This window comes from Photobacterium galatheae (assembly GCF_000695255.1).
Lineage (GTDB): Bacteria > Pseudomonadota > Gammaproteobacteria > Enterobacterales > Vibrionaceae > Photobacterium > Photobacterium galatheae.
This window is the reverse complement of sequence record NZ_JMIB01000028.1, coordinates 1-57,671: the sequence shown is the minus strand read 5'-3', so window position 1 is coordinate 57,671 and position 57,671 is coordinate 1. Positions and strand designations below refer to the sequence as shown.

Annotated in this window: 46 protein-coding genes; 27 read left to right on the top strand and 19 right to left on the bottom strand. The window is 48.2% G+C overall.

The window, feature by feature from the left end:
* The first annotated feature begins 5 nt into the window (after nt 1-5).
* The 9 genes from EA58_RS14580 to EA58_RS14540 all read left to right on the top strand — a co-directional run bounded on the left by EA58_RS14580 (nt 6) and on the right by EA58_RS14540 (nt 11,678).
* Nucleotides 6-1,406, top strand: a complete 1,401-nt coding sequence (locus EA58_RS14580) for a TIGR03013 family XrtA/PEP-CTERM system glycosyltransferase (protein ID WP_036754316.1) — start codon at nt 6-8, stop codon at nt 1,404-1,406.
* A 1-nt stretch (nt 1,407) separates the two neighbouring features.
* Complete coding sequence (locus EA58_RS14575) at nt 1,408-2,343, top strand: XrtA system polysaccharide deacetylase (RefSeq protein ID WP_200872186.1); 936 nt, start codon at nt 1,408-1,410, stop codon at nt 2,341-2,343.
* The gene (locus EA58_RS14570) at nt 2,276-3,319 is read left to right on the top strand and encodes a FemAB family XrtA/PEP-CTERM system-associated protein (RefSeq protein ID WP_036754313.1); all 1,044 of its coding nucleotides are present in this window, start codon (nt 2,276-2,278) and stop codon (nt 3,317-3,319) included. The genes EA58_RS14575 and EA58_RS14570 overlap by 68 nt, the downstream gene beginning before the upstream one ends.
* Nucleotides 3,320-3,332: 13 nt before the next feature.
* Nucleotides 3,333-4,796 (top strand): TIGR03087 family PEP-CTERM/XrtA system glycosyltransferase, encoded by a 1,464-nt coding sequence (locus EA58_RS14565; protein ID WP_051642123.1) that lies wholly within the window; start codon nt 3,333-3,335, stop codon nt 4,794-4,796.
* Nucleotides 4,789-6,219: an exosortase A gene (gene xrtA / locus EA58_RS21070; RefSeq protein ID WP_051642122.1), complete on the top strand. Its 1,431-nt coding sequence runs from the start codon at nt 4,789-4,791 to the stop codon at nt 6,217-6,219. Before EA58_RS14565 ends, xrtA begins: the two co-directional genes overlap by 8 nt.
* 112 nt (nt 6,220-6,331) lie before the next feature.
* Nucleotides 6,332-8,161, top strand: coding sequence for an XrtA/PEP-CTERM system amidotransferase (locus EA58_RS14555; protein ID WP_235199619.1), 1,830 nt, complete (start codon nt 6,332-6,334; stop codon nt 8,159-8,161).
* On the top strand, nt 8,158-9,348 hold the full coding sequence (locus EA58_RS14550; RefSeq protein ID WP_036754310.1) for a glycosyltransferase family 4 protein: 1,191 nt from the start codon (nt 8,158-8,160) through the stop codon (nt 9,346-9,348). The genes EA58_RS14555 and EA58_RS14550 overlap by 4 nt, the downstream gene beginning before the upstream one ends.
* Entirely contained in the window at nt 9,345-10,505 is a 1,161-nt protein-coding gene (locus tag EA58_RS14545) for a glycosyltransferase family 4 protein (RefSeq protein WP_036754308.1), read from the top strand. Before EA58_RS14550 ends, EA58_RS14545 begins: the two co-directional genes overlap by 4 nt.
* 207 nt (nt 10,506-10,712) lie before the next feature.
* Nucleotides 10,713-11,678, top strand: a complete 966-nt coding sequence (locus EA58_RS14540) for a transposase (RefSeq protein ID WP_036754306.1) — start codon at nt 10,713-10,715, stop codon at nt 11,676-11,678.
* A 225-nt stretch (nt 11,679-11,903) separates the two neighbouring features.
* Here the strand turns inward: EA58_RS14540 and EA58_RS14530 are convergent, their stop codons facing one another.
* The 3 genes from EA58_RS14530 to EA58_RS14520 all read right to left on the bottom strand — a co-directional run bounded on the left by EA58_RS14530 (nt 11,904) and on the right by EA58_RS14520 (nt 16,048).
* Complete coding sequence (locus tag EA58_RS14530; RefSeq protein WP_081819688.1) at nt 11,904-13,244, bottom strand: putative O-glycosylation ligase, exosortase A system-associated; 1,341 nt, start codon at nt 13,242-13,244, stop codon at nt 11,904-11,906.
* Nucleotides 13,245-13,610: 366 nt separating this feature from the next.
* The gene (locus EA58_RS14525; protein ID WP_036754297.1) at nt 13,611-15,077 is read right to left on the bottom strand and encodes an oligosaccharide flippase family protein; all 1,467 of its coding nucleotides are present in this window, start codon (nt 15,075-15,077) and stop codon (nt 13,611-13,613) included.
* Nucleotides 15,078-15,088: 11 nt separating this feature from the next.
* The gene (locus tag EA58_RS14520) at nt 15,089-16,048 is read right to left on the bottom strand and encodes a polysaccharide deacetylase family protein (protein WP_161781061.1); all 960 of its coding nucleotides are present in this window, start codon (nt 16,046-16,048) and stop codon (nt 15,089-15,091) included.
* Between the two features lie 380 nt (nt 16,049-16,428).
* Here EA58_RS14520 and EA58_RS21065 point away from each other — a divergent pair, with 380 nt between their 5' ends.
* Nucleotides 16,429-17,949 carry a chondroitinase-B domain-containing protein gene (locus EA58_RS21065; protein ID WP_051642121.1) on the top strand — a complete coding sequence of 507 codons (1,521 nt, stop codon included), beginning with the start codon at nt 16,429-16,431 and terminating at the stop codon, nt 17,947-17,949.
* On the opposite strand, the gene EA58_RS14510 is transcribed toward EA58_RS21065, so the two are convergent.
* A complete protein-coding gene (locus EA58_RS14510) occupies nt 17,894-19,099 on the bottom strand; it encodes a GNAT family N-acetyltransferase (RefSeq protein WP_036754291.1) in 1,206 nt (401 codons plus the stop codon). The genes EA58_RS21065 and EA58_RS14510 overlap by 56 nt on opposite strands.
* Nucleotides 19,100-19,274: 175 nt before the next feature.
* Here EA58_RS14510 and prsT point away from each other — a divergent pair, with 175 nt between their 5' ends.
* The 5 genes from prsT (at nt 19,275) to EA58_RS14485 (ending at nt 25,866) form a co-directional block, all read left to right on the top strand.
* The gene (prsT, locus tag EA58_RS14505; protein WP_036754288.1) at nt 19,275-22,043 is read left to right on the top strand and encodes an XrtA/PEP-CTERM system TPR-repeat protein PrsT; all 2,769 of its coding nucleotides are present in this window, start codon (nt 19,275-19,277) and stop codon (nt 22,041-22,043) included.
* Between the two features lie 133 nt (nt 22,044-22,176).
* Nucleotides 22,177-22,908, top strand: coding sequence for a S1 family peptidase (locus tag EA58_RS14500; protein WP_036754452.1), 732 nt, complete (start codon nt 22,177-22,179; stop codon nt 22,906-22,908).
* Nucleotides 22,909-22,921: 13 nt separating this feature from the next.
* Complete coding sequence (locus EA58_RS14495) at nt 22,922-23,362, top strand: VanZ family protein (protein ID WP_036754285.1); 441 nt, start codon at nt 22,922-22,924, stop codon at nt 23,360-23,362.
* A gap of 108 nt (nt 23,363-23,470) precedes the next feature.
* The gene (locus EA58_RS14490) at nt 23,471-23,953 is read left to right on the top strand and encodes a CreA family protein (protein WP_036754283.1); all 483 of its coding nucleotides are present in this window, start codon (nt 23,471-23,473) and stop codon (nt 23,951-23,953) included.
* Nucleotides 23,954-24,216: 263 nt separating this feature from the next.
* The gene (locus tag EA58_RS14485; protein ID WP_235199623.1) at nt 24,217-25,866 is read left to right on the top strand and encodes an AMP-binding protein; all 1,650 of its coding nucleotides are present in this window, start codon (nt 24,217-24,219) and stop codon (nt 25,864-25,866) included.
* Nucleotides 25,867-25,933: 67 nt separating this feature from the next.
* Here the strand turns inward: EA58_RS14485 and EA58_RS14480 are convergent, their stop codons facing one another.
* On the bottom strand, nt 25,934-27,778 hold the full coding sequence (locus EA58_RS14480) for a beta-ketoacyl synthase (protein ID WP_036754278.1): 1,845 nt from the start codon (nt 27,776-27,778) through the stop codon (nt 25,934-25,936).
* 207 nt (nt 27,779-27,985) lie between these two features.
* Between EA58_RS14480 and EA58_RS14475 the strand changes: the two genes are divergently transcribed.
* Both EA58_RS14475 and EA58_RS14470 read left to right on the top strand, forming a co-directional pair.
* Nucleotides 27,986-28,963 carry a GlxA family transcriptional regulator gene (locus tag EA58_RS14475; protein ID WP_036754276.1) on the top strand — a complete coding sequence of 326 codons (978 nt, stop codon included), beginning with the start codon at nt 27,986-27,988 and terminating at the stop codon, nt 28,961-28,963.
* Between the two features lie 162 nt (nt 28,964-29,125).
* Complete coding sequence (locus EA58_RS14470) at nt 29,126-29,659, top strand: hypothetical protein (protein WP_051642120.1); 534 nt, start codon at nt 29,126-29,128, stop codon at nt 29,657-29,659.
* A gap of 68 nt (nt 29,660-29,727) precedes the next feature.
* Here EA58_RS14470 and EA58_RS14465 read toward each other — a convergent pair whose 3' ends face one another.
* From EA58_RS14465 to EA58_RS14445, 5 genes are all read right to left on the bottom strand, one after another.
* A complete protein-coding gene (locus EA58_RS14465; protein WP_036754274.1) occupies nt 29,728-29,958 on the bottom strand; it encodes a hypothetical protein in 231 nt (76 codons plus the stop codon).
* A gap of 141 nt (nt 29,959-30,099) precedes the next feature.
* Nucleotides 30,100-30,504 carry a VOC family protein gene (locus tag EA58_RS14460; RefSeq protein ID WP_036754273.1) on the bottom strand — a complete coding sequence of 135 codons (405 nt, stop codon included), beginning with the start codon at nt 30,502-30,504 and terminating at the stop codon, nt 30,100-30,102.
* Nucleotides 30,505-30,692: 188 nt separating this feature from the next.
* Nucleotides 30,693-31,619, bottom strand: coding sequence for a protein translocase subunit SecF (gene secF / locus EA58_RS14455; RefSeq protein ID WP_036754271.1), 927 nt, complete (start codon nt 31,617-31,619; stop codon nt 30,693-30,695).
* A 3-nt stretch (nt 31,620-31,622) separates the two neighbouring features.
* Nucleotides 31,623-33,461: a protein translocase subunit SecD gene (gene secD, locus EA58_RS14450; protein WP_412177948.1), complete on the bottom strand. Its 1,839-nt coding sequence runs from the start codon at nt 33,459-33,461 to the stop codon at nt 31,623-31,625.
* A gap of 70 nt (nt 33,462-33,531) precedes the next feature.
* Nucleotides 33,532-33,996 carry a hypothetical protein gene (locus EA58_RS14445; RefSeq protein ID WP_036754447.1) on the bottom strand — a complete coding sequence of 155 codons (465 nt, stop codon included), beginning with the start codon at nt 33,994-33,996 and terminating at the stop codon, nt 33,532-33,534.
* A 393-nt stretch (nt 33,997-34,389) separates the two neighbouring features.
* Between EA58_RS14445 and EA58_RS14440 the strand changes: the two genes are divergently transcribed.
* Nucleotides 34,390-35,211 carry a glycosyltransferase family 2 protein gene (locus EA58_RS14440; protein ID WP_036754267.1) on the top strand — a complete coding sequence of 274 codons (822 nt, stop codon included), beginning with the start codon at nt 34,390-34,392 and terminating at the stop codon, nt 35,209-35,211.
* Nucleotides 35,204-38,218, top strand: coding sequence for a glycosyltransferase family 2 protein (locus tag EA58_RS14435; RefSeq protein WP_051642128.1), 3,015 nt, complete (start codon nt 35,204-35,206; stop codon nt 38,216-38,218). Before EA58_RS14440 ends, EA58_RS14435 begins: the two co-directional genes overlap by 8 nt.
* On the opposite strand, the gene EA58_RS21060 is transcribed toward EA58_RS14435, so the two are convergent.
* Nucleotides 38,187-38,990, bottom strand: a complete 804-nt coding sequence (locus tag EA58_RS21060; RefSeq protein WP_051642119.1) for a hypothetical protein — start codon at nt 38,988-38,990, stop codon at nt 38,187-38,189. The two genes, EA58_RS14435 and EA58_RS21060, sit on opposite strands and share 32 nt — an antisense overlap.
* Nucleotides 38,991-39,267: 277 nt before the next feature.
* Between EA58_RS21060 and ylqF the strand changes: the two genes are divergently transcribed.
* Together ylqF and EA58_RS14420 are read left to right on the top strand one after the other, a co-directional pair.
* Entirely contained in the window at nt 39,268-40,215 is a 948-nt protein-coding gene (ylqF, locus tag EA58_RS14425) for a ribosome biogenesis GTPase YlqF (protein WP_081819685.1), read from the top strand.
* Nucleotides 40,216-40,947: 732 nt separating this feature from the next.
* Nucleotides 40,948-42,108: an MFS transporter gene (locus tag EA58_RS14420; protein ID WP_036754261.1), complete on the top strand. Its 1,161-nt coding sequence runs from the start codon at nt 40,948-40,950 to the stop codon at nt 42,106-42,108.
* A gap of 646 nt (nt 42,109-42,754) precedes the next feature.
* Here the strand turns inward: EA58_RS14420 and EA58_RS14415 are convergent.
* Entirely contained in the window at nt 42,755-43,660 is a 906-nt protein-coding gene (locus EA58_RS14415) for an ROK family protein (protein ID WP_036754439.1), read from the bottom strand.
* 72 nt (nt 43,661-43,732) lie between these two features.
* Here EA58_RS14415 and EA58_RS14410 point away from each other — a divergent pair, with 72 nt between their 5' ends.
* The gene (locus EA58_RS14410; RefSeq protein WP_036754260.1) at nt 43,733-43,948 is read left to right on the top strand and encodes a hypothetical protein; all 216 of its coding nucleotides are present in this window, start codon (nt 43,733-43,735) and stop codon (nt 43,946-43,948) included.
* A gap of 11 nt (nt 43,949-43,959) precedes the next feature.
* Here EA58_RS14410 and EA58_RS14405 read toward each other — a convergent pair whose 3' ends face one another.
* The 7 genes from EA58_RS14405 to EA58_RS14375 form a co-directional block, all read right to left on the bottom strand.
* A complete protein-coding gene (locus EA58_RS14405; protein ID WP_036754258.1) occupies nt 43,960-44,574 on the bottom strand; it encodes a PqiC family protein in 615 nt (204 codons plus the stop codon).
* A gap of 2 nt (nt 44,575-44,576) precedes the next feature.
* Complete coding sequence (pqiB, locus tag EA58_RS14400; RefSeq protein ID WP_036754256.1) at nt 44,577-46,220, bottom strand: intermembrane transport protein PqiB; 1,644 nt, start codon at nt 46,218-46,220, stop codon at nt 44,577-44,579.
* Nucleotides 46,217-47,563 carry a paraquat-inducible protein A gene (locus EA58_RS14395; protein WP_036754253.1) on the bottom strand — a complete coding sequence of 449 codons (1,347 nt, stop codon included), beginning with the start codon at nt 47,561-47,563 and terminating at the stop codon, nt 46,217-46,219. The genes pqiB and EA58_RS14395 overlap by 4 nt, the downstream gene beginning before the upstream one ends.
* 228 nt (nt 47,564-47,791) lie before the next feature.
* On the bottom strand, nt 47,792-49,576 hold the full coding sequence (gene phaC, locus EA58_RS14390) for a class I poly(R)-hydroxyalkanoic acid synthase (protein WP_036754436.1): 1,785 nt from the start codon (nt 49,574-49,576) through the stop codon (nt 47,792-47,794).
* Nucleotides 49,577-49,647: 71 nt separating this feature from the next.
* Entirely contained in the window at nt 49,648-49,995 is a 348-nt protein-coding gene (locus tag EA58_RS14385) for a phasin family protein (RefSeq protein WP_036754250.1), read from the bottom strand.
* 82 nt (nt 49,996-50,077) lie between these two features.
* On the bottom strand, nt 50,078-51,283 hold the full coding sequence (locus EA58_RS14380; protein ID WP_036754247.1) for an acetyl-CoA C-acetyltransferase: 1,206 nt from the start codon (nt 51,281-51,283) through the stop codon (nt 50,078-50,080).
* Between the two features lie 27 nt (nt 51,284-51,310).
* Nucleotides 51,311-52,051, bottom strand: coding sequence for an SDR family oxidoreductase (locus EA58_RS14375; protein WP_036754245.1), 741 nt, complete (start codon nt 52,049-52,051; stop codon nt 51,311-51,313).
* Nucleotides 52,052-52,894: 843 nt separating this feature from the next.
* Between EA58_RS14375 and EA58_RS14370 the strand changes: the two genes are divergently transcribed.
* The 5 genes from EA58_RS14370 to EA58_RS14350 form a co-directional block, all read left to right on the top strand.
* Nucleotides 52,895-53,857: an AAA family ATPase gene (locus tag EA58_RS14370; protein ID WP_036754243.1), complete on the top strand. Its 963-nt coding sequence runs from the start codon at nt 52,895-52,897 to the stop codon at nt 53,855-53,857.
* On the top strand, nt 53,854-54,819 hold the full coding sequence (locus EA58_RS14365) for a DUF58 domain-containing protein (protein WP_036754240.1): 966 nt from the start codon (nt 53,854-53,856) through the stop codon (nt 54,817-54,819). Before EA58_RS14370 ends, EA58_RS14365 begins: the two co-directional genes overlap by 4 nt.
* A 15-nt stretch (nt 54,820-54,834) precedes the next feature.
* Nucleotides 54,835-55,347 carry a DUF4381 domain-containing protein gene (locus EA58_RS14360; RefSeq protein WP_051642118.1) on the top strand — a complete coding sequence of 171 codons (513 nt, stop codon included), beginning with the start codon at nt 54,835-54,837 and terminating at the stop codon, nt 55,345-55,347.
* Nucleotides 55,340-56,302 carry a vWA domain-containing protein gene (locus EA58_RS14355; RefSeq protein WP_036754238.1) on the top strand — a complete coding sequence of 321 codons (963 nt, stop codon included), beginning with the start codon at nt 55,340-55,342 and terminating at the stop codon, nt 56,300-56,302. The genes EA58_RS14360 and EA58_RS14355 overlap by 8 nt, the downstream gene beginning before the upstream one ends.
* Nucleotides 56,295-57,671, top strand: a 1,377-nt coding sequence (locus tag EA58_RS14350; protein WP_036754235.1) for a vWA domain-containing protein, incomplete at its 3' end; no start/stop codon positions are given. The genes EA58_RS14355 and EA58_RS14350, both read left to right, overlap by 8 nt.

Below are 57,671 nucleotides of genomic sequence, written 5' to 3'. Positions count from 1 at the left end.
TGAATATGACACACGCAAAATTTCATGATTTGAATTTAAGTAACGCTGTACTCATTTTTTCAGACATATTCGTGCTTTTCGGCATATTCTGGTGCGTTCAGCTCACGACAAACACCCCCGATCCTTCGGGGGATCTGTATGTCTGGGATGTAATCAATGTCGTTCATCTCATTTATTTTACACTTCCCTTACAACTAACGCTGCTATCAGTCGGACTTTATAATGAAAAAATCAGAGAATCTTATAGTGGCATTGCCGCCAGAATATTAGTCGCCATTAGTTTGGCGTATATGTTGTCGACCAGCCTGTATCTGATTACGCCAATGTCTTTTCCGGAAGGATTCAGCAGAGAGTGGATGTACACGACGGCACTCGTTGCGCTGGTTCTCGTGCGTTATATTGCCATTCGTTCTCGCTATCAAATGCTTGGCAGGCTGAAGGTTCTGGTGTTGGGAGCCGGAGAACGCGCCAGCCTGATAAATCGCTGTATGCGACGACAGTCCGACCGCGTTCGAATTGATATCATTGGCTATATTCCAATGCCCGGTGACAACCAGGAAACATCCAATGTTTCGCCCATCTTCACATCCAATGAGTCTCTGGAAGCCATTGTTCAGCAAAACAACATCAAAGAAATTATCATCGCAGCAGATGAACGCCGGGGAAACCTCCCCATAGACAGTTTGTCCTGGTGCAAAATGCAGGGCATTCAAATTATTGAGATTATTGATTTTATAGAAAGAGAGTCAGGGCAGGTTGCTGTCGACCACATCCATCCCTCCTGGGTGATCTTTAACGCGCTGTCAACACGAAACCGTGTCGGACAGCGCCTGTACTGGCTGTTTAACTGCGCAATCGCTTTATTCATTCTGCTGGCGACCTGGCCTATGTTAATCGCGGTTATCCTCATGATTAAATGGGAAGACGGTTTCAACGCACCTGTGCTTTACTCGCAGGAACGTACTGGCCTGAAGGGCAAGTCTTTCGCCATCTATAAATTCAGAAGTATGCGTACAGACGCGGAAAAAATGGGCGTACAAATGGCCAGCCGCGCAGATCCCCGTATCACACGAGTCGGGCAATTCATCCGAAAATACAGGCTCGACGAACTGCCGCAGCTCATCAACGTCCTGAAAGGGGATATGAATTTTGTTGGACCACGTCCTGAAAGGCCATATTTCACAACCCAGTTCGAACAATCGATTCCTTACTACAACCATCGTTTATTTGTAAAACCCGGTCTTACCGGGTGGGCACAATTAAAATATCCTTATGGTGAAGGGATTGAAGATGCCATTGAAAAACTGAAGTTTGATCTTTATTACATTAAACACAGAAGCCTGATATTAGATATATTAATTCTCATCAGAACCTCTGAAATCGTTCTATTTGGAAAGGGGCGTTAATATGAAAATTTCAAACGCCATAAACTTTCCTACGAAATTAAATGCGATGACGGTTGATGTCGAAGATTATTTTCACGTTTCCGCATTTTCATCGGTTATTCGTCGTGAAGACTGGGGGAAAAGTTACCCCTTGCGTGTCGATTACAGCACAAGGCAAGTATTAGACATTTTTGCGCAACATAATGTCAAAGCGACTTTCTTTGTCTTAGGTTGGGTCGCCAATGCCTGCCCTTCTCTGATCAGAACCATCGCTGCACAAGGTCATGAACTTGCCTGCCATGGCTATGCCCACGTCAAAGCCAACCAGCAAACACGAAATGCATTCTTTCAGGATGTCAGCCGGGGTAAGCATCTGATTGAAGACATTTCCGGCAAATATGTCCATGGTTATCGTGCACCCAGTTTCTCGATTGGCCCAAGTAACCTTTGGGCCTTTGATATTCTTCAGGCGCTGGGTTTTACCTTCAGCAGCAGCACTTACCCGGTCAGGCATGATCATTATGGCTGCCCAGACTGGCCACGGTTTATCCACCTGCGCAAAGAAGGGCTGGTGGAAATACCGATCCCCACCTTCCAAGCCCTGGGGACCAATATTCCCATCGGTGGTGGCGGCTATTTTCGTCTGTATCCTTATGCATTCAGCAAACGCCTCATCCGGCGCTTTACTGAACGATACGACCAGCCTTTTTGTTTTTATTTTCATCCCTGGGAAATCGACACCGGGCAACCCCGGATTTCACAGGCGCCTTTTAAATCCCGTTTCCGACATTATCTGAACCTTGAACACATGGCAGCACGGCTCCACAGTCTACTGGAAGACTTCCAATGGAGCACGATGAGCCAGGCCTATCAATTGAATGAGTATGACTATGAAACAGGACCTGACGATTCGCAAACTGACCCGGAAAGATTACACACTCTGGGATCAGTACGTTAATACACATCAACAAGGCAGTTTTTTCCATCTGTCAGGCTGGCTGGATGTGATCAATGATGTTTTTGGTCATCAACCCCATTACCTGCTGGCTGAACGACAGAGCCAAGTGGTGGGTGTATTGCCATTGTTCGAACAAAAAAGTGTGCTGTTTGGGCACGCATTAATCTCGACTCCTTTCTGCGTTTATGGCGGTGTGATTGCAGACCATGATGCGATCAGACATCAGCTGGAAGCGGCGGCTTTGGAGTTAGGTTGTCAGCTTCAGGTGGATTACATCGAACTGCGCGACAGCCTGGAACAATCCTGCGATGCCCCCTGGATCAGACATTGCCATCATGTCACTTTCAAAAACAGACTGGCAGAAACAGCCGATGACATTCTTTCCGGTATCAAACGAAAGCAACGTGCGGTCATTCGTCATGCTCAGAAAAACAATCTGAGCTGGGAAGCGGAAGACAACCCTGATCTTTGTTTTGAGCTGTATGCCGAAAGTGTGAGGAATCTGGGCACCCCGGTCTTTCACCCCCATCTGTTTCAGAAGCTGAAACAGACCTTCGGCAAAAGCTGTGAAACACTGGTCGTCCGGGATGTCAGTGGCGAACCGGTTTCCGGTGTCCTGAGTTTTTATTATAAAAATCAGGTGCTGCCTTATTACGGCGGCGGAACACCAGCAGCCCGTGACCTGAAAAGCAACGACTTTATGTACTACCAGCTCATGCTGCTGGCAAAACAACGCGGGGCTGATTTATTCGACTTTGGCCGCAGTAAAATCGACTCCGGCGCCTATCACTACAAAAAACACTGGGGGATGGAAGAGCAGCCATTGCATTACCGCATTGCACTTGTGAACGCCAAAAGACCACCAAGCCTTTCGCCCAACAACCCCAAGTATCGCTATTTCATTCGAGCCTGGCAGCAACTGCCTTTGGGGCTGAGCAAACACATCGGGCCAATGCTTTCTAAATATCTGGGCTGATCGGAGCGATCCCATGAAACCTGTCATCCTCTACTTATGTCATCGAATCCCGTATCCACCGAACAAAGGGGACAAAATTGCCAGTTATCATCTGCTGAAATACCTGAATCAACACTACGATGTCTGCTTGGGGTGTTTCATTGATGATCCCTACGACTTGCAATATCAGACAAAAGTCAAAGCTCTCTGCCATGAAGCATTTTTTGTTCGTTTGCATCCCCAGATTGCCAGAATCAAAGCATTGACCGCACTGCTCGGCCGGCATCCCATGACGCTTCCCTATTATCACCATCCGGCCATGATGAGCTGGGTGAAAAACTGCCTAAAACACAAAAAGATTGAGAAAGCCCTGGTATTTTCCAGCAGCATGGCGCAATACCTGATGGATGCACCCGATACCTTGCATAAGGTCATGCACTTTGTCGATCTCGATTCCGACAAGTGGCGCCAGTATGCCGAGAGAAAAAGCGGACTGGCAAGCTACCTATTCCGACGAGAATACCGAACACTGGCTGACTTTGAACAACAGGTCTGCAACCGATTCGATTTCAGTTGTTTTGTCACCGAAACAGAAAAAAACGCGTTCACCGCACTGGCACCGCCAGCCTGTCATCGAAAAATCAAAACACTTGAGAATGGCATTGACAGTCAGTATTTCTCTCCGGACGCTGAATTTTCTCACCATACCGCGCACCCGCTCACACAAGACAACTACATTGTTTTTACGGGTGCAATGGATTACTGGGCCAATGTGGATGCCGTCACCTGGTTTGCCCGCCAGGTATGGCCAACGGTGCTTCAGCATCACCCGGACAGTAAATTCTACATCGTCGGTTCATCGCCGACCGCACAGGTCAAAGCGCTGACCCGATTACCAGGTGTCATTGTTACAGGACGTGTCGAAGATGTGCGCCCTTATCTCTATTACGCCAAAGCTGCCGTCGCTCCCATGCAGATCGCCCGAGGCATTCAAAATAAAATTTTAGAAGCCATGGCCATGGAAAAACCGGTTCTCACCACATCTTTAGGCATTGAGGGGCTGGAAAATTACCCACGACATCAATCGGGACATCAATCGGGACAGACACCTGTTCAAGAACCTGTTCAGAATACGGTTCGGCACAGCGAGCACACCATGCTCTGGAACACGCCCCAAAACGGGACAGGCACCCCTAGAATCCCAGAACTGATCCCAGAACTGATTTCAGGACAGGCACTGATATCTGCCACCATTCCCGGCATCGATCTAAAAGGGACAGACACTTTTGATGGCGAGGGAGATATACGAGGACAAGATATACGAGGACAGGCACTTTATGTTGCTGATGAAGCCCGAGTAATGGCTGACTGGGTCTGTCGACGATTAGATCAACCCGTCCAACCTGCGAAGGCATCCAGATATTGGATCGAGAAACACTTTAGCTGGGAAGCCAGGCTCGCCCCTCTGCTTACCTATCTGGAGGCACACCATGGTTGACCGCATTTGGTTTCGGCTGACATTCCCACTCATCGCATGGCTTTGGCTGTACTGGCCATCGCTTAGCCATATGGTGACTGTCTGGATGAATTCGAAAACGTATGAACATTGTTTTCTGATTTTACCGATCAGCCTTTGGTTGGTATGGCGGGAAAAAGCAACCATCCTCAAAACCCCATTGACCGTCAGTTGGATCGCTGCTGGTTTGTTAATCATTCCCAGCTTGATATGGCTGATCGGACGGGCCGCAGGTTTCGGACTTTTCGAGCACCTGGCAGCAATCTTGAGTTTACAACTACTGCTTTGGGCAGTATTGGGGACTGCCATCGCCCGCCAGCTCTGGTTTCCTTTACTTTACCTGCTTTTTGCCGTCCCGTTTGGTGACAGTCTGATTCCACGTCTTCAGATGATCACCGCAGATCTTTCCGTCTGGCTGCTGAATCTCAGCGATATTCCTGTTTATCGTGAAGGTTTGTATCTCACCATTCCAAATGGCCGCTTCTTTGTGGCCGAAGCCTGTTCCGGAATTCGCTTCCTGATGTCCAGCGTCGCGCTTGGCACTTTGTTTGCGTATCTGCAGTTTACGAAAACCTACAAGCGAATCTTTTTTGTCGCGTTTTCTTTCGTTTTCCCAATTATCGCCAATGGTATTCGCGCTTACGGCATTGTCCTGATTGGCTATTGGAGTGACATGAAATACGCAGCAGGTGCCGATCATCTGATCTATGGCTGGGTTTTCTTCAGCCTCATCATTCTGGTGATTTTCTTCACTGCCAGCTTGTTTTCTGATGCGGAACGTCCACCCTCCTCTCCTTCAGCGTCTGAAACGCCTACACCACCTCGCCAACAATGGGGGGTTTTCGGAAGCATCGCCCTGCTCTTGAGCATTACTGCGTTCTGGAATCTGCAACTGTCACAGCATCTGTCACCCACGACGCAGACAAACACCACTTTTCAAGCCAGTCAAACTGAAACGCTGTCTGCATGGGGGATTACTTTTCCTTATGCTCAAACACACCAACGCCAGACGACGGCAGATGGTAAAGCTGAGATTTTTACGGCCCGTTACAACATCTGGCAGCAAGATGGCGAGCTAATCAGCAGCCTCAATCAGCTTTTCAATAAAGAAACCTGGTCACTGAAAACAATCCAGCCAGTCAACTTAGCCTCGGGGGTCAGGGCCAGAACAATGACCGTAGCAAATGCCAGTGGCGGCACCATGCATGTTCTATATTGGTATTGCGTCAATGACTTTTGCAGCAGTCATCCGTTAGCCATCAAATTAGTCAAAGCATCTTATCGCTTAGCCGGACAACAAGGATTTTCAGATGTCTTCGCCATTGCCAGTTCAGAACTGAATGATACTGAAATCCTGAGAATTGCTGAGCAGAACAACGGAATTCTTGCGGCAAAAAACCAATAAAAACAAATTTATCAAAGAAAATTCATCAAAAAATGGCGCTTTTAGGGGGGAGATTATGTGTGGTATCGCAGGCATTATGAATCTGCAGCACGCAGATCAAATTGATTCAAGATTGCTACAACACATAAATCGGCTTCAGCGCCATCGTGGTCCGGATGATGAGGGATATTACTTCGATGAATGGGTGGGACTGGCACACCGCCGTCTGTCTATTATTGATCTCTCTGGCGGACACCAGCCCCTTTTTAATGAAGATCACACCATTGCAGTTGTCTTCAATGGTGAAATTTACAATTTCAACGCACTTGCCAGCGAACTGAAACAGCTTGGTCACCAGTTCCGTACTTTGAGCGATACTGAAGTGATTGTGCATGCCTGGGAACAATGGGGGACAGACTGCCTGAGCCGTTTTCGCGGAATGTTTGCTTTTGCTCTATGGGATAAAAACACCCACACCCTATTTCTGGCCCGGGATCGGTTAGGAAAGAAGCCGTTGTTCTATACCGTCACCCCAAAAGGACAGTTACTCTTCGCTTCAGAGATGAAAGTCCTGCTCGCACATCCGGATACTGACTGTACCCTTCGCACTGAAATGGCTGAAGAATACTTCATGTTTGGCTACATTCCCGACCCTTTCACCGCTTATCGCAACATTTTCAAGCTTCCGGCAGGACATGCACTCACCCTTCAACCTGGCAGTCAAATATCACCATTCCAATATTGGGATTTGGCCGCACCTGCATCAGAACTGACCTGGCATCAGACACAGGAATCACTCATTGAACAACTGAGAGAAGCGGTCAGAATTCGCATGGTCTCCGACGTTCCTCTCGGTGCTTTCCTGTCGGGCGGCGTTGATTCCAGCGCCGTGGTCGCACTGATGTCCGAGCTACAGTCCAATCCAATCAACACTTGTGCCATCGGATTTAATGAAGCCAGATTTGATGAAACGCGATATGCCCGCCAGATCGCCGACCGATACCGGACAACGCATCAGGCGCAGCAAATCAGTGCGCAAGATGTCAGCCTGATCGAAGTTCTCGGCCGACTTTATGATGAACCTTTTGCCGACGATTCGGCACTTCCAACATTCTTAGTCTGTCAATTGGCAAGAAAACGGGTCACTGTCGCCCTGTCTGGCGATGGGGGAGATGAAGTGTTTGCCGGCTATCGTCGCTATCGATTTCATCTGGCCGAACAAAAAGTTCGGGGAATGCTTCCTTCCTCTATTCGTCAACCTGTTTTTGGGTTTCTCGGACAGGTGTATCCCAAAGCAGACTGGGCTCCGCAACGTTTCCGAGCGAAAACGACCTTTCAGTCTCTGGCCCTTGACGCTGTTGATGCTTACGCGAATACCCTCTCGAAAATTCGTTATCAGGACAGACAGTCTTTGTTCAGTTCGGGCTACCGACACAAACTGAGCGGTTATACAGGACACGAAATACTACGTCAGCATGCCCTCAACGCTCCAACGGACGATCCGCTGAAACAAGTCCAATATCTGGATTTCAAAACCTGGTTACCGGGTGATATTTTGACCAAAGTCGACCGAGCCAGCATGGCAAACTCGTTAGAAGTGCGTGCCCCCTTACTGGATCACCAACTGCTTGAGTGGGCATTCCGAATCCCAAGCAAGGACAATATCCGAAAACAGGAAGGTAAATACAGTTTCAAAAAAGCACTGGAATCCTATCTTCCTGAAGACATCCTCTATCGCCCCAAAATGGGCTTCAGCATGCCGTTGGCCCACTGGTTCCGCCACCAGCTTCAACCCATGCTTCACGAGCAAGTCCTCTCGCCAGTCATGCTGGACAGCGGCTTTTTTGTCCCTGAGCAACTCAAAAAAATGATCACTGAACATACCAGCAGCCAGCGCGATCATGGGGTAGCACTTTGGAGCCTTTTAATGTTCGCCCAGTTTTTGGGGAGACAGGCGCCATGAAAATCCTGACTATCTCGACCCTGTACCCAAACGCCGTAAATCCCAGGCATGGAATCTTCGTTGAAACCCGGCTCCGGCAACTGAAAAAGCACTATCCTGACATCAGGCTCACCGTGATCGCGCCTGTCCCCTGGTTTCCGCTCTCTCACCCTATCTTTGGCCGTTACAGTGAATTTGCGTCTGTCCCCTTAACCGAAAACCGATTCGGAATACAGGTGTATCACCCAAGATATCTGGTCATTCCCAAAATTGGGATGTATCTGACACCCACCACGCTGGCATATACGCTCAAAAAGCAGATCCGAAAAATGATGCAACAAGGCTTCGACTTCGACCTCATTGATGGCCATTACTATTACCCGGATGGTGTCGCCATCACCGAAGCAGCAAAAACCTTCAACAAACCTTTCACGGTGACTGCAAGAGGGACAGACATCAATCTGCTCCCAACATACCCCAGCGCACGTAAACGCATTCAACAAGTCATGACAGCCAGTCACCATAATCTGGCCGTCTGTGATGCACTCCGAACCGCGATGATTGACTTAGGTGCAGAGCCAAACAGAGTCAGCACCCTCCGCAATGGTGTTGATCTCGATCTATTCAGCTTTAATGATGAAGAGCAGCAGCAATTACTCAGAAAGGCACTTGGCCTGCCACTCAATATCCCGATTGTGCTTTCCGTCGGTTTACTCATCGAACGCAAGGGGCATCACCTGGTCATTGAAGCGCTTCGTCAGCTTCCGACAGCTTTACTGCTGATTGCCGGCAGCGGACCACAAAAGAAAACACTGTCTGTCCTCGCAAGAAAGTACGGGGTCACAGACAGAGTCCGTTTTCTGGGGCGACTCAGTCAGGAAGAGCTTTCTGCATATTATGGTGCAGCGAGTGTACTGACACTCGCGTCGGATCGCGAAGGCTGGGCAAACGTCTTACTCGAATCCATGGCCTGTGGTACGCCTGTGGTCGCAACCAATATCTGGGGGACACCTGAAGTCGTGCGACAGCCCCGCGCCGGTAAGCTTGTAGAACGTGATGCGTTAGCAATCGCAAAAGGTATTCAGCAATTACTCGACAACCCTTTTCCTCGTGCAGCGACCCGGCAATACGCTGAACAATTCGACTGGTCAGCGACATCTGAAGGTCAGTATCAGTTGTTTAATCAACTTATCAGGAAGACCTCATGAAAATTCTTTATCATCATCGAATCGCATCAAAAGACGGCCAGTTTGTGCATATTGACGCCATTATCGATGCATTCACACAACAGGGGCATGAAGTGATTCTCATTGCTCCGGCAGTTTCAGAGCACGCTGATTTCGGTGCAGATGGTGGTTGGGTAAGTCAATTACGCCGTCGATTTCCACGTTTTCTTTGTGAGTTACTGGAATTAGGCTACAGTGCTTACGATTTTTTCAGACTTTGCCGTGCCATCCAGCAACACCGGCCCGATGCAATATACGAACGTTATAACCTGTTCTTTCCATCTGGCATCCTTGCCAAGCAAGTTTTCAACCTGCCACTGATTCTGGAAATAAACGCACCTTTGTTCAAAGAGCGCTGCCAGTATGGCGGTATTACCTTCACCTGGCTCGCACGCTGGTCTGAAATTGTTGCCTGGCGAAATGCTGACCACACTCTCCCTGTAAGCCATGTCCTCGCCAGCGATGTACGCGACGCGGGTGTTCCTGAAGATCGAATCACCGTTATTCCCAATGGCGTAAATACAGCGCTCTTCCACCCCAACACATGCAGCAAGCATCCAGACCTTGCCGGCCACTTAGTGATTGGATTTGTCGGCTTCTGTCGCGAATGGCATCAATTAGACCACGTTCTTACGTTAATCACTCAAGCCAACCATGATCGAGATAGCGATGCGCAACCGATCAAGCTTCTCATCGTGGGCGATGGCCCGGTTTTGAATGATCTCCGTCAGCAAGCGCAGGCGCTTCATGCTGAAGAACAAATCCACATCGTGGGTTTGGCGTCTCGGGACACCATGCCCGACTGGCTGACACAAATCGATATTGCAATTCAGCCTGCGGTGACGCCCTGGTGCTCACCGTTAAAACTGATCGAATATCTGGCTTGTGGGAAAGCCATTGTCGCGCCGGATAGCGAAAACATCAGAGAACTTCTGACCGACGGCGATAATGCCCTGCTGTTTCAGGAAGGAAATTTAAATGAGATGCTCATGTGCATCGAACGCCTGATATCAGATCCACAACTTCGCCAGCACCTGAGTCACCAAGCGGCACAAACGATTCACCGCCGCAGCTTAACCTGGCATCACAACGCCAAAAGTATTGTCTCACGCTTTCAACAGTTAATTGAACGCTATTGAATTCCGGTGCGCCGCAAGCTGGCGCAAACTGGGACAGACACTTTTTCCATCTGAACCACTAACAGGGACAGTCACTTCATTGTGTAACAGATAAATCCCCACAATTTCATACTTTTGAGGAATTCATCGACATTTCAAAACACCTGGCTTCCCATCCTCACCGCACCAGGATACTGTTTATTTATACAGTCAACTAAGTGTGTTCAAATGACCATTGCCAGACAACAACAAATCTGCCTCGAAGCGACATCTTATTACCACTGCATGTCCCGCTGTGTCAGGCGTGCCTTACTTTGTGGAGTCGATCAAGTGACGGGGATGAGTTATGAACACCGCCGAGGCGCCATTGAAGAGCGGCTGTTTGCACTCGCAAAAGTGTTCTGCATTGATATTTGTGCTTATGCCATTATGAACAACCACTATCACCTCGTCCTGCACATCAATAAACCAAAGGCAGAATCTCTGACGGACATGGAAGTCATTCAACGCTGGCTCACCTTTCATCTTGCACCTGTCACCATTCAGCGCTACTTGAGAGGAGAAATTCAATCTGAAGCAGAATACAAAACAGTTTGCCACTACATCAACACCTGGCGACAACGGCTGTACAGTATTAGCTGGTTCATGCGACTGCTCAACCAGTACATTGCAACAGAAGCGAATAAAGAAGATGGTTGTACCGGGCACTTTTGGGAAGGGCGTTTTAAAAGTCAGGCCTTGCTTGATGAAAAAGCGGTTGCGGCAGCCATGGCCTATGTTGATTTAAACCCTGTTCGCGCTGGAATCGCCGAGACGCCAGAAACCTCGCTCCACACATCGATAAAAACACGAATCGATTCACTGCACAAACATGAAGCGACAGCCCCCAATCTCTATCCATTCGTGGGTCATCCAGACTCAACATTGACGGATGGCCTCCCCTTTCGTCTGATGGACTATCTGGAACTCGTTGATTTTACGGGGCGACAAATGCGGGAGGGTTCTCAAGGGCAAATCAAGCCAACACAACCTTCAATCATCGTCAGATTAGGCTTTGATGACATCAGTTGGCCAGCTTCTCTCTCACGCATCGAAAAAGGGACTCTTATGGGTACAGAATCTTCTATCAGAGCCTGTTTGCCGATTTTAGGACGTCAGAAAATGTCCGGAGTATGTCTGGCTCCCAAAAGCTAACCCGTACTGTTCATCCTGAATTTCAACTGCACGACCAACATTACCCCATACTGAGGTTTCATCAGTAACAACAGCAATTCATGCCATGTTCGAGTTAAATCTCCCCTTTCCCGTTCATTCCGTATGAAATTTCCATCAGTCATTTTTTCTTCGGAACTAATTATTCTCAACCAAACACTGTCTGTCCCACTTTTTAAAAAGAGGAACGGAAAAGTGCCTGTCCCCTTATGAAGATGAATACCCATGAATTTCAGCCGCATTCCGTCGTGAATGCTCCCGCATCACCATCACTTTCACCTGCATTGTCAGCCCAGCCATCGCAGCAGCCAGTGCCCAGAAAAGTTCAAGATAAGCCAACGATAAAGCCGCGCCTGCAGTACAAAATGCCAATAATGACACCTGCATCATTCTGGCCAAATCAACCTGCCATCGGTAGTCCTGCTGCCAGGGTGGTCGGCTTAACGTCACAATGACCCAACGCATTTTGAGAAAAGACAGCAAGATAATCAGCAAAAACAACACCAAGCCGATAAATCCATGATCACCCAGTACCTGAAAATAAATGCTATGAGCCGCCGTGACTTTTTTGCTTGGCGGTGGGGTTTCAACCCAGTCGATTTTATAGACATCCATCGACAGTCTGTCCCAAACAGGCTGAAAATAAGCAGCTTTAAATCCGCCGCCGAATAGTGGACGTTCCATCGCCATTAATGTATGAACTTTCCAGGAATTCACCCGATTGATGAAAGACGAATCATCTGCGGCTGTTTCAATCGTTTCCATTCGGTCATACCACTGCTGTGGTAATAACAGGACAGACACTGAAGCCACAAAACCGACGACGATCAAAGTCAGAACTTTCTTTTTACTTTTCAACCAGAAGTAACAGCCAATAATCGCAAGTGCCAAAAAGCCACCACGAGAATATGTTCCCAAAATTGCCAGGATACAGAGGACCACCATACTGATGAGACCCAACCGAATCCATTTCTCTTCAACCGCCTTCAGCTGATAAATGATGAGCGGAATAATCATACAAAGGCCCGTGGCAAAATGATTATTATCAGACAGCAAATGGCCGTCGGGCCCCTGAATTTTATGTCCGCCTAAACTGGCAATAAACTTCAGACCTTCTATCGCCCCGATAAAACCTACAGACATAATGATGCCCCAGATCAGCATCTCAAACTCATGCCGTTGCCTGACAATCAGTGCAACCATAAAAAACATCAGAAACACTTTTGAAAATTTTTCCCACTCCGGCCAGACCAACTCTGGAAAAATAATCGTGTTGTAGGTTGTCAGTCCGGTAAGCATCCAGAATAGACATGCAAATAAGAGAATGCCATCAAACAAAATGACGGGCTTACGCTTTGAAAACAAGTAGGTCGCAAAGGTAATGAGTGCAAAAACTGTATTGTAGCTGATGGGTTTCGCAAAGCTGTAAACCCAATAGGAGGGGACAAAGAGACCCGACCACAGCCAGAGTGAAGCAGCCATGTAAGGCCTTCTGAAGGATAAACAGGCCAATATCAGGAAAACACTTAAAAATATGAGATCTCTCATGACCCGGTCTCCCTGACTTTATTTGCGATCATATGGTTTTGCTTGCTGTTTTGGCGTCATTTCTTTGTCTTGCTTCAGAGAACGAATACAAAGGTAAACCAGTAAAAACAATCCCATCGCGAAAAGAATCGATTCCATCCTTCACTCCGACCTGCTGTTTTTTGGAAATTAAACCCATAAATACATAGATTTATCGAACAACAAGCAACAAAACCATTCGGCTGCTACGCTTATTCTTTCACTATAGAACCGGATTCAGCGACCAACAAAATTTTGACGATAATTCGTTTATCAATACCAGCCTGACATCATGCATAAACATCAGCAATATACGCAAATCACGGCTTTCAACAATGTTTCACACCGTTATTGGTAAGACGGAATACGGAACATCCGACCAAGCTTGAGCTGAAGGGTTCGATATTCAGGTATCCACCGGACAGCAACAGGCAGCATCACGATCATCGTCACGGTATACACCACAACCCCGGTCATCACACTCATCACCAGTCCAATCACATGACTCTCAATATGGGCCGAAACAGCACTCACGCAGAAATACATCAAACCCGACACGGCCATCGGCAATAATACGGTCGGCAGAAAACGTCTCGCTTGAAGCCGAATCACCGACAGAGAAATCACCGCCACACACACCAGAAAAACACCACCCACGCTCAACCGCACCATCGACAGATCTGCGGGTGTGTCATAACCCAGACCATAGAAACTGCCTATCACCAGAACAATCGCAACGCAATCACACAAAAAGAGTAATGGCATCTTTGATTTTAAGATCAGCACGCTATTAACCAGCATATACAGGGTCATCACGATCATCAGAAAAGAAAGATGCTGCATCACAGGAATCACCATCAACCATTTTTGCCCCAAAATGACTCGAACAAAATCCTCACTGATAGCACACATACCGAAAGAGACCGGCATCACTAATAACATCAGTAACGCCAGCTGAGAGTAAATCCGCTCTTTTAACAGCGCCTCATTCTCTTTAATTTTTGCAAACACGGAGAATATCCCCCGATTCATAGGTGCCAGAAAATCGGTAAAGGGCAACCAGGCAAATTCCTGTGCCATATTATAGAAGCCAACATCGCGGCTATTGAGCAGGTTACCTAAAACCAGCATATCGACCCGGGAACGCAGAAAACCAGATACCGAGACCAGATATAGCCATTTCGACACTTGCCATTGCTCTTTCCAGTAACGTGTGCTCCAGCGTGGACGAAACGGACATAGAATATAGCTGGCAATCACTTCAATCACGGCCATCAGAACCACACCGGTCACCAGTGCCCAGTAGTTACCGACCACAAATGCAAGTAGGATAGTGCAAGCCGTACTGAGGGTTTTCGCGACCATCAGCATCACTGTTTCCATTTTAAAATTGAAGTTTTTTTCAAACACATCCATGCCCACATTGTGAAAGGCACGTATCAGTGGGATCGCACTGACCACTTTCACCACCAGTGCTACTTTGGGTTCATTGGCATAAAGGGCAACATAGTCAGCAGACAGCCAAAGAATGACGGCACTCACCAACCGAAAAAGCAAATTGAGCGACCAGATACTGTTGAGTTTCTCTTCATCTTCTGTGTTCTCCATCAGCACATATCGCTTTGTACCGACGGTAGACAACGCAATAAAGAAAAAAACAAAGAACATGGCAAAACCTGCAACGCCGTAATCTTCCGGAGAAAGCAGCCTGACAAGTACCAATGTGCTGACCAGCCCGATACAACGGTTGTACCAGATCGTCAGCATCGACCACTTTGCACCCGAGAAGATCGCCTGGGAATATTTGTCTGCCATAACACCAGCCTCTAGGCGTGTCTCGTCGCCATATCTTTCGCCAGTACGATTTCACCGCCAAGCTCTTGCTGGAACCATTCGATGTACCGGCGTGTCGTTGATTTCAAATTCAGACAATCCCGAGGGGTCTGTACATAGGGCGTCATCCCTGCCACCAGACTGGGTGAATGAAATGAAAGGACAAACACATCCTGGCCGATATTTAATTGCGCCTGAGTAATCGCTAAAAGCTGCGAAAGATCGTTTCCTTCCGGGGACAGACGGTGTTTTCTCAACCTGAGGGCTTTACCCAAAAGCCGGGTAATCCCCGAATGATTCAGGCTCTTACACCACGACGGAAACTGGTTCACTTTCATTTCGAGCAATCTGGACACCGACAACCATGAACTGGTGTGGGGAATATGACGAATGGCGTTCTCAACAAAAGGCATATTGGTTCGTTCACTGAAATCCGGACCCTGCTGATGACTAAAGTCACAATAAGCACTGATACTGAGATCAACCTGATACCCAAGCGATCGTAAATGCTGATTGGTCGATGGGCCGATACCAAATCGCCCGGCCAGATAAGTCACCGGAGCCTTCCCTGAAACAGACTGAATTTTTTCCGTTAATACACGGATTTTCTCGAACTCAACGTCAGGTGAAAGATTACAGGGGTAAGATTCAAACTCGGACGCAGTGACCTCGCCTGAAACATAAGGCGGATTCACCCAGGGGTGCAGATGAGCCGCAAATTCCACTTGCTGACCAGCCCGATTCAGATATTGCGCAATCACTTCTTGCCCGCCAGGGCTGTCGACAAAAGGATAATCCATTGCAAGCGTAATTTTGGCGCCCATATCGATCAATTCACCCATAAACGGAATGAGCGCCTGATGATGGGTGACAGCATTATTCGTGCTGTTGAACCCCTGCCCCCAGTCAAATTCTTCTTCTGCATGAATCACTACCAGCAGTTTAGCAACCATCTCAGCCCCTGGTTCCATCACGGTTCCGGCGTGGAATCACTTCTCTGTTCCGGATATTGGCACACAAAATACGGCTATTTATTGTTATCGGTTAACTTCATAAAGATGGCACAAGAACTGCTGAGCAACCATAGTGATCACAAAAATCCCCTGAAGCTCACCTGAAAGTATTACGTCTCGGCTGGACAAATTTTTCATAAAGTGCCAACCCAAAAGTGCCTGTCCCAAATCAACATTCGGACCTGTTCAGAGCACTCTCAGAGCGGACGTTTAGCCAGACGGTTCAATTCTTACCTATACTCACCACAATAAGTTATGAATTTTCTTGCTGTCTTCATTGAACTACCCAGCGTATTTTATTGTGATTCGGGAGGATGCGGATGCTTCACCGCGGACTGAAAACCTACTTCGCCACGATTGGCATCGTGACCCACCTTGCTGTCATCAGTGGTGGGCTATATCTCGTCAGGCAATGGGACACTCAGGGGGAGACACTGCCCGCCGCTCTCCGTCATTCAGCGAATGAACTGAAGCAGCAATTACCTGAACTGAAACCGGTGCATCAGGCCATTGCCGGGGTCGCAAACAGTTTATCCAGCCCTTCTTATTTTTGGCGTAAGTTTGATACCCGTTACTGGCCGACGATCGGGCCGGACTGGCGTTCAGAACCGGCAAAACCAACTGCGCCGCTAGGCACGCTTTGGGTATCCGATGCCCAGGGTTTCAGGAAAGCCCTGAAACAGGTTCTCCCGGGGCAGGAAATCGTATTCAAGAAAGGCCGTTATTCGCTGCAGGGAAAGCGATTTGATATCAGCCAGGTGACCCCCTCTGCGTCAAGACCAATCACGCTTCGCGCTGAAGAACCCGGACACGTTGTACTGGCGATAGATAGCCTGGAAGGGATTGTTCTCAACCAACCCCATTGGACAATCTCCGGGCTGACCTTCAAAGGCGTTTGTGCCGAACCCTCAAACTGTGAGCATGCGCTGCACATTGTCGGCAATGCCGATCACAGCCTCATCGAAAACAATACCTTTATTGATTTCAATGCTGCAATCAAGGTGAACCGCATCAATCAATCATTTCCGGATCACGGTATCATTCGCCGAAATCATTTCTATAACACGCAGCCAAGGAATACTTCCCGCCCCGTCACTCCCATTAACCTTGATCATGGGAATGCCTGGGTCATTGACCGGAATATTATTCGCGACTTTATTAAAACCGGGGGAAATCAGGTCAGCTACGGCGCATTTATGAAAGGAGGTGGCAAAAATGGGCTCATTGAGAACAACCTGGTGATCTGTAATACCAGCAGCCGTCAATACGGGGGATTTCAAGTCGGGCTATCTTTGGGGGGCGGCGGTATGAATCAGAAAAACCGGCGGGAACAGAGTTCGTCTGAAGGATTTCACCACACCGTGAGAAACAATATTGTCATGCACTGCAACGATGTCGGCCTCTATATCAATAGAACCAGTGACGCCTTGGTCAACAACAACATTTTTTATCACACTTCTGGCGTTGATGTGCGCTTCCCGGAGTCCAGCGCCAGACTGCTGAACAATATCGTTGGCGGGCAAATTCGCGAACGTGATCAGGGGAATGCCATTGCATCTCACAACCTGCTTTTTACCAACAACTTTCTGACCGAAAAACAGAAGCTCGATGATTGGTTCAAGTCACCCGCCATTGGCAACTTTTCCCCAAAAAATCAGGTCAGACAAGCAGAATTGATATCTCAGGCCACCATCTATCCTATTGCAGTACACAGTGTCACTCAAAGGACAGTCACCGACTTTTGCGGAAACACAGTCAACACACAAGATAGTTTTGCCGGCGCATTCAAGAACAGCGAGAACTGTTTTGTGACCAGACCCGACGCTTCAGGCCACGAATAAGTTTTTTCATGGCATACAGGAGATGTGGAAATCGGTAATGATAAACCGCTAGCCCGATTGTCTGATTGGCAAAAGTTTGCTTGTATCGGGACAGTCCTCCCATGAAATCATAACCAGAGAATCCTTGTGCCATAGCCTTCTGAATCAACAGATAATGTGCCACCAACCCCGGTTTCAGGTGCCTGTCCTCAATTGCGCTGCCAAAGTCATAGTTCAGTGCGCTTAAATAAAACAACACCCAGTTCCCATGATGAAAGTTATACACGACTCCCAGATCGAGCTCACCGGCATAAATATGATGAATCGCTACAGCGCCGGCGGGCAGACCACGGCGAATCAACGCCTGATGAAAGCGAAGGAAATATGGATTTGCAAAACCACTCTGCTCGGGCTGATCTCCCCAACGTTTCAGGTGATACCCTGCTGCATGCTCAAACAACGCGAGTCCCTGCGCAACTGAACTGGCTGTGATGATCTTCAGTTCGCCCTGTGCCTGATATTTCTTCAGACTACGTTTAATCTGATATCTGGCACTGCGGGAAAGATAACTGTCCAGAGTTTGTTGTTGCTCATGAAGGGGAGCAAAATCCAGCAGAAAAGCCTGGGACTCCCACACAACTTCCCGCTCCGGCAACACAACGGTGCCATCGGCCAGCACCATCAGGGTGTCTGTCCCGTTTACAAAAGTGTCTGTCCCCATCACCGAGCTGCCTAAAAAGTCCATGTCTTTGCTGGCCCCGACCACAAAAGTGTCTGTCCCGTTCATGTTGCTCATCACACAGGCAGTCATTAACGGACGCACCAGCTCGGCAACCGAACAATCAAGCAGGAAATCGTTATATTCAATCCAGATTTGATCCTGCAACCGATCGCCTGTTCGATGCAGGCAGAACTGACGGCCGAAAGACAGCGATGCCATCTTTTTTTCTTGAATAACGATAATACCCAGCCCTACGGTACATTCATCATTGCGAGCCACCACCACATAAAAATCGTCCACAAAACAATCCAACCAGGTTCCAATCCAAAGCCAGGATAAAAATAGGTTTGATTCTGCACGAGTTTCCAGTTCCAGCCATTGCGTTTTCAACCATTTCAGGTCCGGGCTAACTACCCATTCACACTGGAAAAAATCACTGTTTCGAGCCATCCGCTGCTGTCCAACATTCCCTAGGGTCAGTTGTCTCAATCATAGCAAACCAAAAGCAATTGACTTTCCGGGTTTATTTTAAATATGTCGTTTTTTTGTACAGCCAATTCTGCTTGGCGTCAAAATTATGACTATCCTAAAAAAGTCCATCACAAAAAATTCGACAGGGATACTTATGGCTAAGTTACCTCGTACTTCACTGAATGTTCTGGCGCTTGCCGGACTGATCGCTACAACGCTCACAGCCTGCGGTGAACAGCCGCTGGAAGAATACATGGCTAAGGCGAACACTTATCTCAGTCAGAATGAAGTGAATGCCGCTGTTATTGAACTGAAAAATGCCATCCAACAGCACCCAGATGCCAGTCAGGCCCGCCTGATGCTGGGCAAGGTCTATCTTCAGCAAGGCGATTTTCCCAGTGCCGAAAAAGAGTTATTTAAAGCCTTGCGTGCCTCCCAGGACAAAAATGAAGTAGAACCCCTTCTGGCCCGCGCCTATCTGGGCCAGAGGAAATCTACCGAGATAGCCGATCTGGCCAAACGGCCCCGCAGTCATCATCCCGAAGCCCTCGCAGATATTTACGCCATGGCGTCTCTGGCCATGTTGATGGATAACGATCCTGAAAATGCACAAGATGCATTCCAGCAGGCTCAAAACACAGGCCAGACAACCCTGTATGTCCGGCTTGCAAAAGCCAGCCTGGATGCCACCCATGAGCACGCCGAAGTGGCGCTCAAGCAAGTTGAAACCATTGTTCAGGCTTACCCGGACAGCAGTGAAGCCTGGCTGCTGAAAGGCCACCTTGAAACCAGCCTCAACCAAGACCAGGCCGCCGCAAATAGTTATCGTAAAGCCGTACAGCATGCACCCAAAGCCCTGCAATACACCCTGTATCTGGCTCAGGCGCTGGTGAAAACACAGCAATTGAATGAGGCCGAAAAGTACGTTGATACCTTATTAACAGCCTACAGCGGACACGCACTGACGAATGACCTGAAAGCAACCATTCTTTATGCCAGAGGCGAGCAAGACGAAGCAAAGGTACACGCAGATCTGGCGATTCGAAATGGCTCCCGGAATGTCACCACCTATCTCATCTCCGGCGTCGTTGCCTATCATCAGGGTAACTATGAACTCGCCAGTGAACGATTAGAAAAAATCATCCCCGTGATGACCGAAAACAATATGGTCAAGCGCCTTTATGCCGCGAGTCAGCTCAAACTCGGTAATATCGACGGTGCCATGCAGACCATGCGTGGGTTTGATGCCACAGATCAGGCAGACAGTCAGTTCATTTCCAATATGAGTCTGGAATTTGCCAAAATCGGACGGAAAGATTTTGCCCTCTCACTGGCTGAACAGGCGACAGAAGACCCTTCTGCCGACAATCAGCTTCGCCTTGGCCTGTTGCAGCTGGCCAGTAACGATGCAAATGGTATTGAGACACTCCAGGAGATTCTGAGCAGCGATCCGGATATGCCTGAAGCCAATCTGGGACTGGCCTACTACTACTTAAGACAGGGAAATTACGAGCAATTACATGGTGTTGTGAACGAATGGCTTGCCCGAGATCCGGAAGATAACGCAGCAAACATGCTCAAAGCCTTAGTCCTGCTGGTGGAAAACAAACCCGTTGAGGCAAAAGCCATCTACAGCAAAGTGCTCAGCAAAAATCCGGACAACATTCAGGCCAAACTCGGGCTGGCCCAGATCGCCGCCGTGGATGGTGATTCTGAAAAAGCCTTTGCTTACGCCCGTGAAGTCTACAAAAGCAAGCCCGGGCACTCACTGACCACCCGGACCCTTTACCGGTACGCACAAATGAGCGACAACCTTCAGCAAGCCTTTGACATGGTTGCGGCTCAGGTGAAAGCTCACCCGAACAATACTGCCTTGAAACTGGATCTGGCCCGTGGGTACATCCTGCAACGGCAACCGGAAAAAGCTATCGCTTATATCAAAACCCTGACGCCACAACAGCAAACCGCCCAAAGCTGGCGATTACTCGGCGATATTTATTTCTATCAGAAAGACTACCGTGAAACCGAAGCGGCTTATGCGAAATGGCTTGAAATGGATGTCCTGAATCAACAGGCTTACATCCGCAATATTCAGCTCAAAGAAATGAATAACAAGATGAAAGACGCTCTGTCTATCGCGGAAAAGGCTGAATTGCAATTCAGTCAGACGCCGCTGTTTTCCCTGATGAAAGCCGGGCTGCAACTGAAGCTGGGTGATTTAAATGCCAGCCAGAAAACACTGAACAAAATGCCTGATGAAACAAAACAGCAGCAATATTTCATGCAAATACAGGCGATGATTTATCTACAGCACCAGCAATATCAAGAAGCTATCACCTGGCAATTGAAGCGTTACGAGGCTTATCCGGGCATCCAGAGCGCAAACGACGTCGCCGGAGCCTATGTCATGAGCCATCAGCCAGAAAAAGCAATCTCATTTATTGAAGCAGTTCTCAAGGAACATGGTGATAAAGCCGTACCACTGCGCTTAACACTGGCGCAACTCCAGCTGAAACACCAGCCGGACAAAGCCATGATTCAATATCGTACGCTGTTAGAAAAAGATCCGAATAATGTACTGGCGCTGAATAACCTGGCTTGGCTGTACATGTCAAAAGAAGACTACAAACAAGCCTGTGACAACGCTTCGAAGGCGATTGAGCTGGCAAAAGAGCATCCTCAGATTCAGGATACCTACGGCTATTGCCTGCTGAAATCCGGTGAGACAGCCAACTCTTTGCCAATGCTCGAAAAAGCCTACAAACAAGTGCAGAACAATGCGGAAGTTGCCTTGCATTATGCTGAAAGTCTGCTTGCCAATAAAAAAGCAGGAAACGCGCGGGATGTGCTGAACGGCGTTACGACGACCGATCCGGAACTGCTGCAACTTAAACGTCAACTGGAAGCGCAGATCAATCTGTAGTTTCCGGCCGCCCCGTTCATGCGGGGCGGTTTTTCTAAAATCCACCAAAGAAGAAATAGCCACCAAAATAAGAGGCCAAAAAACGATGTTCTCTCCTGTCAGAACTTACAGTGCACTCTTGACCGGATTCTTCATGCGACTGGTGATGCTGGCAGTGCCATTTTCCGCCCACGCCGCATTACCTGAGGTCATTAGCCAGATTAAGCCTTCCATCGTCGGCGTAGGTACTTATCAGAAACTGGCCACTCCCCGAGCCAGTTTAAGCGGGACCGGTTTTGCGATCGGAGATGGGTCGCTCATTGCGACCAACAGCCATGTCGTCCCCACCACCATCGCGACAAATAAGAATACAACCTTTGTGGTTTTTGTCGGGACAGGCAAAGCACCGGATATCCGCACTGCACATGTGGTCGCACGGGATGCTGAACATGACCTGGCCATTCTCAAAATCAGCGGCCAACCGCTACCTGCCCTTCGGCTCTCTTCCCATCAGGCTCGGGAAGGTGAAATCTACAGCTTTACCGGATTCCCCATCGGGGCAATTCTGGGCCTTTATCCGGTCACGCACAGGGGAATGATCTCCAGCATCACGCCCATTGCAATTCCGGCACGCACTGCGAAAGAGCTCTCTGTCTCGCGGCTGAAGCATCTGAAGAACCCATTTTTTGTCTATCAGTTAGATGCCACGGCCTATCCCGGAAACAGCGGCAGCCCGGTCTACAGCCAGAATAACGGTGAAGTCATCGCTATTATCAATAAAGTACTGGTGAAAAATACAAAAGAAAACGCACTGGCCCAGCCCAGTGCCATTACTTATGCCGTTCCTGTCAGCCATTTGAGCCGGCTGCTGAAAGCTCGGCCCTAACCGGAAAGAAACTGTGCCGCTGACTCAATTCAACGCCCTCTACCTACAGCTCAAAACCCGAAAACTACTGCACTGTGCCCGGGCGCTTTTCTGGGGACACGGGTTGCTCATCACCTGGCTGACGCTCATGCCCCCAGCAGAAAAAGGCACTCTGACTGATCTGAAAAGCTACGGTATCGCCCATCTGGATTTTATTTTACATGCCCTCTGCTACGGACTCTTTGCCACGCTGGCACTGTTGATCAGTAAACACCGGCAACGATACCTGTATGTATTAATGTGCTTAGGATTTTATGGCAGTCTGCTGGAAGCCCTTCAGGGCACGCTCCAACCCGGCCGGGAAAGCTCCATCTCCGATGCCATGGCGAATCTGACCGGAGTCATTCTGGGAGGACTCCTTTCCTGGTCTCTGCTGCAATCATCGATAAACCGTCCCCCTGGCAACCACAGATAACCCATTGTGTTTCGAAACATTCAGACAAATATTTGAGGGGCAGTCAGGTAAAAGACATCTTTTCCGGTTATGCTGGCATGTTCTTATTACACATCATGGAGACCTTGAATGAAACGCGCACTGCTCTTTTCCGCAATGCTCGCGGGAGCATCTTTACTGGCAGGCTGTTCAGACAACGAAGTCGGCGATGTCAGTCTTGGCGTATTTACCACGAAGGATATCAAGCTCAATGTACTCAGTGATCCCTTAATTCCCGGCGTCACCTGCCACATTGCCAGCATTGAAGCCGATCTGGACTTTTCAGATCCAAGTGACTCTTCCATTTCCTGCCGTCAGACCGGAGAAATTACGCCAGAAATGATCGCTGCGATCGATAAATCCAAAGGCGGTGACGTGGTTTTCAAGAAATCGAAGAGTGTTTTCTTCAAAACCATGAAGATCAGACGGATCTTTGATGCTGACAGCCAGACATTGATGTATCTGTCCTATGCAACCAAAGAAACCTCAGGGAGCTACAAGCACAGCTTGTCTACCGTGCCATTGTGGGGCACCAAAGCCTACAAAGAACCATCCACGCCAGCCCAACCGTAAACGGTTGTAACAATTTTCATACCGCAGCTCTGGTCAGTTTCAGGGCTGCTCCAATGTTGTCCTCCGTCGCAATCAACATCACAAATCAATGACTTAAGCCAAGATTTTGAACTTTGATTTAGATTTTTACCTCAAAAACACTACAGTGAACGCTTGACGGTGCTAAGAAAGCCGCTTTTAATAATTTAACAAGATAATAACAACCAAGGAACGGAACCATGACTTTGCCTTTACAGCCAAATACTTCCAGGGAATCGCTCAAGATGCAGGTATTACCACACGAACGTGTATTGCAATGGGCTGAGCAACGACCGAATGAGGTTTTTCTTCGTCAAATTATCAATCGCCAGTTTTCTGATTTCACGTACGCCGATGTCGCGGATAAAGCACTACGTCTGGTCAGTGCACTCCGGGCGATGGGTTTACAACCCGGTGACAAAATTGGCTTAATCTCTAAAAACTGTGCGGAGTGGTATATCTGCGATCTGGCCATGATGCTGGGAAGTTATGTCAGTGTGCCCATTTTCCCCACTGCCGGAGAAGAAACGATTGAACACTGTTTAACACACAGTGAGTCCAAACTGGTGTTCATCGGCAAACTGGATAACACTCGTGCCATTGATGCCGTGACCAGCCGACTGACGGACATCACGACAGTCAGCTTCCCCTATCCGGATGTACCGGAATGCCAGCATGAGATGAATGCACTCATCCATGCCCACACCCCGTTCGAGGAACGCCCGTCTCATCAGGATGACGATATGATGTCTCTGGTCTATACATCCGGCACCTCGGGCTTGCCGAAAGGGGCGATGCTGTCCTATGGCGGATTTGCTTTTTCTGCACAAAACCTGATTAACCATATCGGTATCATTGAGAACGAGCGTTTATTTTCCTACTTGCCGCTGGCGCACATTACCGAGCGGGTATACATACTGGGAACATCCATGATGGCTGGTGTTCAGGTGGCTTTTCCTGAGTCACTCGATACCTTCATTGAAGATGTCAAAATGCACCGCCCGACTCTGTTTATTTCTGTCCCCCGTCTCTGGACTTTATTCCAACAGCGCATTCTGGATAAATTACCGCAGGCCCGGTTAAACCTGTTACTGAAGATCCCGTTCATCTCCGGCCTGATCAAACGGAAGCTGGCTGATGGGTTGGGCCTGAATGAAGCACGTGTACTGGGTTGCGGTTCTGCACCGGTTTCACCGGCCCTGTTGCGCTGGTATGAAACCATTGGTCTGAACATTACCGAGGCTTGGGGCATGACGGAGAACTTTGCCTATGGCACCCTCAACCTGCCTTTCCGCAGTGAAAAAATCGGCACCGTTGGCAACGCAGGCCCTGGTATTGAAATCAAAATCGCTGAAGATGATGAAATTCTGGTGCGTAGTAAAGGGTTGTTCTCGGGTTACTACAAGAACGACATTGCCACCAAAGAGAGCTTCAATGAAGAAGGCTGGCTGCATACAGGCGATCTGGGCAGTTTAGATGAAGAAGGATACCTGACCATTCAGGGCCGTAAAAAAGACAACTTCAAAACAGCCAAAGGGAAATTTGTCTCCCCTGTTCCCATTGAAAAGCGTTTGTTTGAACTGAGCAGTATTGAAATGATGTGTGTGGTCGGCTCTGGGATGCCGGCACCAATTCTGCTGGCAGTCCCCCATGATTATCCAGACTTTGACCGGGAGCGCTATGCCCGCAGAGTGACACACGCCATCGAAGCCATCAACAAAGAGCTGGAGTCTCATGCGAAGATCAAAGGGGTTCTGATGATCAAAGAACCGTGGAGCATCGAAAACGGCATTCTGACCCCTACGCTGAAAATTAAACGACACCTGTTAGAGAAAAAATACCATGAGACAGGCAGTCACTGGCCGAAAGGGCAATTGATTCAGTGGGAAGAATAAGACAGATAAAAAACGTAAAAAAGCGGGCAGCTAAAGCTGCCCGTTCTTCATTCAATCTCAGACTGAATTACTGATAATCTGCGTAAGGGTTCACGGTCGGTAAAGCAATCGCTTCCCCAAAAGCTGACAGTTGGATCGCTTCCTGAGTCAGGCTGACAGAGGACTCATCCATCACAGATTCACCAAAAGAATAGCGAATCTCCTCAACTCCCTGACACGCCTGCAAGTCACGCTCTGCGATCATTTCACGGACTTTTTCATTACGGCTCAGGTACTCAGCCATCGCAGCCTCGCCATATTTCTTCTCCAGCATCGACAAGGTCTGCTGAGGAGACAAGACCAGTGCAGAGGCATTGTTCCCGCCAAAGCCCTTCGCGTTAATAATCACGCCCTGCATATCATCACCGGTCGTTCCGGCAAAATAATGATCCATCAGGATATTCAGATTCGACTGATGAACATCTTCCGCAATGTGATCAATCGTTTTGATCCCGGGAATCCAGCCATACTGCCAGACGCCCAGTGACGCCATCAGCTGATCACCGGCCGCCGCACTCATGGAGTGACCCACGTAAGATTTAATCGCGGTCACGGGCCAGTTTGTGATCCCAAAGGTTTTCGCAACTTCATTCAGAATGTGACTTTCGGTCACTCGGTTCTGTGGTGTGCCGGTTCCATGCGCCTGCACAAAAGTTTTTTTCACACCGTCAGGACCAAGAATGGCCTGTGCCAGTGCTGTGGCCTTGGCGACAGTCACATAGTTACCGACACCGGGGGCTGAAATCGACTTTTTGTTACCATCGGCATTAATGAACACATCCGCGGCAGTGCCGTAAATAGTTACACCCAGTTCCAGCGCCAGCGCTTCATCCATGAGCACAGCAAATTGCGCTGATTCTGCCATGGTAAAGCCTGCATTGTCCGAAAAAGGACGGCAGGCACGGCGGTTATCGACCGTATCGCTGTTATCCAGAGCACGCAGCTCTTCATCCTGAGCCAGCGCGCCCATGACGCGGAAACCTTCCATGATTTCAGAGACCACAGGTGCTTCAGCGTTCCCGACAATCGCCACTTTCGCCTGTCCACTCTGAATATCCAACAATCCCTGACGCAGGTTATACAGGAAGGTGGCGCAGGCACCCATGCTGGTGCCCGTTGTCCCGACACTGTTAATCACATAACCGTTAATGAAATCCGCGGGCATTTCTGCCAGTGACAAGGCCATCATTTTGGAGCTGACTCGGCCGCCGGTCAGCGGTGCTGCGACCATCCCTGCCAGCGACTGATCATCAATCTGTGCCAGACCACTCCCGGCATACACTGAAATTTCATCCGGGCGAATATGCTTGAGCACTTCATCCCAATCTACCCCCAGAGAATTCAGGGCATCGGATGCACCATAAACGGTCAGTTGCAGACCACGGGGATGGAAACGGGAGTTGTATAGTTTACCCGGCTCAAAACCACGGGGAATGTTTCCCCCGCTGCTGACCGGAAAAGCCGTATAGTCTGCCAGCAGTGCGTCCAGCTCACCGTTCACGGTCACATGCACTTTGCTGCCCGCTTCTGCGATGTCCCAGTTCTCCGGAATATGTGCCGGTAATTTCGACTTGCGTAATGTAAAGCGAATTTGCTCACTGCCCGCAGACAGCGCCGCTTTGTACTGGTGTAACACACGATCCGGGTCGAAACTTTCAATCCGGCGAACCAGCGTGCCCGCCTTGATCGCTTCAATCACAGATTCGGTGACTTCCCCTTCAGCCAATCCCATTCGATGAGCGAGATCCTGCCAGGTTGAATGCATGTCGCTTGCCGGCAGGATATCAGCCAGCATGCGTTTATAACTGTGAAAACCTGAACTACGACCTGCGGCATTCATGCCGCCAATTCCGACAATCAGAGGTAACTTCATGGGTAATTCTTACTTGATAACTAACTTGCCTGTCAGATTACCAAGTTACACTGGTATTACATCAGGCAATTACGCCATAATTACTGACATATACGCCACACTTGTGCGATCGAGCCAATTTCGAAGCGCTGACTCTCACCACTTCAGCAATCGTTCAGGCAGAAAATTACACCTGTGGCCCACAGAACATCAGCCCAGGCATCTCCGATGAACATTGCATTTGTCCTTTACCCCCGCGCCCTGATCACCGGCATTTCTCTTGCCGCTGAAATGCTTACCAGCGCTGGAGGTCTGCGCCCCCGACATATCCAGAAATCTCAGCCAGTCACTATTTCTGTTGTAGCCAGCAGCCTGTCACCACCAGAGCTAAAATCCGGCCTGCGCATCCAGCCAGACATGACACTGGACTGCGCCAGCGAATTCGACTTCATCATTCTGCCTCCAATTTGGGGCAATCCAGTGTCTGTCCTGAAACAAAGTCCGGCACTGATCCCCTGGCTGACACAACAATACAAACAAGGTGCAAAAATCATTGCAACCGGCACCGGTGTCTGCTGGCTGGCTGAAACCGGACTTCTGGACCATCAGGTTGCAACAACCCACTGGTATTACTACGATAAATTCGCCGCAAGATATCCTCAGATCACCCTGAACCGCCAAGCCTCAATCACTGTCGCCAACGGTTTGTATTGCACGGTCAGTATTAACTCGCAATCGGAACTGATTCTGTACCTGATCCGTGAACATTTCGGCCAGTCGGTGGCAAAAACCGTAGAAACCCATTTTGGTCATGAGATTTCCCAGTCGGATCAGCAGCCCTTCTATCAGATCGGTGGCGAGGTGCAGTTCGACGAATCGATCGCGTTGGCGCAAGACTGGCTCAAACGCAACCTGGCACTGCCGGTCACCGCCAAAGACATCGCAGAACAATGTGGCCTGCCACTCAGAACCTTTCAGCGCCGCTTCAAAACACAAGTAGGACAGACACCCCATGAGTACTTACAGTCTCTGCGCATGGAGGCAGCACAAAGCTTATTACGTGACTTTGGTCTGTCCCTTCAGGATGTGGCAGAACAGGTTGGATACCGGGATGCGCATCACTTCAGTACCCGTTTCCAGAAACAGTTCAGCCTCAGTCCCGCACAATACCGCAATATGGTGAAAGCAAAAATTTACCAAGCATAAGCTCAGTCATGAGACGGAAGACAAAAATCATGATCCGCTCAGATACTTAGCGCCACCCTGAGCGGAAGTGGATGCAAATGGTCGCTATGCTATCAAGAGGAAATACAAAAATGTCTAGAATCGAGGCCACAAGAGCCTCGCCGTAAACAGGCGTCTTTTGAAATGTTGTGTCGTATCTGGCTGTACATCATTTTTCTCGCGTCCAGTACCATTCACATTGCTGTTGCCGGTCCGTTACCAACCAGCCGCACAATGTTAGGCACTCAGGTTTGTCGTTTAGACCTCTACCATCTGGCGAAAAACCAGTTCAATCGCATCGAAACCGATTTCCAGATTGCCTTGATTGCCGATCAGGGATTCAACCGCCGTTATGTTGCCTTAAAAGCAGATATCTCCTACCCCAAAGGATTTGAAAACTTCAGCTATTACCGAACCGGACAACCGGTCGAAGTCTTTACTGCCAACTGGAAAAAATACTACGGCAGCATCCGAATCGCTGATACTGATCGCAGTTACAGTATTTCTCACTTAGTACGTCTGGGGGGGAGCAATCCGGGGCAAGCCTTTGATGTACTGGTTCGGCTGATTGCTGAAGATCATGGGCGTTTTGAGTTGCAGAGCGCCAACCGGCGCTATCGCTTTTATTCAGAAGACGGCCACCTTGACGCTTTTTTTCATTGCCTGCACGCAGAGTAAGCTTATGCATATCAAACAAACGCCAGCACTGCTGGCTGGCGTTCTGTGTCTTTCTGATTCACTGTCGCTTATCGATTGTGCTGGACAGGCTCATATTCACCTTCAATCACACGTCCCTGGCTGGTTGCACCATTCGTCTTGCCAGCATAAAACGTCGCGTACTGTTTCGATAGTTTACGCTTCAGGAACGGTTGAGCGATAAAAGCAACTAAGGCCATGAAAACGCCCACCACTGTTGCGAAAGTCAGCGCAAAGAAACCAATTACCAGTGCAATAACGCCAGCAATGATATTTTTCATCTGTCACCTCATACTCAGGTAAGAAAGCAGGAAGATACCTGTTTCAGACGTTCAGCCTGACACAATCAAGTTGAATGGCAGTTGAACAAAGATCCGTTAGTAGCATAATTCCACTGCCACAGGTTCCATTTCTCTGAAAAATCACTGCATATCATTCACATACTGAATCACTGACACCACAGCGCCGCAAGGATCCATGATGGCACACATTCGGCCAACACTCGGCACATCCATCGGCGGATACAACACTTTACCACCAGCTGCTTCCGCTTTTGCCACACAGGCATCCACATCATCAACGGTGATATAACTCCACCAGCCCACCTGAGCCTGAAAACACTCTGCCGTGCGCTCCATGATCCCGCCGACCGGATCATCACCTGCCTTAATAATATGGTATTGCTGCCCTTCAGCCGCGCCGGGCATCGGAACAGATTCGATCGTCCAGCCAATCACTTTTGTGTAGTATTCAATTGCCTTTTCAGCATCATCGACCACAAGTTCAGACCAACTGAATGCTCCCTGATGTTTAAACGGATTTTCCATCATTCCTCCGGTTACTGGTGAGTGCCGCAGATCAAAGATAGTCCTGTCTGAAAGTCTGTGCCAGCAAGACCAGCCAGTTCTGAGTTTTCTGAACTCATCAGGACCTGAAGATAGCCGGGGAACGATTCTCTTCAACAACGACACTCAGGAAAAGGCCAGCTTGCGCTGACCTCTCTTGTTGATGTTGACTAAGGCGCTAAATCAACCTCAACCGGCAAATAATGCTTAGGTTCCAGCTTCAGCCACTCCGGCAGAACCGTACCCATTGAAATTGATGACCAGGTGCCGGAAATGATGCCGATGAACATCGCCGTCGCGAAGCCTTCCAAAGGTGCGCCGCCCATCAGCCATAATGCAGCCACGGTAATCAGCGTCGTCCCTGATGTCACCATGGTACGAGAAAAGGTCGCAATCACCGCCTGATCATTGATATCTGGCGTTGGCGTTTTCTGTCTGGCGACCAGTAATTCACGGATCCGATCTGCAATAATGATGGAATCATTGAGCGAATACCCCAAAATCGCCAGCACAGCGGCAAAGACCGTCAGATTGAACTCCATCTGAGTCAGTGCGAAGAATCCCAATACCAACACAACATCATGAATCAACGCCAACAACGCACCACTGGCCAGTCGCCACTCAAAACGAAAGCAGAGATAGCCCAGTATGCACAGTACACACACCAGCAGCGCTAAGCCTCCCTGTTCAACCAAATCCTGACCAACCTGTGAGCCCACCATACTATTACTGATGATCTCCACGTTGCTGGACACCTGATGAAGCAGTTGATCTATATCTGGAGCCGTCTGTCCCTGTTCTGAAGCCTGCCCGGCTTCCTGATTTGCTAATGGATAACGAATCACCCAGCGCCCTTCTTCCCCGGATTTGGTTACAGAGGTTGACTCACCCAAAGCTGGTTTCAGGACATCCAGCAGCTCATGGTTGCTCACCGAGCGGCTCACTACCGCTTCAGTCACCATCCCCCCAGTAAAGTCCAGCCCCATGTTCAGGCCTCTGATCGCCAGTGCTGCCAGGGAAATCACCATCAGTGCAATGGACAAAAAGGTGGTGATATAACGAATGTTCCGGATACGGGATTTCAAATAGGTAACCATAACTTATACCCTCACATCACGACGGCTGTCGCGTCCCCAAATCAGATTAATCATGGCGCGTGAAGCAAATACGCCGGTAAACATGCTGGTCAGCAGACCCAGCCCCAATGTCAGTGCGAATCCCTGAATGGGTCCGTTCCCGATGGAATACAAAATCAGGGCGGTAATCATCGTGGTGATGTTGGCATCCAGAATCGTGCTGAATGCACTGCTGAAGCCCAGATCGATCGCCTGAGCAAAACTTCGGCCTTCGGCCAGTTTGTCTTTAATCCGCTCAAAGATCAGCACATTGGTATCCACTGCCATCCCCACCGTCAGCACCAGACCGGCAATCCCCGGCAGGGTCAGCACGGTACCTGGCAGCAATGCAATTAAACCCAGCAGACAGACCATGTTTGCCATCAGTGCGACGTTTGCGATCCAGCCCAAACGACGGTACCACAGCGCCATGAACATCAGTGTCATAGCCATCCCTAAAGCCAAAGCAGAAAATCCATTTTCAATGTTCTCTGCACCCAGCGATGCGCCAATGGTGCGCTCTTCAACAATGGTCACCGGTGCCGTCAGTGAACCGGCACGCAGTAATAGTGCAAGCTGCTGTGCTTCATCTGCAGAACCAGCGCCGGTAATCCGGAACTGATTGCCCAGTTGCGACTGAATCGTTGCCACACTGATGACGCGCTCACTACGTACCGTCTCCCCCCGGGCATTGGTTTTGTATTCCCGGTACACGGTCGCCATTGGCTTGCCGATATGCTTACCCGAAAAATCACTCATGATCTTGCCCCCGGCACGATCCAGCGAAATATTCACTTCCGAGAAACCCATTTGATCCATGCCGGCACGCGCATTCACGATGTGATCTCCGGTCAGGACTGGACGCTTGTTCAGCACCACGGTTCTGCCGCTGTTGTCTTTCAGGATCAGATCATCACCAGAGGCAACGACTGAGCCGTCTTTCACTTCATAAAATGCCAGACTTGCGGTCGCACCAATCACATTTTTAGCCTGAGACGGATCCTGAACACCCGGCAGTTCAATCCGAATGCTGTGCTCTCCCTGGCGCTGAACCAGCGCTTCAGTAATGCCCAGCTCTTCGATGCGATCCCGCATGATCTTCAGGTTCTGTTGCAGCGTTGCCGACTGAAAATCGAGTTGATTCTGCTGAGTCGGCGTCACAGTCAGACGGTTGGAACTCCGTTGAATATCCCAGCCCGGGTAATTTTGTTTGATCAACTGGCTCACCTGACTCAGCGCAGTCACCGACTTCGTTTCAACGCTGAACCCATCACTGCCAAGCTGACTGATGCGTATCCCGCGCAGATGTTCAGTACGCAGCATATCCTTCACGTCGTCCACGATGGTGTCACGCTGTTCCTGAAAGGCTTTACCAACGTCCACATTGAGCAGGAACTGCACACCGCCCCGCAGATCCAGACCTAACTTGATCGGATTGAATCCCAGTTGCCCGTACCACTTCGGTGCAACAGACACATACGAAAACGTGATGTTATCGTCTTCTTTGACCAACTTGTCTAACGCTTCGCGTGCGTGTGCCTGCTCGGTTTCATTCTCGAAAACCAAAAGCATCTGATTGTTTTGCGACGTGATTTCCTGCGTATCGATGCCCTGCTGTTTCAGATACTGGTTCACACTGACGACATTGCTCAGTTCACTGCCAGTATTCGCGGACTGAATCTGAATTGACGGCCGCTCACCGTACCAGGTTGGAATGGCACTCAATGCCAGAACGATAAGCGTCACGACCAGAACCACATACTTCCACGCAGCATAGTGGTTCAGCACCCGTGCCGGTGCTTTTACATTTTTTTTCTTCATCAATATCCCCTCAGCGGTTATGCCGAGTTAAAAAACAAGAATTGTGACAATGTCACTAATTAGATAGGGAATATCAGCAGAAGTACTGGCTATTCAACGCGACATACATGGCGTTGGTTTCTTTCCAGCCGGAAAGACGATAGGAAGGGTGGAAATCCTGATACGAGACGTGCTTTGGCGGCTGCACAAATCGCAGTGCCAGACGAGTATCGGTGACGGGATATAACGGCGGAACCCAGCCAGAAAGATCCGGCTCACCATCATGTACATTGTGGCGTTCTGGAATATTCCAGCGATAAGAATGAAGAATCGCAACCGCTGAACCGGCAGATCGCGTTTCGGTTGCCGGTACCGGATTCTGGGGTTTCTGATTCTGTGACGCATGTTCACTGAGAACAGTATCCAGCAGATGAGACTGGACAACAACCGTGGATTGACCAGTCGTCGCCCCCTTATCATCCAGGCATGCCATCGCCTGCGCAGGCAATACCCACGCAAAAAACGATAACCAGAAAATACGAATCACATGCCAGGACATCAGGTTGCCTACATCAAAAACCACAAAGCAGTGTATGTCTGAGTGCGATGCTGCTCAAGGAAAATTTTTGGGGATTCTCAAAGTGATTCCCAACATGCTCCACTCCAAAACCAACGAAGATAAACTCAGACATGCGATATCGCTTAGATTTTTTTAATGAACGAAGCGTGGATTTAAATGGAGTGGGCTATCGGTAATAATGATAAAACAATGACTTACCTTTTAACCAATGTTTTAATTTTAACAGCACTCAATATTAACTGTTGAAGAAATTCACTTTTTAGCTTCATCAGTCAAAAAGATGAGATGAGTTGTAAAACAGCCATAAGAAACATGAAATTATCCTCTCACATTCATATCATAGAAAAAACGTAATTAACGAATGATACAAAAATGAAAAACATCATTGTCCTGATAGCTACAACCCCTAGACTGCCACTACTTACAGAAAATGCGATTCCTTCAATTATCAACCAAACACTTTCACCAACAGCGGTTATATTAATATCAGATAACCAGCCTCTGACCAATGATGAAGTGACTTCATTAAAAATAAAGCTCAGAAACATACCACTATATACAATGACCAATTCACGCATTCCCGGCGCCGCTGGCAGTTGGAATACCGGCATAGACTTCATCTCAGAACACTTTCCCGATAGTTACATTGCGATGATTGACGATGATGACCGATGGCACCCTGAACACTTGGCATTGTGTCTCCATAATAGCGACTCAGGTACAGCAGATGTCGTCCTTTCCGGAATAAACGTCCTGATAAATAAGGAAATAGCCACCGTTCATATTCCCCAAAATATTTCACTTCATGACTTCCTCATCGGGAATCCTGGCTGGCATGGTTCAAACACGTTCATTAAAACGGAGCTAGTCACCAAAGTAAATGGCTTTACAGATGGATTAATTAGTGGAAATGACCGGGATTTTGCTATCCGGGTCATAGAATCAGGTATCGAAAAGATCAACTACACCCACATTGCTACGGTTGACTGGATATGTAATCAATCGCCAGATGCGCTTTCCGCGTCAGGTTCGCAACAAAAACTTCGAGGGTGTGCCCAGTTTCTGCAATTACATATGCACAAGATGACATCACAAGATCTGGAGAGCTATTTCCAGCGTACTCATAAACTTTTTTCTCTTTCCAAGACAAAAATATTGGATGAATTACTACAAATAGATGGCAAACATGACTAAATTCAAAAAAAAAGCGCCAAAAAAATATGTTGAAATACTATGCGACAGAAATTGTCAGCTGGTTCATGATGCTGCAGAGTTTGAGAACGCTGAAATTGTTATAGCCATCCCTCACAAAAACCAGACTCAAGCATTAAGCCACGCTTTGAAAAGTGCACTGAACCAGACACTGGTAAAACGGCGCATCGCTCGAATTGTTGTGTTAGATGACAGTTCTGACGAGATTTGGTCTTCAGAGCTGGGCACCATGCTTCACCATCCGTCAATTACACTTTTGAGCGCTGAATGTGGCTCTCCAGCCCGTGCACGCAACCTTCTGCTAGACTGGACTGATGCACAACCGAATATACATTGGGTTGCCAGGCTTGACGCCGATGATGAATTTTTCGCTGCAAATAGCCTGGAAGCGCTTTGGAATACTGTACGGAACACAGGAAAAAAAGCAGCTATTGGAAGTAATAAATTGCGAAAAGACGGTGAAATTCTCGCCAATGTCAACATCGCAGATCCCAACATACTCAGTGACCATTTCCAACTCGCAGGATTTATCGAAAAATTTGCGTCTGGTATAACACAACGCGAACTTCCCTCTTGCAACCTTATTCTCAGAACAAACCTCGGCCTTCGATATCCAAATATCAGAAGTGCCGAAGACCATTGGCTCGTAAGTCGGCTATTAATGCAGCACCCTTCGGATATAGCAATTTGCCCATTCCCCATATACGCAATTTACTCCTTGGATGGAGAAGACACTAAGCAAAACAAATCCAATCAAGCCTGGCAAGATCAAAGAAAAAGACTCGCGTATGCAGCCAGAAAATGGAGCAATCTTCTGGCCGCCAAGAAACATCTGCTTGGTATTGGTATGGAAGGTGTCGTATGGCTTCAAGATAACCTAGTCGTTAAAGAATTCTACCCTTGGGCAATTACTGATAACGACGTATACAAACTAATATCTTTGCTATCAGAAAAAAACCTTCCTGTATCTAAAGTTAAGTGGACAAAAGAAGATGACTTGTGGCAGTACCAAACTGACTATGACAGTAGTAATGTGCCAGAAAAAAACATCCCCAAACAGATGATCATTTGCTATTTAAAAAAGCTGTACCAGTCTGGTGTAAGTACCCTCAACATCAAAAGGAATAATCTGATCATCACTTCGAATGGTGAACTGCAATACATCGATATAGGGAAAGATATTCAACGCCTCACCACATCAAAATTTCGTGACATGTGTGCGCGTTTGTATTCAATTGGTATTTTGGGTAATCCAGATGAAGAATTCGTTCGAAGGAAGAGTTATCGCAGACAAGATGATGCGCTCAAAGCACTTCCTGGTTTTGAACACTTCTATAGCGAAATTATCACCTCTCTTCATCCACAATGTGTCAGGTCTGACAATCATTCAAACCCTGCCGCTCCAATAAAGATTAATGCTGTAACCCTATTCATTAAGGCTTGTGGCCAAGACGCTCGTTTACTCACCGATCAAGTCATACATATCGTAACTCAGCTTAGCTTCCCGGTTTCTTTTGCCAAGAAGGTTCTTCTTATTGATCCTCATCAGGGAAAATTTCTGCGTCAATATGCTGAAGAACAGCTAGCCTCTGTGCTTCAACAGGCAAATCAGCTGAAAAATGATGGGATCATTGACACTGTACTCATCGCCCCTGCAAATTCTAACACCATCATCGCAAAAACCTATAAAAAGTGGTTCTCACAGGCCAACTGTGTAAATCCCCATACAATAAACAACGCCCCGCTTTTTTCTCAATTATGGGGATTCGATCAAGTAACTACACCTTATGTATTACAGTGTGATTTAGATGTACTTATCGGTCGCCGAAACTGGCATCACAACTATATCGGTGACATGCTTTCTGCCTGTGAACCACAGGACGTATTGGCTGTCGGGTTTAATATCCCACACAAGAGCAAACAATTTATTTCCTACCATGGAGAACCAGGAGAGTTTGCGCCTGAAGTCAGATTTAGTCTCTTGGACCTCAACCGAATTCGCAACCAGTTACCAATTGATAACCCGATGTCCGGAGAGCATCTGCTATTCACCTGGCACAGAGCATTACAAACAGCGATGGGAGTCAGAGGACTTCGAGCAGTCCGTGGTGGTGCTTCTCACAGTTATTATGTCCACCCACGTAATGAGCACAAACACCTGCCAGGGCTGGCGGTAACCAGAGATCTGATTGCACAGGGCAGAGAACCAGCAGAACAATACGAACAGTTTGATTGGATTCCAGGTGCTCAATGGCACAATGTGCCAAGAAAAGAGGCCATTGTATTTTTGCTAAAAGGCAGATATACCAAATATGCTCGGCTCAAACGATGTCTGGATTCATTGCGGAGCCAAAAAAATCAAGATTTTGGTATTATTTTGATTGACGATGCCAGTGGCGCAACCCACAACTGGTGTTATCCTCTATTACTAGGAGATTTATTTACGAAAACAACTTTAGTGAGACACAATAGACATAAAGGAAGAATACCGAATTTTTTATTAGCAATAAAAGAGCTCTGCCAAGATCCCCAAAGCTTGATAGCAATTTTAGATCAAGATGATTGCTTGATGCAGACGAATGTCATTTGTACTTTACTTAATGCAAAACAACAAGGGGCTGACCTCATTCAGATGCCCATGTATCGGCCAAACAAACCACTGAATCTATATCACCCTGATTACACCAATCCAAGACAAGTAGCTGGTGGAAATGTATGGAGTCACCTACGAGTATTTACCAAAGAACTGTTCGAGCAAATTCCTGAATCCTACTTTAAGCGGAAAAGTAGTGGAAATTGGTTCGAAACCACCACAGATTACTTAACGATGATACCCATGTCAGAGCTTGCTACCCATCCCATATACATCGATTTCGGATATGCTTACTGGCATGATCGCTCTGATTACAACCAAGAGGAAAAACAACATCAGGAATCTCTCATTTCAGAATTATTATCTAAACCTTCACTCCGCTCTGTAGACAGATAACTTGCTGGACAAACGCAAGCGTTTTTTGAAGACGAGAAACAATGAAAGAAAGTTGATTATCATACATCCACCAATTGAGTGTGACATCACTATCCCGTGAAATGTAAAAAAGTGACTCGACAGATTTTAACTTTTCATGATCAGCTTGTTCGAGCCAAACATGATAATGAACGTTGGAGAACTTTTCCCACAGTTTACCCGCTTCGTCTCTGGGCAAGTTCGGCAATTCGCGCAACACAGAAAAGTCAGGGACAACATCAGTGCTTCCCTTATCAGGTTCGCGTAACACAAATTCTGGCCAAATAAGACGTACGTCCAACAATGACTGTGCTAACCGCCGCTCTCCCAGCCAGTTATGATATGCCGCTGGCAACGCTTTTCTTTCTGAATATTCTTGCGGCCTTATCAAGGATGGTAATAAAGCCATACGATGTACTTTTACGGAAACATCGTACTCAAGCATTGTTTTGATGGTGAGTAATCCCAGTGACGGTTTACACCCAAGATGGGCCTCTAACTCTCGGTTATTCATTGCTAATCTTTCGGTAAAACACACGCCTGGTGGAGTACCTTGAATCAGCATACCTTTCTTCAGACCAGCTACCTTACTGTTTGTAATTGTCAGGCACATTCTTTCATTCTCAATGAAAGGCTGGTTGAACCGGACTATCTTTTCATTGTGACTGAGATCAAGCTCTCCAGGTCCATTCCCAATCACATGCCACACATCCACACTCACCTCCCATTCAATCCGTTCAAAGTTTTTATTCATCTATTCAATACTGTTACCACGAACCTATGAACACACAAAGCAGCTTAAGAGCACCATCGAAAATATCGCAGCATCAGAGATGCCTCACTCTTTCCCTCCTACCTACCATGCCCCACCAGATTAGTGTTAAGATCCCCCCAAACAAAGCAACTTTGTGGGCTGCGATCATGCAGATTGCAGGCGAACTGATCAAAAACAGGATTCGGGATCTTTTCCTCTGCTTTTGTACTTCTTTTTTTGCTTCCACAAGGCAACACCAATAAGGTTTATTTTTCAAATGTCTAGCACAAGTATCCAATGGTTTCCGGGGCACATGCACAAAGCCCGTAAAGAAATTGAAGAAGCCATTCCTAAAGTCGATGTCATTATTGAAGTGCTTGATGCACGCATTCCTTTCAGCAGTGAGAACCCGCTGATTGCCTCGATTCGTGGCGAAAAACCGGTGATCAAGGTGCTGAACAAGCGTGATCTGGCTGATCCTGAAATGACAGAGCTATGGATCGCGCATCTGGAAAAAGAACACAACGTGAAAGCAATGGCGATCACGACGGAAAACCAAAACGAAGTCCATAAAATTCTGGAGTTGTGCCGGAAGCTTGCGCCTGGTCGTGAAGAAATGGGCAAGAACATTCGTACCATGATTATGGGCATTCCGAATGTGGGTAAATCGACAATCATCAACACACTGGCAGGCCGATCTGTTGCAGTTACCGGCAACCAGCCGGCAGTCACCCGCCAGCAGCAACGGATTAACCTGCAAAACGGGATTGTGCTGTCTGACACACCGGGGATTCTGTGGCCAAAGGTCGAAAACCCACACAGCGGTTTCCGTCTGGCTGCGACTGGTGCGGTAAAAGATACTGCAATGGACTACATTGATGTGGCCTTCTATACCATTGAGTACCTGAAAGAAGCTTATCCGGAGCTGATTCAGCAACGTTACGAGCTGGACGAAGAACTGCCGGAAACCGATATTGAACTGATGGAAGCGATTGGCCGTAAGCGTGGCTGCCTGCGTTCCGGCGGAAAAGTCGATTTGCACAAAGCTTCAGAAATTCTGATCAATGAACTGCGCAATGGCACCCTGGGTAAGATCACCATGGAACGCCCGGAGATGATTACGCAAGAGCTGATTGATGTCGCGATTGAGAATGAACGGAAAGCTGCAGAGAAAGCCAAAAACAAAGAAGAGCGCCGCAAGCGTTATCTGAGAAACAAGAGATAAATAAAAAAAGGTGCTGCTCCCCCGCTACGCGGAACAGCACCCTAGTCAATGACTGACAAAATGTACCTACACTCAGTAGCCCCGATGATGCGGAATGGGCTGATCATCTAAACCCATTCAATGACCAGCATATCACCATCGCAGCCTGCCTTTACTAAAGCACACACCATGCCACCTTTGCATCCATCTGTTTTTAAACGATTTTACAATCAAATGACGCTAGTCCTTTGTTTTATCTCAAACAAATTTGCACAGATTCAGTGAAACACTGCACCAAAAGGTGTCTGAAGCAGCGCCTGCCAAAAATGCCCCAAAATTTTTTTTAGATATCAAAACCAGATTGTTTATTTTTTAATCAAAAACAATGCAATGATGACGAATCATTTCACCACGAAACAATGGCTTTCTACGGATAAATAAAAAAACTAACACACTGTTATTTATGAAAATATCATTTTGTTAACATGATAATAACCCAATGTAATACACATACCTCTAAATAGCATCATTTTCTTATATCAAGTGTAAGAAAAACCATGTTTGGATATTACTTTTTCTCATTTTACCTCACCGTTTTTTCAGTCCATATTCTGCGCAAAATTTACGGGATACTGGCTGTTCCAATCCAGCATTCCCGAAACCTATCCTGCAAAACCTTGAGCGGATCCTGCTTGTCGTCATAACAGACGACCTCTGTACAGGTCTGCCCCCTGAAATCTGGAGAATACTGTAGTGAGTGAAATCACTGCGGCTCGTCAGTCTGGCGGTATTTTTGTACCGGTTGCCGGACTGACAGCTTTTGCGATTGCATCAGGTTATCTAATGAGCCTGATTCCTTTAACCTTGGGTCACTACGGACTGCCAGCCTCGCTTGCAAGCTGGCTGGCCAGTACTTTTTACCTTGGGCTTCTGCTCGGGGCATTGATTATTGAAAATGTTGTCGCACGACATGGTCACCGACTGTCTTTCATCGGCTTTCAGCTATTGCTGGCACTGACCATCGTCATCATGCCAGTGATGACTGAACAGTGGATCTGGCTGCTGGCACGATTCGTTGCTGGTGTGGCAGTGGCCGGTATTTTTGTGGTTGTGGAATCTTGGTTACTGATTGGTGACAGTAAAAAAGAGCGCGCTAAACGGCTGGGATTTTATATGACGGCGCTTTACGGGGGCGGTACGCTTGGACAGTTCGGCATTGGCTTTATTGGCGTAGAAGGCTTATTCCCCTTTTTCAGCATTCTGGCATTGCTCTTGGTGGCCATCCTGCCTGCACTGGTCTCCAAACAATCTCAGCCAGCGTGTGAGCAACATGTCAGCCTGACCACAAAGCAGATCCGGGCATTAAGCAAACCTGCCGTACTGGGATGTCTTGTCTCCGGGATAGTTATGAGTTCGATCTACGGCCTGCTGCCTTTTTCTTTACAGTTACAAGGCTTGAATGCAGAGCAGATCAGCGGACTGATGGCTTCAACAGTATTAGGCGGCATGGCAATTCAGCCTGTGGTGAGTGCACTTTCCTGCCGAATGAGCAAATCACTGCTAATGGCGGCAGCCTGCCTGCTGGGCATATTTGCGACGGGTTTAATGAGCCTGGTTGAGGGTTACTCTATTATGGTGATTGGACTGGCACTCCTGGGCATGTCCTCTTTCGCGCTGTATCCGATTGCAATTTCCCTCGCCTGTGATGAATTGGACTCATCCCAGATTGTATCTGCGACTCAGATTATGCTGTTCAGTTACAGTGTGGGATCTGTCGTTGGACCGCTGACAGCAGGTCGCTTTCTTACACAGACGCACGGACTGGTGAATTTCTTCTTTATCGCATTGGCAAGTACTGCCGTCTATATGCTGATGGTGAGTCTGAAACAAAAGCCGCAGGTCGTGGCTGGTTGAATTTTGAAGGCAGAAAAAAGAGCGGGCGCAACTTTCGTTGCGCCCTTAGGTCTTACTTGCAGCAATCCCGCTACGTTAGTGCTCCCTGCATCATTCCATGATACTGCTGTTTCCTTCAGCGTTCCCTAAAACTCCATCCTGGAGGTGTTCCATTTGGTCTTTCTTGACCCGTTGCAACATCCTGTTACAACTCTCGTCTCCATCCTGGAGGTGTCCTAACTTCTTCCTGAAGTGGTCCTTTTGTCATCCTGACCAGTAAGCATCCTACTTACTGTATCGAATCCATTCGATGATCCCTTCACAGTCCTTGTAGATACATCATCCTAATGCACCTGCCTCTTCCTGAGGCTGCCAATTCCATGGCCTGTTCCTGTTCCGTTCCGTCAGTTCCTTCCGACGGGGTAAAGATTACTTGATTCAGGATTCTTCGCAACGAACAGAGATCACACTTTTAATGTCAATTTAATCCGAAATATCACGAAATAACTCAAGCCACTGAAATACATAGAAGAATTTATTTTACGCCAGTGTTCAACCCTTGGAGATAATTGTCATTTCCCACGCATTTGTGAGATATCTCTTACAAGCAGACTGGATAATTACGCAGAAAAAACCTTTATTTCTTCAGTCTGAAGTATAAAAAATCCTACTTCACGAGCATGGCAGCACCAAAAACGCCGGCACTGTCGCCCAGAATGGGCTTCACAATAGCCGTATTGAGCACCGGATTAAACAAATGCGGCATAATCGCCTGTCTTCCCGTGTCATAAAGCAAATCAATATTGCCAACACCGCCGCCGACTACAATCACATCCGGATCAAGGACATTGATGATCTGAGCCACAGCCAATCCAAAGTAACGCATTAAGCGATCCTGTATCAGCATGGCATCGGCTTCTCCATGCTGCGATAACTGCATGATTTCGCTTAAGGAGCGTTGTACCCCAGTGCGCTGATGATACGCAATTTCCAGTCCCTGCCCTGAAATGACGGTTTCCAGACAACCTCGCTTCCCGCAATAGCATTCACGGCCCGCTGGCTCAATCACATTATGCCCCCACTCACCGGCAATACCATGAAGGCCGTGAATCACTTTCCCGTTCACGACAATTCCGGCACCAACCCCAGTCCCCATAATGATGGCAAAAACCACTTCTGCATTCGGGTTCACCTGCCGGACAACCCCAAGGTGGGTTTCCGCCAGCGCAAGGCAGTTCGCATCATTAGCCAGCCTGACTCTCACCTTCAGCAAATCAGCCAGATCCCGATGCAATGGCTGACCATTCAGGGCCGTAGAATTGCAATTTTTCATCAAACCGGTCACCGGATCCAGCGCGCCGGGTGTCCCAAAACCAATTTCAGAGGGATAACAGCCTAACGTTTCTGCACAACGTGCAACCAAGAACTGAATCCGATTCAGAATATGGGCATAACCACGTTCAGCATGGCTGGGAATACGTTCCCGCAGTACACAGCGATCATCTTCACGGGATATCACCGCACATTCCACTTTTGTGCCGCCTAAATCTATGCCCCAGTAATACTTATCCATTCGCGATGCCCTTTTCCCAGACTGAGATAAATCGACCATAATTAGAGTACCCCAAGACAGGAGGTTCCCTCTATGTTTCTGAAAGAATCCAAAAGCGGCGATTTGGTCGATGTGGTCGACATGGCCTCACTCACCAACCCATTCAAAAGACATGTGACTGTGCAGTTTCAGTCGGGTGAAGATCTGGCAGAACCCGTGATGATCGAGAAGCAACACCTCGCTTTTCCATCGGGTGAAGAATTGCCAGAATGCTGGATCAACGGCTACTACCGGCTACAACATCGCTAACCCGCCAGCTTTCACTCTGTTTGATAAAGTGATGAGGTCGATAATCGTTGCGCAATTTGCGTGGTCAGCCGACTGACAGCTTCCGAAAGTGCATTCACCTGAGCGCTGTAACCCGGCTCTTTTAAGGGAACCTGAAAACTGAACGGCTGAATAGTTTTCAGATTCCCCGCCTGTTCGACTAACAACCACTCCCCGCTAAAATATGCTGACCCAGAATAATGGCCATTAAATTCATTCACTCGAACCTGCAACTTGGGAACATTTGCAGTCTGAATGGCGGCAGAGCGTTCTGTGGGCCAGTACCGTGATTGCTTGATCCGTAAATCACCATTGATGCGCCGAGTGAGCTGACGAACAATGTCTTCCGCCCACAGGTTCTGCTGCGCCTGAACCACAGCGGTCTCACTGGTTTGATACACCAGACCTGTGCCTGTCAGATGCAAAGCCATTTCAACCGGTGACACCACCAGCAACGGTTGCTGTGTCACTAGCCCAGGTGCCGTTTGCTCCGGGGCCTGTGGCAATACATAGGTTGTGATTTCAGATTCTTCCGGCTGGCTGCTGCACCCGGTTAACACCAATCCGATTGCAATCAGCGCACTCAGGAATCCATGTCGTGTATCCATTCTTATTCTCCTGCGACTGGAATCGGGTCTTTCCCTTTGCTGTCAGAAAAAATCAGCGAGTTCGGTTTATCATTGACCTGCCGGAGCACGGGCTGAAGCTCTTTCAACACCTGCTCAAAACGAATCAGTGCCTGTTCCAGATTTCGGTAAGTCGTCCCTTCCGCGCCATAACTGCTGAGTGTGGCCTGAATCTGAGTCAGGCTGTTGCGCAACTCCGCGGGTATCGCTTGAGTGTCCCGTTGTGCTAACAGAACATTGACATGTTTTGCTGCCGCCTCTGCCGCTTTCAGCGTTTTTTCTGTCGCGGCCAATGTCTGATTCAACTCGTTGAGGGTATCTTCCAGCGGTAAGTTGTTCATTTTATCCAGCAAAGAAGCGATTTGTTTCTGGATCTCTGCAAATCCGCCAGCGATCGTCGGAAACACATCATAATCTTTATAAGTCAATAATTTAGGATCAGGTTCATCGGTGTAAAATTCAACATCGACCATCAGTTGCCCTGTCAGGAAATTTGCCGTTTTCAACGATGCCCGCAAGCCTTTACTAAACTGGCTGCTCAGGTTGTCATGCAAGTCCTGCAAATCCTGGGTGTCCACATACTCCTGAACGCGTGCTAATTCAATTCTGGCCAGAACCGGAATTTGCTGATTCGAAAACCCTTTACTCTGATTCGGCAACCGCAGCGGGACTTTCGAGACGGTTCCGATCCGCACGCCCCGATACTCAATTGGCGCCCCCTGGTTCAGCCCTCTCACCGATTCATCAAACAACATTACATATTCCAGATACCGATCGTAAAAACGCTCACTCACTTCATTCTGATTGTTATAGAGCCTGAAACGGCTCAGTTGTTTGGTCACCAGCTCACCCGGCTCAGAACCATCCGGGACATTGAAACTCACCCCGCCAGTCAGCAACGATTCCACAGAGCCGATTTTGAAATTAAAACCTTCTGCAGACATTTTCAGCTCAACTCCGGATGACAGCCAAAAGCGGGTCCGTCTGCGGATCAGACTGTCATAAGGTTCAAAAATAAATAACTGATAATTGGCTTTCTTGGTCTGAGTATTAAAGCTGACTTTTTCGACCCTGCCTACAGTAAAACCTTCGTAAAGAACCGGATCGCCAATGCTGAGTTTACCGGCTTCATTATGAGACAGAATCAGGCGCAAACCTTTGGCATCCGGCGGTGCCACCGGCGGCGTATCCAAGACGGTAAATGTATTTTTTTCTTTCTCTTCAACGCCGGGCTGAAGTTCAATGTAAGCTCCGGAAAGTAAGGTCTCCAGACCGGAAATCCCCTGCTTCCCAATCCGCGGTTTCACCACCCAGAACCGGGTATCGGTTTTCAGCATTCTCGCGGCATCTTTGTCCATTTGTGCCGTAGCCATAATGGAGTTGTAATCATCACTCAGTTTGACATCTGTGATGATCCCCACTTTCACATTGAGTGCTTTAATTTCTGTTTTCCCAACTTCAATCCCATCTGCAGTTGTCAGCTTGAGTGTGATTTCAGGGCCTTTACTGGCCAGAAACTGTATCAGCATCCAAAAGCCAATGACGAGTGCGACCAGTGGGACAAGCCATATCAGAGATAACTGTCGGATCTGACTGACTTCAGCCTGCGGCGGATCTTGCTCACTCATATCCGGGGTTCCTTCTGTATTGGGTTTGCCGTGATACCCGGTTCAGCCTGAGACTGCTGCAGATCAGCCGCAATCACATCCTGCCAGAATATACGGGGGTCAAAAACCATTGCCGCCAGCATGGTCAGAATCACAACTGAGGCGAATGACAAAGCAGCCGGTCCCGGATAAATCGCCATCAGGTTCTGCAACTGCACCAACGCCACCAAAAGCGCGACGACAAAAATATCAATCATTGACCACCGGCCGATAAATTCCGTTAATCGGTACAGTTTCAGACGACGAATCGCCTTCCGGCCTTCATTGTCATCATGCCCCCCTGCTTTCAAAAACAACCAGCCAAGCGCACAAATCTTGGCCAGCGGGATGATCACACTGGCTAAAAAAATCACCATCGCAATCGGGTAGGAACCGTGATGCCAGAGCAGCACTACACCGCCAAGAATGGTAGAGCCTTCCGACTTTCCAAGGCTAACGGTATACATCATAGGATAAAGATTCGCAGGGAAAAGAAAGACGACCGATGCAAGCAGTAACGCCCAGGCATACTGAAGATTTTGCCTGGGATGATATGGGTGAAGCTTTCCCCCACATCGCAAACATCGGCTATGAGCCTTTTCGGGAAGTGGATTCAACTGAGCACATACATGACAGGCAATATGATTTCGCGAATGATGACTGTCGCCTGCTTTCACGTCAGATAACGGCACCATCGGGGCAAACTGAAGCCATAACCATGTTCTGTCGACCATAGACACACACTTCACCACCAGCACGGTATAAATACAGAACGCCCAGAAAGACATCCCGAGCCCGACATCCGCCAGCGCAGCAATCTTGATCAAACTCACCAGAATCCCAATCAAAAACACATCGACCATCAGCCAAGGCTCAATGCGCAATGTCAGCCTGCAGAGCCGCTTCACACGATGATTCACACTATCTTGATTAATTTTCCCATGTTTGCCAGACAACCAGTACAGATAGAGAACAGAAGACATATAGCAAGCAGGAAGTACCACTACCGTCAGTAGCAGCAGCAGTGCCAACGGACCATTTTCAAACTGACTGAGCATTTCCACAGAGTGCATCAGGGTAATTTCCTGACGTATCCCCTGCACACTAAAAGACATAAAAGGAAAGCTGACACTCAGCACCAGCATCACCAGACAAGCCATCCCATAAGCCAGCGTACGATGCTGCGGATTTGCGATCATTTTCATCAACAAATGGCCGCAGCGTGGGCAATTCGCTCGTTGACCAGGCGCAAGGACAGGCAACGTCACAACCAGACCGCACTCTTCGCAACCCGTCATGCCCGCCTCATCTCTTTTCTGCTTCATACTGCGCCCACTTTTAAAACTCTCCCTTCCACCAGTATAGATAGAGGCAATTCAAAAGATGGCTTTTATTCCCGATAAAACGTTCAAATACAGAGAGATGAATCAAGTGAACATGCAGGCTGAATAAAACTGCCATCCGATAACTTTCGTTCCACGGAACAAAAACGATAAAAAAGCCAGTGGAAAACCACTGGCTTAGCGCAATACAAGAATATCCTGCCCAGTTTTTTAGTTTTGATTCGAAAACTCAATGGGCAAAGTCTGTTTCACATAGTCACCCGGGGCAGCACCATTCGCAGGGTAACTTTCGTTTCCAACTTCACGAGCTGGCACCTGCGCTTCGGTATTGAAACCATTCAGCCAGTTATTCCAGTGTGGCCACCATGAACCATCATGTCGGGAAGCACCTGCCAGCCAGCTTTCCGGATCTGTGGCTGCTTTATCGTTGGTGTAAAAGCCATATTTTTTCTTATCCGGGTGATTAATAATCCCCGCGATATGGCCCGACTCACCAAGCACAAACACAGAATTTCCATTCAGTACCTGCGCACCACGATAAGTGCCCTGCCACAAGGCAATGTGATCTTCCTGAGTCGAAATAAAGTAACTTGGCACTTTGATTTTCGACAAATCAATGTAAACGCCACCCACTTTAAATCCCTTCGGATCCATTAACTTGTTTTCCAGATAGAACTGACGCAACAAGGTACTGTGGCAAGCCTTCGCAACATTCGTGCTGTCACCATTCCAGAACAACAGATCGAAGTCGATTGGGCTATTCCCTTTCAGGTAGTTGTTCACATAATAGTTCCAATACAGGCTATTTTCACGCAACAGACTAAACGTCACACTCAGCGAACGTCCATCCATATAGCCCTTTAGCTCGTTTTGCGCTTCAATTGCCGAAATAATTGGATCATTAATATAAACACCAATTTCGCCTGGCTGTGAAAAGTCCAGAATTGTTGTAAAGAATGTGGCTGATTTCACCCGATTCCGCATACGCTTGGCAGCACTGTATGCGAGCGCCGTTGCCAGTAGAGTCCCGCCAATACAGTAGCCGACCGTGTGAATCTGTTTCTCGTCAGACACACTTTCAACGACATCCATGGCTTTCAGTGCACCATCTAAGACATAAGTATCGAAGTCCACGTCCTGCATGGTCGCATCCGGGTTGCGCCAGGAAATCATAAAGACTGTGTGCCCTTGCTCTACCAGCCATCGCGCCATGGAGTTCTTCTCACGAAGATCCAGAATGTAGTACTTATTAATAAATGGCGGAACGATCAATACAGGGGTCGCATTCACTTGTTCAGTCAGCGGCTTATACTGGATCAGCTCAAACAATTCATTTTTAAAAATCACTTCTCCAGGCGTGTTCGCGATATTATCACCCACCTGGAAAGCATCACCATTGGTCATGCGGATCTTCAGCACATCAGCACTGGACTGCATGTCCTCATGCAAAAGCTCCATCCCTTTAATCAGGTTCTGGCCATTCGACTCAACCGTCAATTTTGCCAACTCAGGGTTGGTCGTAATGAAGTTGGTCGGAGACAGCGCATTAATTGCCTGACGTGAGAAAAAGTTCAGACGCTCTTTTGCTTTATCATCTAGACCTTCAATCGAATCTATCGTTTCTTTCATCTTATTGCTGAACAGCAAATAAGACTGTTTGATGTAATTGTAGAAAGCTTCATTTTGCCAGGCTGGATCAATAAATCGTTTGTCATCATGCTCTGGAATGACAACATCCTGATTTTCTCCAGTCTTCGTAACGCTTTGCAAAATCTTCATTTGGCTTTCAAACCAATCCATCTGAATTTTCGCAATCACGGCAGGCTGGGCAGATGCTTTTTCCAGCCAAGCCGCGGTATCTTCCAGGTTCAACTCACCCATGGCTTTGTTGAACGGGGTGTTAATGGCTGCCTTGCCGGAATCAAACTCCTTCCACCACGCTTGGTTCATTTCCTGGAGTTTAGCAAAGTAGTCCGTGAAAAAATTCGGGTTCATCGCAATGACCTCTGCTTTTGGACTAAAAATGCCGCCCACAAGGCGGGGCGGCATGCAGGTAGGAATCGAACTTAAGCTGGCGTAACTTGCTTTACATTTTCAGCAACCAGTTCTTCAACTTCAGCTTTGAAGCCCTGAGCCAGTGCAGAAAACTTATTGCTGTCTTCAACCAACTGTTGAGACAGTTTCGTCAGATTTTCCAGTTGTTGACCCTGGAACGATGTCAGTGATTGCAGATCCTTGATTTCACTGATCGCTTTCAGTTGAGACAGACCCAGATCGCTGTACGCACGAACAGCAGCCAGTTGAAGTTCAGTCAGCTCTTCAACATTCTTTGTGAACAGCTTGTTGAATTTCACATAAGGTGCCAGCGTTTTTTCAGTTTGCTCTGAGAATGACTTAAACATTTCCGTATACATAATATGTTTCCTTAATCTAAGTGCTATTTAAGTGCTATTTATGCGCCTGCCGAAACAGGCGCGAGTTGAGTAATGCGTTATTTCAGACACTTTTCAGTACGATTGCCGTACCCATACCGCCACCGACACACAGTGTTGCAAGGCCATATTCTGTGTCACGACGACGCATCTCATGGATCAGGCTGACGATAATACGGTTACCTGAAGCGCCCAGTGGATGGCCCAGTGCAATCGCACCACCATTCACATTGCTTCGCTCTGCTAAGTCTTCAACCTTGGTATGTAACGTATCAGCCAATTCATGTAGGACACCAAGGGCCTGACCAGCAAAAGCTTCGTTAAACTCAAACAGACCGACGGAATCAATGTTCAGATCCGCTTTTTCCAATGCTTTCACCACAGCAGGAACAGGACCCAGCCCCATAACCTCCGGTGCAACACCGGCCTGCGCATAGCTTTGAATTTCAGCCAGTGGCGTTAAGCCATATTTTTCAACTGCCGCTGCAGACGCTACGATAATGGCACTTGCGCCATCGTTGATCCCCGAAGCATTCCCTGCGGTAACACTTCCGTCAGCCTTGAAAGCCGGACGCAGTTTTTGCAAACCTTCAATGGTTGCATCAGCTTTTGGATACTCGTCGGTATCAACAGATTTCGTCTCACGACGTAGTTTCACTTCAACAGGAACAATCTCGTCAACAAACTTGCCCTGTTCAATCGCAGCAACCGCTTTTTGCTGACTGGCCAGTGCGAAGTTATCTTGTTGTTCGCGCGTCAGACCAACCTTTTCCACGACGTTTTCAGCAGTCACGCCCATGTGATACTGGTTAAATACGTCGGTCAGACCATCATTAATCAGCAAATCTGTCAGTTGCAGATTACCCATTTTCTGGCCGTCACGAATGGAGGCCGGTACAGTGAAAGGAATCTGAGACATACTTTCTGCACCCGCCGCAACAACCAACTCAGCATCGCCGGCTTTAATGTGTGCTGCAGCATCCATCACCGCTTTCATGCCACTGCCACAAACCATGTTCAGGCTATAAGCCGGTACATGGTCAGGAATGTCAGCATAAATTGCAGCCTGACGGCCAAGCCCCATTCCCTGACCCGCACCAACAACGTTCCCCACAATCACTTCATCTAATTTCGCGGGATCAACGTTCGCCTGAGTCAGCGCAGCTTTAATTGCAACCGATGCAAGTTGTGCCGGTGGAACAGATTTTAAAGCGCCATTAAAGCTACCAATTGGGGTACGCTTTGCTGCAACAATATAGACTTTGGTCATGTTTCAAGTGTCCTTACTTCGAAAGAGTTAGTGCATGTATAAACCGCCATTTACCGACAGTGTTTCACCGGTAATATAGGCAGCCGCATCACTGGCAAGGAAATTCACGGAAGCTGAAACTTCATTGGGCTGTGCCAGGCGCTTCATCGGAATCTCGGCTTTAATCGCATCCAGCACTTCTGGTTTAATGGCCTCAACCATTGGCGTGCCTGTATAACCCGGTGCGATAGCATTCACCGTCACACCATAACGTGCGCCTTCAGCAGCCAGTGCTTTGGTAAAACCAATCATGCCGGCTTTCGCGGCAGAATAATTTGCCTGTCCAAACTGTCCTTTCAGGCCATTGACAGACGAAATATTAATAATACGGCCGAAACCTTTATCACACATTGAAGCAAACAATGGATGAGTCACATTAAACAGACTATTCAGGTTCGTCGTAATCACCTCATTCCATTGCTGAACCGTCATCCGTTTGAAGGTACTGTCACGGGTAATACCAGCATTGTTCACCAGCACATCAATCTTACCCTCTTCTTTTAAAAGAGTAGCCAGCGCTTCTGCACAATATCCGGCATCTGTCACATCAAGAGGAAATAATCGAACTTGAGAATCAGAATAATTATTTTCAGCAAACCATTCTTTCGCTTTTGCTTCACCCGTTGGGAAATACGTGGCAATGACTCTATAACCTGCATCTACCAAGCCCTGAGTAATTGCAGAACCAATACCACCTTTAGCGCCAGTTACTAATGCTACCTTAGTCATCAAGCAGACTCCTTTCCATCCTTTTATCAGCACAAATCGATATTTATCAGATCGTTATTTGCACTTTCTCTGATGAGAACCTGTCGCTGTACACCTGAACCAGACTTGTTCTCAACTCCACTCTTACGCAGCGTAACGATTCAGCAAGTCACTTGCGTGAAATTTACATTGCACAAATATTATAAGAACACAGACACATATAGATATCAACATGAGGTATTTTGTGCGCCCATCAAAATCCCCCCAAGGAATCAATCTAGAATCAATTAATCGATTACACAATAGATGAGATTTGTTAACGGAATATTTCATTGCATTTTGAATGCCAAGTTTACAAAATGCTGCAATTCAAACATTTTCTCGCTGCCTCTTTTATATTCCGGTCGCATTTTTCAATCTATTGCACTTTTCCAGTGCATGAATGCACCGATTTTTAACTGAGTATTAAATAAAATAGTAAGGAAGCTTTTTTTTGATCTGAAACATGGAAATGCAGCAAAAGCGCAACATTCAGAACACATCTGACCAGTTAAAAATGTGATATTTCCAATTCATTCGTATTTTATTTATCTCAACTTTATTTCAAAAAATAGATTTTAATCACCAAATCATGTAATAGATGAAAATGATAGTTATCATTTTCTTCGCGTTTCCTGTGAACTTTCTTTACATCACAAAGTCGAATCTGATGAAAGTAAGCCAGTCAACCGGATTACTATGTTCAACAATAAACTGTCACGACGCTGGAAACGTTTTGTACTGGCCAAAATTCTTGGTCAGAGCATCTCCAGCATCGATGGCAGTTAATGCGTATTCACAGATGTGCCAAGGATAAACAAACCCATGCTTTCAAAGACCTTCCAGCAACTCGAACAATACTTACAACAACAGGTCATTGGACAACCCGACATGGTGCAACAACTACTCATTGCACTCTTAGCCGACGGACATATCCTTGTTGAAGGGCCGCCAGGGCTGGCAAAAACCCGAGCGGTCAAAACCCTGGCCGAATGTATTGAAGGCGACTTCCACCGCATCCAGTTCACCCCTGATCTGCTGCCGGCAGACTTGACCGGAACGGATATCTTTCGCTCAGAAACCGGGGAATTTGTCTTTCAGCCCGGCCCGATTTTTAACGCATTACTCCTGGCCGATGAGATTAACCGTGCGCCGGCAAAAGTCCAGGCTGCAATGCTTGAAGCCATGGCAGAAAAACAAATTACCGCTGGCAGAAACACTTACCCGCTGCCCGAGTTGTTTTTAGTAATGGCAACCCAAAACCCAATCGAGCAGGAAGGGACTTATCCGTTACCCGAAGCTCAGTTAGACCGCTTCTTGCTGCAACTGAATGTGGATTACCCGAATGCAGACAGCGAATTAGCCATTTTGCGCCTGAACCGAGGCGAAGCCCTTGAACCCTCTCAAGAACAACCAGAAGCCGTACACCTGAGCCAGCGGGATATTTTCAGCGCCAGAAAAGAAGTGTTGCAGATTCACATGGCTGAATCCGTTGAGCAATATATCATCCGACTGGTCATGGCAACGCGGGAACCCCAACGTTACAGTGATGCGCTGGCATCCTGGCTTCAGATGGGCGTCAGCCCCCGGGCCACACTGGCACTGGATCGCTGTGCGCGAGCCTTCGCCTGGTTACAGGGGCGCGATTTTGTCACCCCCGAGGATGTACAGAAAATGGCTTACCCGGTACTGAGGCATCGCCTGCTGTTGAGTTATGAAGCGCAGGCGGAAGGGATCGCGCCGGATCAAATCATTCATTCATTGATTGAGCAGGTCACCAGCGCATGATCAAGGCAACAGACAATCTTCCCCCAGCTTTGCCACCGCACAGCAATGGGTACAATTTATGTCTGGCTGAGCTGTTGTTGTATAAAAATCAATCCGTCAAGTGGCTGCCACCCGCACGAAGCGTCTGGTCACAACTGAATGGTCAGCACTTAAGCCGGCAAAAAGGAAGAGGGATGAATTTTGCGGAAGTGCGTCCCTATCAGGCTGGTGATGATATTCGCGCCATCGACTGGCGGGTGACCGCACGAACCGGTAAAACCCATACCAAGCTGTTCAGTGAAGAGCGTGAACAACCTGTCATGCTCCTGGTCGATTTCAGCCAGAGCATGCGTTTTGGAAGTCGGCTGTTACAAAAATCCGTCCAAGCAGCACACTTTGCCAGTCTGTTAAGCTGGCTGGCAATTCAACAGCAAGATCGCATTGGTGCCTTAATTTATAACGGCGCCGCACTGAGTGAGTGCAAACCGACGGCCAGACAGCAAGGACCTCTGGCCGTGCTCAATGCAATGATCAATATGCACCAGCATAGTGCGGTCAGCCCGGATCACAAGAAAATACATTTTTCTGAGGTTCTCAGGCACATGCACCACCTCTGCCCTAAAGGCAGTGAGATCATTGTACTCAGCGATTTTTACGCGTTGCAGCTAGGCGATAAAAAAAGACTCAGCCAGCTTCGCAGTCATAACCGGGTACAGTTTGTTCATTTATACGATCCTCTTGAACTGGGCGATACTGCTTTTCGTGGTCGGGAATATGTCGCGGATCGGAAACGATCGGTCTGGATCAACTTTGGTGCGCCTCACACCAGAAAAGCACTGGAAACTCAGTTCACCCGGCATCTTGAGAATCTGTCGGAGCTGACATCATCGCTGGCCATCCCCCTGCACTCTCTCTCAGCAGGCACACCGCTGCTCAAGCAATTAGGCCAGGCATCCCGTCCTTCGACCCGTCAGACACCGTGAGATAAGTCGTAACCTATGACACAAACACAGACACATCCATTACAACTGGCAGATCTGCATCTGCCGTCTCCCCCAGATCTCTGGCCATTGGCCTGGGGATGGTGGGTTTCCGCGCTGGTATTCATCCTGTCAGCGACACTGATTTACTTCATCATGAGACAGATCCAACATAAAAGACGCCAGCAATCAGCCAAAAAACTAGCCTTGATACGACTGAAACAAGCCGGCTCCGTCTCTGAAATCAACACCCTGTTGCGACAGACCGCTTTAACTTATTTTCCGCGATCTCAGGTCGCCGGTCTGAACGGCAATGCATGGCTGGCCTTTCTGGATCATCAGTTGCCAGAGCAGTATCAGGGATTTACCGCGTTCAGTGACACCTGGACGCATGCAATGTACGCTCCGCATGTACAGGATGACATGCTCAACCGTTGCCGTTCTCAGGCTGTTCTCTGGGTCAGACATATGAATCTCCCACAACACTCACCGAGCGATCAAACGAGTCATAAGGGAGTAAGACATGTTTGAGTTTATCTGGTGGTGGGCCTTCACGTTGCTCCCGCTGCCCTGGCTGATTTATCGTTTTACCCGTCCGGTGAAACCAGCGGCTGCGATTACGCTGCCCGTATTACCGGAGCATTCAACCAACAAGTCCAAACGCCGCGGTTCTGCGATTGTTGCCAGTCTTTGCTGGCTGTGTCTGATCGCCGCAGTTGCCAGACCCGTCTGGTTTGGTGAACCCGTTCAGATACAACCAGAGCACAGAGATATGCTGCTGGCCGTCGATTTGTCCGGCTCGATGTCAATCGAAGATATGATTGATCCGCAAGGCAATACCATTGACCGACTCACCGCGGTCAAACATGTTGTCAGTGATTTCATCAGCAAACGGCAGGGAGATCGATTAGGTCTGGTCCTTTTTGCCAACCACGCGTATCTGCAGACACCTCTGACATTCGATCTCAGTACAGTGAAGCAACAGTTGAAACGGGCCGTACTTGGCTTGATCGGTCAGAGCACCGCGATTGGTGAAGGTTTGGGCATTGCAACCAAAACCTTCATTCACAGTGAAACACCCCAACGTGTGATCGTCCTGCTCAGCGACGGGGCTAATACCTCCGGTGTGATTCAACCGATGGAAGCGGCGAAACTGGCGGCAGAAAATCAGGTTAAAGTTTATTCAGTCGGTATTGGGGCCGAAGAAATGGTGCAGCGCAGCTTCTTTGGCAGTCGTGTGGTAAACCCGTCTCAGGATTTAGATGAAAAAACACTGACTCAAATTGCCAAACTCACCGGCGGACAATATTTCAGAGCCAGAAATCCGCAGGAATTAGCTGAGATTTATCAGACGATTAATGATCTCGAACCTGTTTCCAGTGCCAGCCAAACCTGGCGACCAAGAGAAGAGTTATTTCGCTTTCCGCTTGCCGGCGCGTTATTCCTGAGTGTACTTCTGGCAGTCAACTGGAGGCGTTATGGCTGACTTCCGTTTTTTACATCCTGACTGGCTACTGGCTTTGTTGCCATTATGTCTACTGCTACCCTGGCTGCTGAAAGGCCGGGGACAATCTGGCTTGATCGCGCCTCACCTGCAAACCAGCCCCGAAAAACACACCGGACGACGACAGATGCTCCCTGTGGTTTTTCTGGGGATTGGCTGGCTGCTGGCCGTTATCGCAATGGCGGGACCAAGCTGGCAAAAACAACCCCTCCCAACCTATCACCTGAGTAGTGCAAGAGTGCTCATCATGGATATGTCGAATTCCATGTATGCCACAGATCTACACCCGAACCGACTGGCACAGGCAAAGTACAAGGCACTGGATCTCCTGCCCCACTGGCAGGAAGGCACAACCGGATTAATTGCGTATGCCGGTGATGGCTATGTTATCAGCCCGCTCACGCAGGACAGCACCACTTTGGCTGGCTTAATCCCGGGATTATCTCCGGATATTCTGCCGATTCAGGGCAGCAATGCGGCGGCGGGTATTCAGGAAGGTATCAATCTGCTCAAACAAGGCGGACACACCCAAGGGGATCTGATCCTGATCACCGACGGCCTGAGTGCTCGGGAAGCAGAAAAAACCGATTCGCTGTTAACCGGCACAGACTACCGCCTGTCCATTCTGGCAGTCGGTACGACGCAAGGTGCACCAATCACGATGCCAGACGGCCGCTTATTACAGGATAACCAAGGCCATACCGTGGTCAGCAAGTTACATCCGGAGCGACTGCAAAACCTCGCCCGTAAACATCATGGCGTGATGGTGAAATGGCGAGGCAATGATCAGGATATTACGGCGTTGATCAACGCTTCGACCCGAACAGCTTCAGTCAACCAGCCAGCTGAAGAAAAGACGATTGAGGAATGGCTGAATGGCGGCTTCTGGCTCCTGCTGCCATTACTCCTGCTCTGTCTCCCGGCATGCCGGAAAGGCGCTGCTTTCATCTTACTGCTCGGTGTTTTTGTTCCTGTTGAGCAAAGTGAAGCTTCCGCGTGGCTCAATCAGGAACAGCAAGCATATGCGCACTATCAGCAAAAAGATTATGATCAGGCCGCCGAACAGTTCCGCTCACCTGCCTGGAAAGGTGCTGCACAGTATCAGGCCGGCGATTACGAAGGCGCGATTGAGACACTTTCCAACTTAACTGATCCGCAATCGCGCTATAACCTGGCCAATGCCTATGCGCAATCTGGCAAACTGGATAAAGCAAAAGACATCTACCAGGATTTACTGCGCCAGCATCCAGACAATCAGGACGCCAAAGCGAATCTGGAGACCGTGGAATCTCTTCTTAAACAGAAGCAGGAGAAACAGCAGAATCAGAATAGCCAACAAGGCCAACAAGGC

Bases quoted from the DNA above. Each gene is read 5' to 3' on its own strand.
- EA58_RS14405 (WP_036754258.1), bottom strand. From the start codon at position 44,574: ATGGATACACGACATGGATTCCTGAGTGCGCTGATTGCAATCGGATTG.
- EA58_RS14530 (WP_081819688.1), bottom strand. From the start codon at position 13,244: ATGAGAGATCTCATATTTTTAAGTGTTTTCCTGATATTGGCCTGTTTA.
- EA58_RS14365 (WP_036754240.1), top strand. From the start codon at position 53,854: ATGATCAAGGCAACAGACAATCTTCCCCCAGCTTTGCCACCGCACAGC.
- EA58_RS14375 (WP_036754245.1), bottom strand. From the start codon at position 52,051: ATGACTAAGGTAGCATTAGTAACTGGCGCTAAAGGTGGTATTGGTTCT.
- EA58_RS14415 (WP_036754439.1), bottom strand. From the start codon at position 43,660: ATGGATAAGTATTACTGGGGCATAGATTTAGGCGGCACAAAAGTGGAA.
- EA58_RS14465 (WP_036754274.1), bottom strand. From the start codon at position 29,958: ATGAAAAATATCATTGCTGGCGTTATTGCACTGGTAATTGGTTTCTTT.
- EA58_RS14435 (WP_051642128.1), top strand. From the start codon at position 35,204: ATGACTAAATTCAAAAAAAAAGCGCCAAAAAAATATGTTGAAATACTA.
- xrtA (WP_051642122.1), top strand. From the start codon at position 4,789: ATGGTTGACCGCATTTGGTTTCGGCTGACATTCCCACTCATCGCATGG.
- EA58_RS14470 (WP_051642120.1), top strand. From the start codon at position 29,126: ATGTTGTGTCGTATCTGGCTGTACATCATTTTTCTCGCGTCCAGTACC.
- prsT (WP_036754288.1), top strand. From the start codon at position 19,275: ATGGCTAAGTTACCTCGTACTTCACTGAATGTTCTGGCGCTTGCCGGA.
- EA58_RS14485 (WP_235199623.1), top strand. From the start codon at position 24,217: ATGCAGGTATTACCACACGAACGTGTATTGCAATGGGCTGAGCAACGA.
- EA58_RS14380 (WP_036754247.1), bottom strand. From the start codon at position 51,283: ATGACCAAAGTCTATATTGTTGCAGCAAAGCGTACCCCAATTGGTAGC.
- EA58_RS14580 (WP_036754316.1), top strand. From the start codon at position 6: ATGACACACGCAAAATTTCATGATTTGAATTTAAGTAACGCTGTACTC.
- EA58_RS14575 (WP_200872186.1), top strand. From the start codon at position 1,408: ATGAAAATTTCAAACGCCATAAACTTTCCTACGAAATTAAATGCGATG.
- EA58_RS21065 (WP_051642121.1), top strand. From the start codon at position 16,429: ATGCTTCACCGCGGACTGAAAACCTACTTCGCCACGATTGGCATCGTG.
- EA58_RS14510 (WP_036754291.1), bottom strand. From the start codon at position 19,099: ATGGCTCGAAACAGTGATTTTTTCCAGTGTGAATGGGTAGTTAGCCCG.
- EA58_RS14545 (WP_036754308.1), top strand. From the start codon at position 9,345: ATGAAAATTCTTTATCATCATCGAATCGCATCAAAAGACGGCCAGTTT.
- EA58_RS14525 (WP_036754297.1), bottom strand. From the start codon at position 15,077: ATGGCAGACAAATATTCCCAGGCGATCTTCTCGGGTGCAAAGTGGTCG.
- EA58_RS14385 (WP_036754250.1), bottom strand. From the start codon at position 49,995: ATGTATACGGAAATGTTTAAGTCATTCTCAGAGCAAACTGAAAAAACG.
- EA58_RS14370 (WP_036754243.1), top strand. From the start codon at position 52,895: ATGCTTTCAAAGACCTTCCAGCAACTCGAACAATACTTACAACAACAG.
- EA58_RS14360 (WP_051642118.1), top strand. From the start codon at position 54,835: ATGACACAAACACAGACACATCCATTACAACTGGCAGATCTGCATCTG.
- EA58_RS14460 (WP_036754273.1), bottom strand. From the start codon at position 30,504: ATGGAAAATCCGTTTAAACATCAGGGAGCATTCAGTTGGTCTGAACTT.
- EA58_RS14410 (WP_036754260.1), top strand. From the start codon at position 43,733: ATGTTTCTGAAAGAATCCAAAAGCGGCGATTTGGTCGATGTGGTCGAC.
- EA58_RS14490 (WP_036754283.1), top strand. From the start codon at position 23,471: ATGAAACGCGCACTGCTCTTTTCCGCAATGCTCGCGGGAGCATCTTTA.
- EA58_RS21060 (WP_051642119.1), bottom strand. From the start codon at position 38,990: ATGAATAAAAACTTTGAACGGATTGAATGGGAGGTGAGTGTGGATGTG.
- EA58_RS14445 (WP_036754447.1), bottom strand. From the start codon at position 33,996: ATGTCCTGGCATGTGATTCGTATTTTCTGGTTATCGTTTTTTGCGTGG.
- ylqF (WP_081819685.1), top strand. From the start codon at position 39,268: ATGTCTAGCACAAGTATCCAATGGTTTCCGGGGCACATGCACAAAGCC.
- EA58_RS14550 (WP_036754310.1), top strand. From the start codon at position 8,158: ATGAAAATCCTGACTATCTCGACCCTGTACCCAAACGCCGTAAATCCC.
- EA58_RS14480 (WP_036754278.1), bottom strand. From the start codon at position 27,778: ATGAAGTTACCTCTGATTGTCGGAATTGGCGGCATGAATGCCGCAGGT.
- EA58_RS14540 (WP_036754306.1), top strand. From the start codon at position 10,713: ATGACCATTGCCAGACAACAACAAATCTGCCTCGAAGCGACATCTTAT.
- EA58_RS14500 (WP_036754452.1), top strand. From the start codon at position 22,177: ATGCGACTGGTGATGCTGGCAGTGCCATTTTCCGCCCACGCCGCATTA.
- EA58_RS14565 (WP_051642123.1), top strand. From the start codon at position 3,333: ATGAAACCTGTCATCCTCTACTTATGTCATCGAATCCCGTATCCACCG.
- EA58_RS14520 (WP_161781061.1), bottom strand. From the start codon at position 16,048: ATGGTTGCTAAACTGCTGGTAGTGATTCATGCAGAAGAAGAATTTGAC.
- phaC (WP_036754436.1), bottom strand. From the start codon at position 49,576: ATGAACCCGAATTTTTTCACGGACTACTTTGCTAAACTCCAGGAAATG.
- EA58_RS14440 (WP_036754267.1), top strand. From the start codon at position 34,390: ATGAAAAACATCATTGTCCTGATAGCTACAACCCCTAGACTGCCACTA.
- EA58_RS14395 (WP_036754253.1), bottom strand. From the start codon at position 47,563: ATGAAGCAGAAAAGAGATGAGGCGGGCATGACGGGTTGCGAAGAGTGC.
- pqiB (WP_036754256.1), bottom strand. From the start codon at position 46,220: ATGAGTGAGCAAGATCCGCCGCAGGCTGAAGTCAGTCAGATCCGACAG.
- EA58_RS14355 (WP_036754238.1), top strand. From the start codon at position 55,340: ATGTTTGAGTTTATCTGGTGGTGGGCCTTCACGTTGCTCCCGCTGCCC.
- EA58_RS14475 (WP_036754276.1), top strand. From the start codon at position 27,986: ATGAACATTGCATTTGTCCTTTACCCCCGCGCCCTGATCACCGGCATT.
- EA58_RS14570 (WP_036754313.1), top strand. From the start codon at position 2,276: ATGAAACAGGACCTGACGATTCGCAAACTGACCCGGAAAGATTACACA.
- secF (WP_036754271.1), bottom strand. From the start codon at position 31,619: ATGGTTACCTATTTGAAATCCCGTATCCGGAACATTCGTTATATCACC.